Annotated in this window: 48 protein-coding genes, 1 tRNA gene and 6 pseudogenes (1 of these 55 running past the window's edge); 16 read left to right on the top strand and 39 right to left on the bottom strand. The window is 42.3% G+C overall.

All coding sequences use genetic code 11. From position 1 onward, the window contains the following. Positions 1-375 precede the first annotated feature (375 nt). The 18 genes and pseudogenes from rplQ to ACU8V8_RS17880 form a co-directional block, all read right to left on the bottom strand. The gene (rplQ, locus tag ACU8V8_RS17965) at positions 376-777 is read right to left on the bottom strand and encodes a 50S ribosomal protein L17 (protein ID WP_446888400.1); all 402 of its coding nucleotides are present in this window, start codon (positions 775-777) and stop codon (positions 376-378) included. Positions 778-816: 39 nt separating this feature from the next. Then, positions 817-1,803, bottom strand: coding sequence for a DNA-directed RNA polymerase subunit alpha (locus tag ACU8V8_RS17960; protein WP_087532485.1), 987 nt, complete (start codon positions 1,801-1,803; stop codon positions 817-819). A 24-nt stretch (positions 1,804-1,827) separates the two neighbouring features. Continuing rightward, the gene (gene rpsD / locus ACU8V8_RS17955; RefSeq protein ID WP_016710205.1) at positions 1,828-2,448 is read right to left on the bottom strand and encodes a 30S ribosomal protein S4; all 621 of its coding nucleotides are present in this window, start codon (positions 2,446-2,448) and stop codon (positions 1,828-1,830) included. 21 nt (positions 2,449-2,469) lie between these two features. Then, positions 2,470-2,856, bottom strand: a complete 387-nt coding sequence (gene rpsK, locus ACU8V8_RS17950) for a 30S ribosomal protein S11 (RefSeq protein ID WP_002959471.1) — start codon at positions 2,854-2,856, stop codon at positions 2,470-2,472. Between the two features lie 12 nt (positions 2,857-2,868). Then, positions 2,869-3,225, bottom strand: a complete 357-nt coding sequence (rpsM, locus tag ACU8V8_RS17945) for a 30S ribosomal protein S13 (RefSeq protein ID WP_058562133.1) — start codon at positions 3,223-3,225, stop codon at positions 2,869-2,871. Positions 3,226-3,351: 126 nt separating this feature from the next. Further along, positions 3,352-3,465, bottom strand: a complete 114-nt coding sequence (gene rpmJ / locus ACU8V8_RS17940; protein WP_002959476.1) for a 50S ribosomal protein L36 — start codon at positions 3,463-3,465, stop codon at positions 3,352-3,354. 22 nt (positions 3,466-3,487) lie between these two features. Then, positions 3,488-4,816, bottom strand: coding sequence for a preprotein translocase subunit SecY (secY, locus tag ACU8V8_RS17935; RefSeq protein WP_087532487.1), 1,329 nt, complete (start codon positions 4,814-4,816; stop codon positions 3,488-3,490). Between the two features lie 10 nt (positions 4,817-4,826). Beyond that, a complete protein-coding gene (gene rplO, locus ACU8V8_RS17930) occupies positions 4,827-5,261 on the bottom strand; it encodes a 50S ribosomal protein L15 (RefSeq protein WP_016710202.1) in 435 nt (144 codons plus the stop codon). Between the two features lie 5 nt (positions 5,262-5,266). Further along, positions 5,267-5,449: a 50S ribosomal protein L30 gene (gene rpmD / locus ACU8V8_RS17925; RefSeq protein ID WP_004589203.1), complete on the bottom strand. Its 183-nt coding sequence runs from the start codon at positions 5,447-5,449 to the stop codon at positions 5,267-5,269. Positions 5,450-5,452: 3 nt separating this feature from the next. Next, positions 5,453-5,959, bottom strand: coding sequence for a 30S ribosomal protein S5 (rpsE, locus tag ACU8V8_RS17920; protein ID WP_008115387.1), 507 nt, complete (start codon positions 5,957-5,959; stop codon positions 5,453-5,455). 9 nt (positions 5,960-5,968) lie between these two features. Beyond that, positions 5,969-6,310, bottom strand: a pseudogene (gene rplR, locus ACU8V8_RS17915) (50S ribosomal protein L18); the annotation flags it as partial. Between the two features lie 17 nt (positions 6,311-6,327). Further along, a complete protein-coding gene (rplF, locus tag ACU8V8_RS17910; RefSeq protein WP_446888399.1) occupies positions 6,328-6,861 on the bottom strand; it encodes a 50S ribosomal protein L6 in 534 nt (177 codons plus the stop codon). Between the two features lie 13 nt (positions 6,862-6,874). Then, a complete protein-coding gene (rpsH, locus tag ACU8V8_RS17905; RefSeq protein ID WP_087532490.1) occupies positions 6,875-7,267 on the bottom strand; it encodes a 30S ribosomal protein S8 in 393 nt (130 codons plus the stop codon). A 21-nt stretch (positions 7,268-7,288) separates the two neighbouring features. Next, positions 7,289-7,594 carry a 30S ribosomal protein S14 gene (rpsN, locus tag ACU8V8_RS17900; protein WP_016710196.1) on the bottom strand — a complete coding sequence of 102 codons (306 nt, stop codon included), beginning with the start codon at positions 7,592-7,594 and terminating at the stop codon, positions 7,289-7,291. A 10-nt stretch (positions 7,595-7,604) separates the two neighbouring features. After that, positions 7,605-8,144 (bottom strand): 50S ribosomal protein L5, encoded by a 540-nt coding sequence (gene rplE, locus ACU8V8_RS17895; protein WP_036974030.1) that lies wholly within the window; start codon positions 8,142-8,144, stop codon positions 7,605-7,607. A gap of 16 nt (positions 8,145-8,160) precedes the next feature. After that, positions 8,161-8,475: a 50S ribosomal protein L24 gene (rplX, locus tag ACU8V8_RS17890; RefSeq protein WP_087532491.1), complete on the bottom strand. Its 315-nt coding sequence runs from the start codon at positions 8,473-8,475 to the stop codon at positions 8,161-8,163. Between the two features lie 10 nt (positions 8,476-8,485). Next, complete coding sequence (gene rplN / locus ACU8V8_RS17885) at positions 8,486-8,854, bottom strand: 50S ribosomal protein L14 (RefSeq protein ID WP_011329449.1); 369 nt, start codon at positions 8,852-8,854, stop codon at positions 8,486-8,488. Positions 8,855-9,134: 280 nt separating this feature from the next. Beyond that, positions 9,135-11,072 (bottom strand): AsmA family protein, encoded by a 1,938-nt coding sequence (locus ACU8V8_RS17880; protein WP_446888398.1) that lies wholly within the window; start codon positions 11,070-11,072, stop codon positions 9,135-9,137. A gap of 237 nt (positions 11,073-11,309) precedes the next feature. On the opposite strand from ACU8V8_RS17880, the gene ACU8V8_RS17875 reads away from it, so the two are divergent. From ACU8V8_RS17875 to ACU8V8_RS17860, 4 genes are all read left to right on the top strand, one after another. Continuing rightward, complete coding sequence (locus tag ACU8V8_RS17875) at positions 11,310-11,732, top strand: hypothetical protein (protein WP_446888397.1); 423 nt, start codon at positions 11,310-11,312, stop codon at positions 11,730-11,732. A gap of 8 nt (positions 11,733-11,740) precedes the next feature. Next, entirely contained in the window at positions 11,741-11,941 is a 201-nt protein-coding gene (locus tag ACU8V8_RS17870) for a helix-turn-helix transcriptional regulator (RefSeq protein ID WP_446888396.1), read from the top strand. Positions 11,942-12,086: 145 nt separating this feature from the next. Continuing rightward, positions 12,087-13,250, top strand: coding sequence for a hypothetical protein (locus tag ACU8V8_RS17865; protein ID WP_446888395.1), 1,164 nt, complete (start codon positions 12,087-12,089; stop codon positions 13,248-13,250). Between the two features lie 292 nt (positions 13,251-13,542). Further along, positions 13,543-14,220 carry a TorF family putative porin gene (locus tag ACU8V8_RS17860; protein ID WP_446888394.1) on the top strand — a complete coding sequence of 226 codons (678 nt, stop codon included), beginning with the start codon at positions 13,543-13,545 and terminating at the stop codon, positions 14,218-14,220. A 457-nt stretch (positions 14,221-14,677) separates the two neighbouring features. Here the strand turns inward: ACU8V8_RS17860 and tuf are convergent, their stop codons facing one another. The 16 genes and pseudogenes from tuf to deoC all read right to left on the bottom strand — a co-directional run bounded on the left by tuf (position 14,678) and on the right by deoC (position 33,763). After that, positions 14,678-15,862, bottom strand: a complete 1,185-nt coding sequence (gene tuf, locus ACU8V8_RS17855; protein WP_446888279.1) for an elongation factor Tu — start codon at positions 15,860-15,862, stop codon at positions 14,678-14,680. 68 nt (positions 15,863-15,930) lie between these two features. Then, positions 15,931-18,039, bottom strand: a complete 2,109-nt coding sequence (gene fusA, locus ACU8V8_RS17850; RefSeq protein ID WP_099295629.1) for an elongation factor G — start codon at positions 18,037-18,039, stop codon at positions 15,931-15,933. A gap of 27 nt (positions 18,040-18,066) precedes the next feature. Then, positions 18,067-18,537, bottom strand: a complete 471-nt coding sequence (gene rpsG, locus ACU8V8_RS17845) for a 30S ribosomal protein S7 (protein WP_004588211.1) — start codon at positions 18,535-18,537, stop codon at positions 18,067-18,069. 97 nt (positions 18,538-18,634) lie between these two features. Then, positions 18,635-19,009, bottom strand: coding sequence for a 30S ribosomal protein S12 (rpsL, locus tag ACU8V8_RS17840; protein WP_002958885.1), 375 nt, complete (start codon positions 19,007-19,009; stop codon positions 18,635-18,637). Positions 19,010-19,202: 193 nt separating this feature from the next. Beyond that, the gene (gene rpoC, locus ACU8V8_RS17835) at positions 19,203-23,375 is read right to left on the bottom strand and encodes a DNA-directed RNA polymerase subunit beta' (RefSeq protein ID WP_446888393.1); all 4,173 of its coding nucleotides are present in this window, start codon (positions 23,373-23,375) and stop codon (positions 19,203-19,205) included. Between the two features lie 104 nt (positions 23,376-23,479). Beyond that, on the bottom strand, positions 23,480-27,505 hold the full coding sequence (gene rpoB, locus ACU8V8_RS17830; RefSeq protein WP_446888392.1) for a DNA-directed RNA polymerase subunit beta: 4,026 nt from the start codon (positions 27,503-27,505) through the stop codon (positions 23,480-23,482). 270 nt (positions 27,506-27,775) lie between these two features. Continuing rightward, positions 27,776-28,138, bottom strand: a complete 363-nt coding sequence (rplL, locus tag ACU8V8_RS17825; protein WP_087532500.1) for a 50S ribosomal protein L7/L12 — start codon at positions 28,136-28,138, stop codon at positions 27,776-27,778. 77 nt (positions 28,139-28,215) lie between these two features. Then, the gene (gene rplJ / locus ACU8V8_RS17820) at positions 28,216-28,710 is read right to left on the bottom strand and encodes a 50S ribosomal protein L10 (RefSeq protein WP_087532501.1); all 495 of its coding nucleotides are present in this window, start codon (positions 28,708-28,710) and stop codon (positions 28,216-28,218) included. Between the two features lie 319 nt (positions 28,711-29,029). Next, positions 29,030-29,734 carry a 50S ribosomal protein L1 gene (rplA, locus tag ACU8V8_RS17815; RefSeq protein WP_087532502.1) on the bottom strand — a complete coding sequence of 235 codons (705 nt, stop codon included), beginning with the start codon at positions 29,732-29,734 and terminating at the stop codon, positions 29,030-29,032. A gap of 4 nt (positions 29,735-29,738) precedes the next feature. Then, positions 29,739-30,168, bottom strand: a pseudogene (rplK, locus tag ACU8V8_RS17810) (50S ribosomal protein L11). A 216-nt stretch (positions 30,169-30,384) separates the two neighbouring features. Beyond that, entirely contained in the window at positions 30,385-30,942 is a 558-nt protein-coding gene (nusG, locus tag ACU8V8_RS17805) for a transcription termination/antitermination protein NusG (protein WP_087532504.1), read from the bottom strand. Positions 30,943-30,946: 4 nt separating this feature from the next. Next, positions 30,947-31,324, bottom strand: a complete 378-nt coding sequence (secE, locus tag ACU8V8_RS17800; RefSeq protein WP_087532505.1) for a preprotein translocase subunit SecE — start codon at positions 31,322-31,324, stop codon at positions 30,947-30,949. A gap of 131 nt (positions 31,325-31,455) precedes the next feature. Then, positions 31,456-31,532, bottom strand: a tRNA-Trp gene (locus tag ACU8V8_RS17795). A gap of 140 nt (positions 31,533-31,672) precedes the next feature. Next, positions 31,673-32,521: an SPFH domain-containing protein gene (locus tag ACU8V8_RS17790; protein WP_446888391.1), complete on the bottom strand. Its 849-nt coding sequence runs from the start codon at positions 32,519-32,521 to the stop codon at positions 31,673-31,675. Positions 32,522-32,542: 21 nt separating this feature from the next. Continuing rightward, a pseudogene (locus tag ACU8V8_RS17785) lies at positions 32,543-33,042 on the bottom strand (hypothetical protein). Then, positions 33,032-33,763 carry a deoxyribose-phosphate aldolase gene (gene deoC / locus ACU8V8_RS17780; RefSeq protein WP_446888390.1) on the bottom strand — a complete coding sequence of 244 codons (732 nt, stop codon included), beginning with the start codon at positions 33,761-33,763 and terminating at the stop codon, positions 33,032-33,034. The pseudogene ACU8V8_RS17785 and the gene deoC overlap by 11 nt, the downstream one beginning before the upstream one ends. A gap of 279 nt (positions 33,764-34,042) precedes the next feature. Between deoC and cysG the strand changes: the two are divergent. The 7 genes and pseudogenes from cysG to ACU8V8_RS17745 all read left to right on the top strand — a co-directional run bounded on the left by cysG (position 34,043) and on the right by ACU8V8_RS17745 (position 41,961). Then, positions 34,043-35,463, top strand: a pseudogene (cysG, locus tag ACU8V8_RS17775) (siroheme synthase CysG). A 57-nt stretch (positions 35,464-35,520) separates the two neighbouring features. Further along, positions 35,521-36,420 (top strand): sulfate adenylyltransferase subunit CysD, encoded by a 900-nt coding sequence (cysD, locus tag ACU8V8_RS17770; RefSeq protein WP_446888389.1) that lies wholly within the window; start codon positions 35,521-35,523, stop codon positions 36,418-36,420. Continuing rightward, on the top strand, positions 36,420-37,847 hold the full coding sequence (cysN, locus tag ACU8V8_RS17765; RefSeq protein WP_446888388.1) for a sulfate adenylyltransferase subunit CysN: 1,428 nt from the start codon (positions 36,420-36,422) through the stop codon (positions 37,845-37,847). The genes cysD and cysN overlap by 1 nt, the downstream gene beginning before the upstream one ends. Positions 37,848-37,877: 30 nt before the next feature. Continuing rightward, entirely contained in the window at positions 37,878-39,602 is a 1,725-nt protein-coding gene (locus ACU8V8_RS17760) for an SLC13 family permease (protein WP_446888387.1), read from the top strand. 39 nt (positions 39,603-39,641) lie between these two features. Then, complete coding sequence (cysC, locus tag ACU8V8_RS17755; RefSeq protein WP_446888386.1) at positions 39,642-40,241, top strand: adenylyl-sulfate kinase; 600 nt, start codon at positions 39,642-39,644, stop codon at positions 40,239-40,241. Positions 40,242-40,244: 3 nt separating this feature from the next. Next, complete coding sequence (cysQ, locus tag ACU8V8_RS17750; RefSeq protein WP_446888385.1) at positions 40,245-41,015, top strand: 3'(2'),5'-bisphosphate nucleotidase CysQ; 771 nt, start codon at positions 40,245-40,247, stop codon at positions 41,013-41,015. Between the two features lie 751 nt (positions 41,016-41,766). Continuing rightward, positions 41,767-41,961, top strand: coding sequence for a hypothetical protein (locus ACU8V8_RS17745; protein ID WP_446888384.1), 195 nt, complete (start codon positions 41,767-41,769; stop codon positions 41,959-41,961). A gap of 44 nt (positions 41,962-42,005) precedes the next feature. Here the strand turns inward: ACU8V8_RS17745 and ACU8V8_RS17740 are convergent, their stop codons facing one another. Further along, positions 42,006-42,899 (bottom strand): aldo/keto reductase, encoded by an 894-nt coding sequence (locus ACU8V8_RS17740; RefSeq protein ID WP_446888383.1) that lies wholly within the window; start codon positions 42,897-42,899, stop codon positions 42,006-42,008. A gap of 167 nt (positions 42,900-43,066) precedes the next feature. Between ACU8V8_RS17740 and ACU8V8_RS17735 the strand changes: the two genes are divergently transcribed. From ACU8V8_RS17735 to ACU8V8_RS17720, 4 genes are all read left to right on the top strand, one after another. Further along, positions 43,067-43,777 (top strand): YIP1 family protein, encoded by a 711-nt coding sequence (locus tag ACU8V8_RS17735; protein WP_446888382.1) that lies wholly within the window; start codon positions 43,067-43,069, stop codon positions 43,775-43,777. Between the two features lie 61 nt (positions 43,778-43,838). Next, a complete protein-coding gene (locus ACU8V8_RS17730) occupies positions 43,839-44,990 on the top strand; it encodes an efflux RND transporter periplasmic adaptor subunit (RefSeq protein ID WP_446889670.1) in 1,152 nt (383 codons plus the stop codon). 2 nt (positions 44,991-44,992) lie between these two features. Continuing rightward, on the top strand, positions 44,993-45,700 hold the full coding sequence (locus tag ACU8V8_RS17725) for an ABC transporter ATP-binding protein (RefSeq protein WP_446888381.1): 708 nt from the start codon (positions 44,993-44,995) through the stop codon (positions 45,698-45,700). Further along, entirely contained in the window at positions 45,693-46,931 is a 1,239-nt protein-coding gene (locus tag ACU8V8_RS17720; protein ID WP_446888380.1) for an ABC transporter permease, read from the top strand. The genes ACU8V8_RS17725 and ACU8V8_RS17720 overlap by 8 nt, the downstream gene beginning before the upstream one ends. Here the strand turns inward: ACU8V8_RS17720 and ACU8V8_RS17715 are convergent, their stop codons facing one another. After that, the gene (locus tag ACU8V8_RS17715) at positions 46,932-47,261 is read right to left on the bottom strand and encodes a Bor/Iss family lipoprotein (RefSeq protein ID WP_446888379.1); all 330 of its coding nucleotides are present in this window, start codon (positions 47,259-47,261) and stop codon (positions 46,932-46,934) included. Continuing rightward, positions 47,258-47,572: a Bor family protein gene (locus tag ACU8V8_RS17710; RefSeq protein WP_446888378.1), complete on the bottom strand. Its 315-nt coding sequence runs from the start codon at positions 47,570-47,572 to the stop codon at positions 47,258-47,260. Before ACU8V8_RS17710 ends, ACU8V8_RS17715 begins: the two co-directional genes overlap by 4 nt. A 579-nt stretch (positions 47,573-48,151) precedes the next feature. Between ACU8V8_RS17710 and ACU8V8_RS17705 the strand changes: the two are divergent. Continuing rightward, a pseudogene (locus ACU8V8_RS17705) lies at positions 48,152-48,830 on the top strand (nitroreductase family protein). On the opposite strand, the gene ACU8V8_RS17700 reads toward ACU8V8_RS17705, so the two are convergent. Both ACU8V8_RS17700 and ACU8V8_RS17695 read right to left on the bottom strand, forming a co-directional pair. Further along, on the bottom strand, positions 48,823-49,893 hold the full coding sequence (locus ACU8V8_RS17700; RefSeq protein WP_446888377.1) for an efflux RND transporter periplasmic adaptor subunit: 1,071 nt from the start codon (positions 49,891-49,893) through the stop codon (positions 48,823-48,825). The pseudogene ACU8V8_RS17705 and the gene ACU8V8_RS17700 sit on opposite strands and share 8 nt — an antisense overlap. Further along, a pseudogene (locus ACU8V8_RS17695) lies at positions 49,883-52,965 on the bottom strand (efflux RND transporter permease subunit); it runs 206 nt beyond the window's last position. The gene ACU8V8_RS17700 and the pseudogene ACU8V8_RS17695 overlap by 11 nt, the downstream one beginning before the upstream one ends.

Here is a 52,965-nt window from a genome sequence, read left to right as displayed (position 1 = left end):
TCCGAAAACAGATCAACCCTTTTTTGAAGAAAACTCAAAATAAAGTACTGTTAGCTGAGTATTTGAACGAAACGTATGAAAACAGAGCTAATCTAGGGTAATAAAGTCTATTTATAGTGCTTTAAACTAGAAATTTAATTAATAAAGCTTAATACACGATCTTAATTCAGTAAGATCAACACTGGGATCTTATAGATTAAGTAAATGGTAGGTTGTTTTATCGAGGAAGATATTTGCTCAGAAATAGGTTTATCAATAATTATATGCCAAGAAGATACATTAAAGATAAATAGAGAATAGATGAAGTAGATTAGGAATGAAATTATAGGCATTAAAAAGCCGAGCATAAGCTCGGCTTTTTGGTGTCTTTAAGACTTACTCAGCAGACTGCGCGTCTTCTTGAACTTCTTCGGTTGCAGTTGTGCGACCTACTAGTTCAATATAAGCCATTGGTGCATTATCACCAGCACGGAAGCCACACTTAAGAATACGAGTGTAACCACCTGGACGATCCGCATTACGAGGACCGATTTCGCTGAACAATTTACCAACTACTTCATTATCACGCGTGCGAGCAAACGCTAAACGGCGATTTGCTACACTGTCAGTCTTAGCCAGTGTGATTAAAGGTTCAATTACACGGCGTAACTCTTTCGCTTTAGGCAAAGTAGTTTTGATGATTTCGTGTTTCACCAAAGAACCCGCCATATTGCTGAACATCGCTTTGCGATGGCTGCTGTTACGGTTTAATTGACGACCACTCTTACGATGGCGCATGACCCTATCCTTCTAACTAAACTAATATAGTGATTTAGATTATTCAGCTAGGCTTGCAGGCGGCCAATTTTCTAGGCGCATGCCTAGAGAAAGACCACGTGAAGCTAGCACGTCTTTAATTTCAGTTAGAGACTTCTTACCTAAATTAGGCGTTTTAAGAAGCTCCACTTCTGTGCGCTGAACTAAATCACCGATATATTGAATTTGCTCGGCTTTCAAACAGTTTGCAGAACGTACTGTTAGTTCAAGATCATCAACTGGACGAAGTAGAATAGGATCGAATTCAGGCTTCTCTTCTTTCTCTTCTGGTTCAGTTACATCACGTAAATCTACGAATGCATCTAATTGTTCAGCTAAGATAGTAGACGCACGGCGGATCGCTTCTTCAGGATCTAAAGTGCCGTTTGTTTCCATATCAATGATTAACTTGTCTAAGTCTGTACGTTGTTCAACACGTGCTGATTCAACCGAGTACGCAATACGTTCAACTGGGCTAAATGATGCATCAAGCAACAATCGGCCAATTGGACGCTCATCGTCATCAGAGGATAAACGGCTAGACGCCGGCACATAACCACGACCGCGTTCAACACGAATACGCATGCTGATATCGCTGCTATCTGTCGTTAAATGACAAATAACGTGATCTGGGTTAGCAATTGTTACATCGCCATCGTGCTGAATATCTGCCGCAGTCACAGGGCCTACACCAGACTTAGTCAGGGTCAGAAAAACTTCATCTTTACCTTCTAAAGTTACTGCTAGACCTTTAAGATTTAACAGAATTTCAATGATGTCTTCTTGTACGCCTTCTTTCGCGCTGTATTCATGCAATACACCGTCGATTTCAACTTCGGTTACTGCACATCCAGGCATAGACGAAAGAAGTATACGGCGTAAGGCATTTCCCAACGTGTGGCCAAAGCCACGTTCTAATGGTTCTAAAACAACTTTAGAACGTGTTGGGTTGATAGCGTCGATATCGACTAACCTTGGTTTTAGAAATTCTGTAACAGAACCCTGCATTTTATCCTCTCTTAACTCTTAACTTTACTTAGAGTAAAGTTCGACGATTAGTTGTTCATTAATGTCCGCAGACAGGTCTGAACGCTCAGGTAGGCGTTTGAAATTACCTTCCATTTTCTTACCGTCAACTTCAACCCAAGTCGGCTTTTCACGTTGCTCGGCTAGTTCTAGAGCAGCGATGATACGCGCTTGTGTCTTAGACTTTTCACGAATAACTACTACATCTTCTGGAGTAATTACGAATGAAGGAATGTTCACAACACGACCATTAACTAAAACCGCTTTATGGCTTACTAACTGACGTGCTTCTGCACGTGTGCTTGCAAAACCCATGCGGTATACAACATTGTCTAAACGTTGCTCTAAAAGCTGTAACAAGTTTTCACCTGTGTTGCCTTTAAGGCGAGCAGCTTCTTTGTAGTAGTTACGGAATTGCTTTTCTAATACACCGTAGATACGACGTACTTTTTGCTTTTCACGTAATTGTAAACCGTAATCAGATAAGCGACCTTTACGAGCGCCGTGCTGACCAGGTGCAGTCTCAAGTTTACACTTAGAGTCGATAGCTCTTACGCCGCTCTTAAGGAACAGGTCAGTACCTTCACGACGACTCAGCTTGAGCTTAGGGCCCAAATATCTTGCCATGTTATTTCTCCTAACCTATTGTTAAACGCGACGTTTCTTCGGTGGACGACAACCATTATGTGGTATTGGCGTCACGTCAGTGATGTTGGTGATACGGTAACCAGCAGCATTCAAAGCACGTACAGCAGATTCACGACCTGGACCTGGACCTTTGATGAAAACTTCTAGATTTTTTAAACCGTATTCTTGAGCAGCAGTACCTGCACGCTCTGCAGCAACCTGAGCAGCGAATGGTGTAGATTTACGTGAACCACGGAAACCTGAACCACCGGCAGTAGCCCATGATAGTGCATTACCTTGACGGTCGGTAATTGTAACAATAGTGTTGTTGAAAGAAGCATGAACATGAGCCATACCATCAGCAACTTGCTTTTTAACCTTTTTACGACGAATTGGTGTCTTAGCCATAATACTATCCCCTTATCGCTTAATAGGCTTACGAGGACCCTTACGGGTACGCGCGTTAGTCTTGGTTCTTTGACCACGTAGTGGTAAAGAGCGACGGTGACGTAGGCCACGGAAACAACCAAGGTCCATAAGGCGCTTGATATTCAAAGTAACTTCACGACGAAGATCACCTTCTACAGTGTACTTGCCAACTTCTTCACGAAGTACGTCAAGTGTTTCGTCTGAAAGTTCACCGATTTTTGTGGTCTCGGCGATACCAGTCGCTACTAAGATAGCCTTAGAGCGAGTCTTACCTATGCCATAAATAGCTGTTAAACCAATAACTGCATGTTTATGATCAGGGACGTTAATGCCAGCGATACGGGCCACTAACACATCTCCTATATTTGAATTTGGTTATCATCTGTTTGAAGAGCCCGTAAGGATACTCAAACGAAGACCAAATCACAATTGAAAACACAGGCCAAGAGATCTCAGCCTGCACGACTTATTTAATTAGCCTTGCCTTTGCTTATGCTTTGGCTCACTGCAAATTACACGTACAACACCGGCACGTTTAATAACTTTACAGTTACGGCATATTTTCTTAACGGAAGCACGTACTTTCATTGCTCAACTCCGTAAACTGACCTTATCGACCGTAGCCTTTAAGGTTCGCTTTTTTCAGCACAGAATCATATTGATGTGACATCATATGAGTCTGTACTTGTGCCATAAAGTCCATGATCACAACAACGATAATCAAAATTGATGTACCGCCGAAGTAGAATGGCGTTTGCCATGCCATGGTCATGAATTCGGGCACCAGACAGATAAAGGTTATATACAAAGCACCTGCCAATGTCAGGCGTGTCATCACTTTATCAATGTATTTCGATGTCTGCTCACCTGGACGAATACCTGGGATAAATGCGCCAGATTTTTTCAGGTTATCTGCTGTTTCACGCGGGTTAAACACCAACGCTGTATAGAAAAAGCAGAAGAAGATTATAGCCGCAGCTAAAACTAATGCATACAAAGGTTGACCTGGAGTCAACGTTGTAGCAATGGCTTGTAGCACATCAGCGACCGGACCTTCACCCTGGCCGAACCAGCTGGCAATAGTACCAGGGAACAGAATAATACTGCTAGCAAAGATTGGTGGAATAACACCCGCCATGTTAACTTTTAGTGGTAAATGCGTGCTTTGAGCAGCAAATACTTGACGACCTTGCTGACGCTTTGCGTAGTTCACAACGATACGTCGTTGACCACGTTCAAAGAATACAACGAGATAAGTTACAGCGAATACAATTACAGCAACCATCAACAGTACTAGAATATTCAGATCACCTTGGCGCGCCATTTCGGCTGTCGAACCAATAGCAGACGGCAAGTTTGCTACTATACCAACAAATATTAGAACCGAGATACCGTTACCGATACCGCGCTCTGTAATTTGCTCGCCCAACCACATAAGGAACATAGTACCGGTTACTAAACTCACCACAGCGGTGAAATAGAAACCTAAACCTGGGTTAACAACTAACCCGTCCATCATGCCCGGTAAGCTTGTGGCAATACCGATTGATTGGATAGTAGCAAGCAAAAGCGTGCCATAGCGTGTGTACTGGCTAATTTTCTTACGCCCTTGTTCACCTTCTTTCTTAAGCTCTATAAACGGCGGATACATATGCGTTAATAGTTGCGTAATAATCGAAGCTGTAATGTAAGGCATAATACCCAGTGCTAACACTGAAGCTCGCTCAAGTGCACCACCGCTGAACATGTTAAACATTTCAACAATGGTGCCCTTTTGTTGCTCGAAGAAATCGGCAAGTACAGCGGCGTCAATCCCAGGGATCGGCACAAATGAACCTAGACGGTAAATAATGATAGCGCCCAATACGAATAGTAATCGACGTTTCAATTCCGAAAGTCCACCTTGTGCACTTTGCATATCTTGACCTGGTTTAGCCATTAGTACTTCCTTAGTCTTCTACCTTGCCTCCGGCAGCTTCGATAGCCTCGCGAGCACCTTTAGAAGCCTTAAGGCCTTTAACGGTAACTGCGCGTGAAACTTCGCCAGATTTAACAACTTTAACGAACTGAACGTTCTTTTTAACTAGACCAGCTGCTTGTAACGTACCTAGGTCTACCACATCGCCTTCAACTTTAGCGATTTCGTATAGGTTAATTTCTGCAGATACTAAAGATTTGCGAGAAGTGAAACCGAACTTAGGTAGACGACGTTGCATAGGCATTTGACCGCCTTCAAAACCAACGCGTACTTTACCGCCAGAACGTGATTTTTGACCTTTGTGACCACGGCCACCAGTCTTACCAAGACCAGAACCGATACCACGACCAACACGTTTACCAGCAGATTTTGATCCTGCAGCAGGAGAAAGTGTATTCAAATGCATTCGAATTACCCCTCAACCTTAACCATGTATGAAACTCGGTTGATCATACCACGTACACATGCTGTGTCTTCTAACTCAACAGTGTGATTGATACGACGTAAACCAAGACCGCGTAATGTAGCTTTATGCTTCGGTAAACGACCGATAGAGCTCTTTACTTGTGTTACTTTTACAGTTTTATTAGCCATGGTTTACCCCAGAATCTCATCTACTCGAAGACCACGTTTAGCAGCGATCGACTGAGGAGAATTCATATTCTCAAGAGCTGAGATCGTTGCACGTACAACGTTGATCGGGTTAGTAGAACCGTAACATTTAGAAAGTACGTTCTGCACACCAGTCACTTCAAGTACTGCACGCATAGCGCCACCTGCAATGATACCAGTACCTTCAGATGCTGGTTTCATGAACACTTGTGAGCCAGCATGACGCCCTTTAACAGGGTGCTGTAATGTGTTGCCATTTAGGTCTACGTTGATCATGTTACGACGTGCTTTTTCCATTGCTTTTTGAATAGCAGCTGGAACTTCACGTGCTTTACCATAACCGAAACCTACTTTACCTGCGCCGTCACCAACTACTGTTAGTGCAGTGAAGCTAAAGATACGACCACCTTTAACTACTTTAGACACACGGTTTACCGCGATTAGCTTTTCAGCTAAATCAGGCTGTTGTTGCTTTGCTTCTACGTTAGCCATTGTCTACTCCTAGAATTGCAAACCGGCTTCACGCGCAGCATCTGCTAGCGCCTTCACACGGCCGTGATATTTAAAGCCACTGCGATCAAAAGCAATCTTTTCGATGCCTTTGTCAGCCGCACGTTCTGCAACAAATTTACCAACTGCTTGTGCAGCTGCAATGTTGCCTGTGCCTTTAACTGTTTCGCTAATAGCTTTCTCAACAGTAGAAGCAGCAGCCAGTACACTACCCTCAGCATTAACTACTTGAGCGTAAATGTGACGTGGCGTGCGGTGGATAACAAGACGCGTTGTGCCTTGTTCAATATAATTTCTACGAGTGCGTTTAGCACGACGTAGACGAGCTGTTTTTTATCCATCGTCTTACCTTACTTCTTCTTAGCCTCTTTACGGCGTACATTCTCATCTGCGTAACGAACACCTTTACCTTTATAAGGCTCTGGTTTACGGTATGCACGAATGTTAGCAGCTGTTTGACCAACTAACTGCTTGTCTACGCCCTTAACTAGAACTTCTGTTTGGCTTGGAGTTTCAATCGTAATTCCTTCAGGAACTGCGAAATTAACTGGGTGCGAGAAACCAAGAGTTAAATCTAATGTTTTACCCTTAGCTGCAGCACGATAACCAACGCCTACTAACTGAAGTTTCTTCTCGTAACCTGTATGCGTACCAACAACCATGTTGTTGATAAGAGCGCGAGCAGTACCTGCTTGTGCCCATGCATTGGCTACGCCTTCACGAGGTAAAGTTGTAATAACGTTGTCGTTAACTTGTACTTCAACAGCGTTGTTGATAGTACGTGTTAATTCACCGTTTTTGCCTTTAACTGTGATTTCCTGGCCTTTTAATGTAACTTCTACACCGGCAGGAACGTTTATTGGTGCCTTTGCTATGCGAGACATAGTTCCCCTCCGATTAAGCTACAAAACCAATGATTTCACCACCAACACCAGCACTACGTGCGGCGCGGTCTGTCATTAGGCCTTTAGAAGTTGATACGATAGCGATACCTAGACCACCCATTACCTTCGGTAATTCGTCACGTCTCTTATAGATACGTAGACCAGGGCGGCTAACACGCTGGATGTTTTCAATAACAGCTTTGCCTTCGAAGTATTTCAACTCGATAGAAAGCTCAGGTTTAACATCGCCGTTTACTGCGAAATCAGTGATGTAACCTTCGTCTTTTAATACTTTAGCTACCGCTACTTTCAGCTTTGAAGTTGGCATCGTTACAGATACTTTCTTCGCTGATTGACCGTTACGGATACGTGTGAACAAATCCGCGATAGGATCTTGCAAGCTCATAGTCTTACTCCCGTGATTCTATTACCAGCTAGCCTTTTTAAGGCCAGGAATTTCACCGCGCATAGCTGCTTCGCGAACTTTAATACGGCTCATGCCGAATTTGCGAAGGTAACCATGTGGGCGGCCCGTAATGTTACAACGATTACGTTGACGTGCAGGGCTAGAATCACGTGGTAAAGCTTGTAGCTTAAGTACCGCGTCCCAACGATCATCGTCAGATGTTTTCACATCGCTGATGATAGCTTTTAGTGCTGCGCGCTTTTCAGCGTACTGAGCAACTAATTTTGTGCGCTTTGCTTCGCGCGCTTTCATAGAATTCTTTGCCATAACCCTACCCTTATTTCTTGAATGGGAAGTTAAACGCTTCTAACAACGCACGGCCTTCCTCATCTGTTTTCGCAGATGTAGTGATTGTGATATCCATACCGCGTACACGGTCTACTTTATCATAATCAATTTCTGGGAAGATGATTTGTTCACGTACGCCCATGCTGTAGTTACCACGTCCATCGAAAGACTTAGCACTTACACCACGGAAGTCACGGATACGTGGGATAGCGATTGAAACCAAACGCTCAAAAAAGTCCCACATACGCTCGCCGCGTAAGGTTACTTTACAGCCAATTGGGTAGCCTTCACGCACTTTAAAGCCAGCAACAGATTTGCGTGCTTTAGTGATTAAAGGTTTCTGACCAGAGATAGCTTCTAGATCCGCAACAGCGTTATCTAAAATTTTCTTGTCAGCTAGGGCTTCGCCCACGCCCATATTTAATGTGATCTTTTCGATCTGAGGGACTTGCATGACAGAGCTGAAACCAAACTTCTCTTGAAGTTCAGCAACTACTTTGTCTTTATATACTTCATGCAGTTTCGCCATCATTCTACTCCAACTATTAGATAGTTTTACCAGTAGATTTAAAGATACGTAATTTCTTACCATCTTCAATCTTGAAACCTACACGATCTGCTTTACTCGTTTCCGAGTTGAAGATCGCAACGTTTGATACGTCGATAGACGCTTCTTTTTCAACAATGCCGCCAGCTTGGTTCAATTGTGGAACCGGCTTTTGGTGTTTCTTGATTAAGTTTATGCCTTCGACAAATACTCGACCAGACTCGGTAACAACTGAAAGCACTTTGCCGCGCTTACCTTTGTCTTTACCTGCTAGAACGATTACTTCGTCATCACGACGGATTTTTGCTGCCATGATTGACTCCTTACAGTACTTCTGGGGCTAGTGAAACGATTTTCATGAACTTGTCATTACGAAGCTCACGAGTCACAGGGCCGAAAATACGTGTACCAATTGGCTGCAAGTTATCATTTAAGATAACAGCCGCATTGCTGTCGAAACGGATCAAAGAACCGTCAGGACGACGAACGCCTTTCTTAGTACGCACAACTACCGCGTTTTTAACATCACCTTTCTTCACTTTACCGCGAGGAATCGCTTCTTTTACAGAAACTTTAATGATGTCACCAATCGCTGCATAACGACGGTGCGAACCGCCTAAGACTTTAATACACTGCACTTTGCGAGCGCCGCTGTTATCAGCAACTTCCAGCTGAGTTTGCATTTGGATCATGTTAATGACCTCCGGTGTAGTTATTACAACTTGCCTTAAATCGTTTAAAATCAAGACATTTAGATTAAATACCCACAAAAAAACAACTAAGTTGTCTCTTAAGGGCGGGCAATTGTATCAGCATTGAGGGGGTAGTGGTAGGTTATTTTTTAATTAATTTATAATTCTAGTGCTCGTTAATTTAACGCTAGATAATAATTTGCTGTTTAACAGCTGCTTATAAATCAATCAGAGCATAATTATACCCTGATTGATTTTTATTCGACTTATTATTGCTGTATTAACCAAACAAGCCTTTTAATTTATCTTTAATTTTATCTTTTGCTTTTTCTTTCACTTCGTCTTCAGCTGCTTTACTCACATCTAGACTGATACCAACATCATGAAAAGGGCCTTCGATTCTAATAGGGATTTTAAAACCAGTACTATCATCTGTTGTGCCTTGCCCTTCAAGTGAATCTACAATCCCTGTCACTAACCGATAATTAACAGTGGTCATTGGTAAATCAACATCACCTTCACCACTAATTCTAATTAATGGGCTTAACATAGATAAGTCCGTGTTTTTACCAATCCCGTTACTAAAATTAAAGCTACCTGTTAAGGCTGAGAAATCTGTTTGCTCAGAATTATCAAAACCAGTATCAAGTCCTTCAGATACTGCTCCAATATTTCCTTTTATCAACTCTTTACCTTTACGAACCATCTCAGCAATGTTTGCACCTTTGACCGCGCCATCTGCAAATTCAAACGCTAGCTTTCCTTGTAATGCACTGATGAAGCTTTTTTGGCTATCGCCACTTGTGGTTAAATCCCAATTTAGTGATCCCTTCCCCATTAACTTATCAAAGCCTGCTACATCGGTTAGCAGAGGTTGCGCATCGATTGCATCTAAAGCAAAGTTGGTGGCGATTTTATAAGGGGTTTGTTGTGCATTTATCGTCACCTTACCTTTACCATTACCTTCATAAGCAGCAAATTTATCAAGAGTTAGATTCGCTACTGCATTTTTAAGATTGACTGTAAATTGGTTTGCACCGAGCTTGATCTCATTTGCTTTTAAACCGCTCGAGCGAATAACAATATTTGCATCAAGGGCATTTAAGCCGCTTAAATCCATTTTTGTGTCATCCCAGACAATTGGTTGTGCTGGGTCATCACTTTTAGGTTTAGGTGTATCTGCTTGCGCTACCGCTTCTGGTAAGTAAGGATTTAGATCAAGCATACCTAAATCGATATCTGCATTAACAGTTAAACGCTGACCTAGATTGATATTACTACTACCTTTGATTTGTAATGCATCAAGTGTAGCTAGCAACTCAGTTAATGTGAACTTTTCACCCTGCAAGCGCATTTTACCTTTCACATTAAAAGCATTGAACGCATTCTCTTTTGCATTTAGTTCTATGCCTTGCCAGTTCGCAATATTTTTAACTGAATCGCCACTAAGTGATAGTTGACCTTGAATATCTTGACCTTGTTTAGCAATCGAACCTTTAAAGTCGACATCTACCAGACGCGACGATAAAGCCTTTGTCACATTAAAGGTATTACCTTCTATTGCTTTAGCTGGTGTATCTACTTTTACATCAAGCTCAAAACGCTCTTGCATATATGTAATAGCACCTTTTATTTCAAGCTCCTTGCGTAATGAAGGTAATAAGATTGCTAGATCAAGATCGCTTATCTGTTGCTGGGCACCCGTTTTACCATCTAAGTACGTGAAGGACCCACCATAAATAGCCACTTCACCTAGCTCTATATCAAAACTATCAGGTAGTTTTACAGCCTCACTATTTTGAGGTGAAGCTTCAGGCTGCTTTGCTACGGCATCAAAAAGCTGCCAGTTTGCTTTACCGCTTTTATCTGTCTCTAACAGAATATTTGGTTCATTAATGACGAACTTTTCAAGTTTAAATTCACCACCAAATAATGAAAACCATGGAATATGAATTGCTAACTGTTGCATGCTAGCCATATCAGGACGTGAACCTGTTTGCATATTCGCAAAATGTACATCATTAAGCTCAAGCTTTAATGAAGGAAACACTGAGAGTGACTTATCACCCTGAATAGTTAAACTCCGCCCAGTTGTTTGCTCAACTTGTTCTGATACTTTATTAAAGATTGCATCGGTAGGGATTAAAAACGGCGCGGCAACGATTAAAGCAACAAGCAGTAACAGTATAACACCAATAACTTTAAATAAGGTTTTCATGATGGTCCTTTCAAATGTGCAAATAATACTCTTATCATAGCGGGAGTTAGCATTAAAATCATTGCTATAGCTATAAAAAAGCCATTTCCTCGCAGTTACACCTGCAATATAAATTCACCCTGAAACATTTTGATACCTTTAGGTTACAAAAAACAATTGACCCGCTGATACCCTTAGGTTACATTGATACCTGTAGGTTACAAAGACACAAATTAAAACTTTCACAGGATGGATATTATGAAACAACAAGATATTAAAACCGAAGAACAATTTATGAGTCAGAATATATGGCTTAGTATAAGCACAAGCATGGTTTTGTTACTTCTCAGTGTTTACTCACTAATAAAGCAAGATAACGAAGGGTTATTAATTGTTGGAATGGTTTTTTTTTATGGAGTTATAGTGGTTATTTACCTCATTAAAGGGGGCTTCCCGTTAAAAATGTATTTTCAATACGCTTATAAAGATGAGTACCTAAATACTATCGATACTAGTGCATATAAACATTCAATTTTTGCACTTGTTTTTTGCCTTCTTGGCATTTTTCATAAAGGCGATGCAATAGCTAGTGAGGTTTCGCATGCAACTATGGCAGTATTCTACATAGGGATCATGCTTTTGGGATATGGCGCTTCATTGCTTTGGCAGAGCCGTGATTAGGAGTTAATGTGCACAACCATATAGCTGAATTTCGCAAAGCTGCAGGACTGTCGCAACAAGAACTCGCTGATGCGATTAGTGTGTCTCGTAAAACCATTAGCACAATCGAAACATCACGCTTTACGCCGTCAGTGATCATTGCATTGAAGATAGCGCAGCACTTTAACACCTCGGTTGAGCGGCTATTTTCACTTGATGAAACTGACTAAATAAAATGATGTAATCTCGATACTTTCACCGTTATCTTGATTGCATCCCCAGCATACTTCGGTATGATGCACGGCCCTGTCGCTTTTAGCTAATTTGCGCTAAAATAGACAACTGAAAAAGTATCTAAGCGGAGTATCCTCAGGCATGAAAAAATTGCTAATTTCACCTTCAAAAATGGCGTTAGGCGAACAAGAAAGTCAAATTTATCAAAATATTTTAAAACAGGCTTCTGAAATCAGTCTAAACCTGATGGCGGTTAAAATAGAAAATCACCCTGAAGACTTTTTAGGTTGGTGCTACGAATTACTTAGCGCTAGTAAAGATCGTATCAACTACGATTTACTCGAAGCGAATCAATTACCCATTTTAAAAAAACTACATGATCAATTAATAACCGCAATTAGCTTTTTACAATTGAAAACATTACGTGTTGCCCCATGGCCTGTTGTTAGTATGTTTGTAGAGCAGCATAAGGAACTTATCGCTTTAGACGAACAGTTGCGATTAACAAATTATATTGCAAGCCTACGCGAGCAACCGTTAAAAGAAATGATTCCAGAGGATTTACTCACCTTTTGCGGTAAACACTCCGCAGCATTAGATCCAAGCACTTATAACTTTGATGTTGAGTGGTTCTCATCAACTAAAAGCGCGAAAGGCTTTCATCAGATGATGGCTGATTTACCTGGGCTATTTGATGACGCACTGGTAAATATACCGCTTGAAGGCGAAGTTAGTGAAGCTAACTATCAACAATTTGTTATTGGATATTTACTTGCATTTAATGGCAGTGATGAAAAACCAACATTAGCCCCCGCTACTCGCCTATTAGCTATGCGACGCCCTGATATTTTCACGCCAATTAATAATACCCGACTAGATGCGCTTTGCTCAGCACTTGGTATTACAAAGCTGAATAACCGTGACTTTGAACGCTATTGGCAAGATATAGTCCAAACTATACATGCTATGTCATGGTTTAAGATGGCTACGGGCAGCAATGAGCTAGAACAACAGCTTGTATCTATTAAAGCTTTACTGCCTTGCTTATTTTATTATGCAGATAAATCTACAGCTGATAGTTCAAATTACATTAAGCTACTAAATAAACCTAAACGCAGCGCTTCCACTTCGACTAAAGCAGTACGCCGTGGTAAAGAGTCTGCTGAGATTTTAGTTGACCGAGCGCTTTCTAGCGATGAAATACCTGAGCATATTCGAGCCAAGCGAGACTCTATCATCAGCGAAGTGCAAAAAGGTCGTGGCGTTAATGAAACTATTAGCCTTATGCGCACTATATTCGGCTAAAGTATCAAGTAATTAACGAATGTAGGGCTGCATGATCCTTGTGCAGCCTTCTATATTTACGCACTATTAAAGTGCACATTATTAATCCAAATAGTTTCACGCCTCCCCTATTGATAAACTTATCTATCTGTTTTTTAGAAATAAATGCATAAATATTAAATATTAAATTTAACTTGGCATAAGCAGTGCAATTACTTTTGTTAGACAACAATAAATGGGCATCACAATCTCAGAGACTGCAATCTCATTAATAATTGTGAACCAAAATCAACATAACAACAGGATACGAAACATGCTAAATCTAAAAAAATCAGTTGCATTAAGTGCACTTGTATTAATGGGCCTTACATCTACTGCCGCACTTGCTGAAGTAACAGCTAATGCAGCTGCGACATCAAATTACTTATGGCGTGGACAAGAACAAACCGGTGGTGATGCAGCTGTGTCTGGTGGCATCGATTACGCAAGCGAGTCAGGCTTCTATGCTGGTACTTGGGCTTCAAATGCATCATGGGCTGATGAAATGACCTATGAGCTTGATTTATACGCAGGTTTTGGCGGTGATATAAATGAAAATATGAGCTACGATGTAGGTTTCATTTATTACGCCTACCCTGATGCTGCATCTAGTGCTGATGCCGACTTTTCTGAAATTTACGGTAGCATCAGCATGGGTGGCTTCAGTTTTGGTGCTTCTGTATTGGCAAGCTCAGCTGCGAGCGGTGATGGTACAGACTTTGGTGACTCTTTATACCTAACAGCAGACTATGGCTTTGCAGTTGGTAGTAACGGCACTGAAATGGCGTTACACCTAGGTCATTATTCTGGTGATTTTATTGGTGACGATGACATTATTGATTATGGTATTTCAATCTCTAAAGATGGTTTCACTTTTGGCCTTTCAGATACAGATATGGATGATAGTGATATCAAAGCTTACGTCGCTTACGCGGTAGACTTTAGCTTATAAAAAGAATGTGTTACTTGCTGCAACACTAAGGGCCTCATGGCCCTTTTCTTGTTTTCGGATTTCGTTCAACTCAACCCAAGCTACGACGTTTAAACTCACACCGAGCAGCTTGCCAACTTTACTCTTGCAAACTCACTAACTTTTCTACAGGCATTAAAACCGACCACCGAAATGAGTTTGCTCTAACTGGATATCCAATTCTCGGGTTTCGTCAAACTCAACCCAAGCTACGGCGTTTAAACTCACACCGAACAGCTCGCCAACTTTACTCTCGCAAACTCGCTAACTACATACCCAATTCTCGGGTTTCGTAAAACTCAACCCAAGCTACGGCGTTTGAATTCACACCGAGCAACTCGCAAACTTTACTCTCGTAAACTCGCTAACTTTCTACTGGCATTAAAAAACCCGAGACTAAGCTCGGGTTTTTTAATGCTTAATGCATTACAACTGTTGATTACTCAACGATAGTTGCTACAACACCAGCACCTACAGTACGGCCACCTTCACGGATAGCGAAACGAAGACCTTCATCCATCGCGATTGGCGCGATTAGAGTCACAGTCATCTTAACGTTATCACCAGGCATTACCATTTCTACGCCATCTGGTAACTGTACGTCACCTGTTACGTCAGTTGTACGGAAGTAGAACTGTGGACGGTAACCTTTGAAGAATGGAGTATGACGACCACCTTCATCTTTCGAAAGTACATATACTTCTGAAGTGAAAGTAGTGTGTGGCTTGATTGAACCAGGCTTAGCTAGTACTTGACCACGTTCAACGTCTTCACGCTTAGTACCACGTAGAAGTGCACCAATGTTCTCACCTGCACGACCTTCGTCAAGAAGCTTACGGAACATCTCAACACCAGTACAAGTAGACTTAGTAGTCTCTTTGATACCAACGATTTCAACTTCGTCATTCACGTTGATGATACCAGCTTCAACACGACCAGTTACAACTGTACCACGGCCTTGGATTGAGAAAACGTCTTCGATAGGCATGATGAATGGCTTATCGATGTCACGCTCTGGCTCTGGGATGTAAGAATCTAGTGCTTCTGCAAGCTCAACGATCTTGTCTTCCCACTCTTTCTCACCTTCAAGTGCTTTAAGAGCTGAACCTTGAATTAGTGGTAAGTCATCACCTGGGAAGTCATATTCAGAAAGAAGTTCACGAACTTCCATTTCTACTAGCTCAAGTAACTCTTCGTCATCAACCATGTCACATTTGTTCATGAATACGATGATGTAAGGAACGCCAACCTGACGAGAAAGTAGGATGTGCTCACGAGTTTGTGGCATAGGGCCGTCAGTTGCAGCAACAACTAGGATAGCGCCGTCCATTTGAGCAGCACCAGTGATCATGTTTTTAACATAATCGGCGTGTCCAGGACAGTCTACGTGTGCGTAGTGACGAGTAGGCGTATCGTACTCAACGTGTGAAGTTGAGATTGTGATACCACGCTCGCGCTCTTCTGGAGCGTTATCGATTGATGCGAAGTCTTTAGCTACACCACCGTATACTTTTGCAAGTACGTTAGTGATTGCTGCAGTTAGGGTAGTTTTACCGTGGTCAACGTGGCCGATTGTACCAACGTTTACATGCGGTTTTACGCGTTCAAACTTTTCTTTTGCCATCTTAAAAAATTCCTATAAAGAAATTAAAGGTTAAGCTCGTTATTGAGCCAAACCAAGCTAAAAATTACTTAAGTGCGAGCTGCAATTATTTTATCTGCAACATTTTTTGCGGCTTCAGCGTACTTCAAAAACTCCATAGAGTATGAGGCACGGCCTTGTGTTGCAGATCGCAGATCAGTTGCATAACCAAACATTTCAGAGAGCGGTACTAAAGCGTTAACTTGTTTAAGTCCACCTAGCGCTTCTTCCATGCCTTCGATCATGCCGCGACGACGGTTTAAGTCGCCAACTACATCACCCATGTTTGCTTCAGGAGTGAGTACTTCAACCTTCATCATTGGCTCTAAGAGTACAGGGTTTGCATCAAGTGCGCCCTGCTTCATTGCCAAAGAACCTGCTATTTTAAATGCCATTTCATTCGAATCAACATCATGGAATGAACCATCATATAAAGTCGCTTTCACGCCAAGTAATGGGTAGCCTGCCAGCACACCTTGAGCCATTTGCTCTTGGATGCCTTTATCTACCGCAGGGATGTATTCTTTAGGAACTGAGCCACCTACGGTTTCGTTAACGAACTCGTAAATTGGGGCTTCATCATCCGAAATATCCATCGGTTCAAGTTTAAGCCAGACGTGACCATATTGACCACGACCACCTGATTGACGCACGAACTTTCCTTCTACCTTAACGGTATCACGAATAGCTTCACGGTAAGAAACCTGCGGCTTACCAACGTTACATTCAACACTGAATTCACGTTTCATACGGTCGACAATGATATCGAGGTGAAGTTCACCCATACCAGAAATTATAGTCTGGCCTGACTCATCATCAGTTTGTACGCGGAAAGATGGATCTTCAGCCGCTAGTTTACCTAGTGCGATAGCCATCTTGTCCTGGTCAGCGATTGTGCGAGGCTCAACCGCAACAGAGATTACTGGTTCTGGGAATTCCATACGCTCAAGCGTAATTTTAGAATTCGGATCACACAGTGTTTCACCTGTTGTTACGTCTTTAAGACCAATAGCCGCCGCGATATCGCCTGCGTGGACTTCTTTGATCTCTTCACGTGAGTTTGAATGCATCTGAACGATACGACCAAGGCGCTCACGCTTACTTTTTACTGGGTTGTAAACCGCATCACCCTGTTTAACAGTACCAGAGTAAACACGGAAAAAGGTTAAAGTACCAACGAACGGGTCTGTTGCAATCTTAAAAGCAAGTGCAGCAAACGGTGCGTTGTCATCAGCTGGACGTTCTTCCTCAGTACCATCTTCAAGAATACCTTGAATTTGTTTCACTTGTGTTGGTGCAGGCATATATTCAATAACGCCATCAAGCACAGCTTGAACGCCTTTATTTTTAAATGCACTACCACAAGTCATTGGGACGATTTCGTTCGCTAATGTACGCTGACGCAAAGCTGCTTTAATTTCAGCTTCGCTCAGGTCTTCACCTTCCAAATATTTATCCATTAGTTCTTCAGAGGCTTCAGCAGCACTTTCAACTAAGTGAGAGTGCCATTCTTCAGCGAGCTCTTGAAGTTCTGCCGGAATTGCCTCATAAGAGAAAGTCATGCCCTGGTCTTCAGAATTCCAGTTTATTACTTTCATTTTTATAAGGTCAATTACACCTTTAAAGTCGTCTTCAGCGCCAACAGGCAACTGAATTGGAACAGGCGTTGCTCCAAGACGAGATTTCACCTGGCTAACAACCGTTAAGAAGTCAGCGCCCGTGCGATCCATTTTATTTACGAAGATCATTCTCGGAACTTCGTATTTGTTCGCTTGACGCCAAACTGTCTCAGTTTGCGGCTGTACACCTGATGAAGCACAAAGAACAACTACCGCACCATCAAGTACACGTAAAGAACGTTCTACTTCGATAGTGAAATCTACGTGTCCTGGAGTATCAATGATATTGATACGATGGTCGTCAAATTGCGCGTCCATCCCTTTCCAGAAACACGTTGTTGCAGCAGAAGTGATTGTGATACCACGCTCTTGTTCCTGCTCCATCCAATCCATAGTTGCGGCGCCATCATGTACTTCACCGATCTTATGAGAAAGACCCGTGTAGAACAGAACACGTTCTGTTGTGGTGGTTTTGCCTGCATCTACGTGAGCAACAATACCGATATTACGATAGCGCTCAAGTGGAGTTGTACGTGCCATATGATCCTCTTAAAGGTTAAGGGCAGATTACCAACGGTAATGAGCGAATGCTTTATTCGCTTCAGCCATACGGTGAACGTCTTCACGTTTCTTAACCGCAGTGCCTTTGTTGTCAGCAGCGTCAACGATTTCTTGAGCTAAACGTAAGCCCATAGATTTTTCGCCACGCTTACGTGCAGCGTCTACTAACCAACGCATACCTAATGCGTTGCGACGTACTGGACGTACTTCAACTGGTACTTGATAAGTTGAACCACCAACACGGCGAGATTTAACCTCTACCTGTGGACGGATGTTATCAAGTGCAGACTCAAAGATTTCAAGGTGCGATTTGCCTGATTTCTCAGCAGCCACATCTAGCGCACCGTAAACGATTTTTTCAGCAGTAGATTTCTTGCCGTCTAACATTACGATGTTAACGAATTTTGCAAGAAGTTCCGATCCGAACTTAGGATCTGGAAGAATTTTACGTTGACCTATTACGCGTCTTCTAGGCATTTTGTATCTCCGGTTTATTCAGGTTTGCTCTTTCGAGACAATAACCCAAAACAATAATTAATAATATTTAGTGCTTGGCCTTACTAACGGAATACAATTAGCCCTTAGGGCGTTTTGCACCGTATTTAGAACGAGCTTGACGACGGTCGCTTACGCCTGCACAGTCAAGTGCACCACGTACAGTGTGGAAACGCACACCTGGTAAATCTTTAACACGACCACCACGGATTAGGATTACACTGTGCTCTTGAAGGTTATGACCTTCACCACCGATGTATGATGTTACTTCGAAACCGTTAGTTAAACGTACACGAGCTACTTTACGTAACGCCGAGTTTGGTTTCTTAGGTGTAGTTGTATATACGCGAGTACATACACCACGCTTTTGCGGACACGCTTTAAGCGCAGCTGAGTTACTTTTAGTAACCTTGCTACGACGTGGCTTACGCACTAGCTGGTTAATAGTTGCCATTTAAATAGCTCCTGAAATTAAAATTACTACTGAAAAAAATAAAAAAATCCGCCCTTTTTACAAGCTCGTTACAAACGCGCAGGTAAATGGGTGGCGGAATTTTAATGAGCAAAGATTAACCTGTCAACATAAACCGTTAGCAAGGCAGTAGATATCTGCCTTGCTAAAATCTAATCTATTGATTAGATTAAGTTTATTGATTTCCAGATAAATCAGCGTTTAAAGCATCTGTTAGTGCTTGAGTCGCCTCTTCTGCACTTACTGTTTGCTCTTCAACAACTAAACTTTGCTTACGACGTGCCATACGATCTTGATGATACGCAAAACCGGTACCGGCTGGGATCAAACGACCCACAATTACGTTTTCTTTAAGACCGCGAAGTTCATCGCTCTTACCATTTACAGCGGCTTCTGTTAGGACACGAGTTGTCTCCTGGAACGAGGCTGCCGAGATGAAAGATTCTGTGGCTAGTGATGCTTTAGTGATACCCATTAATTGGATTTCATACTTAGCAGGTAACTTGCCTTGAGCTTCTAAGTCGCGGTTTGCGATATTAACGCGTGCCACTTCAATTTGCTCACCGGCTAAGAATTCACTATGGCCGCCGTCAAGGATGGTACATTTACGGATCATCTGACGGATAATTGTTTCAATGTGTTTGTCATTGATCTTAACGCCTTGCAAACGGTAAACCTCTTGCACTTCGTTAACGATGTAGTTAGCAACATGAGTTACACCACGTAGGCGTAAGATGTCATGTGGTGATTCAGGACCATCGGCGATAACTTCACCTTTAGACACTTGCTCACCTTCAAACACGTTAAGTTGACGCCACTTAGGAATCATTTCTTCGTAATGATCGCCTTCAGGTGGAGTAATAACTAAACGCTTCTTACCTTTAGTCTCTTTACCGAAGCTAATAGTACCTGTGATCTCAGCTAAGATAGCTGGCTCTTTAGGTTTACGCGCTTCAAATAAGTCGGCTACGCGTGGTAGACCACCCGTGATATCACGAGTTTTCGAACCTTCTTGCGGGATACGTGCTAACACGTCACCAGGGTTTGCAGTCGCACCATCTGTTACTTCAATCGTAGTGAATGAAGGAAGACGTGTTTCTTGCAAGCCGCGCTCTTCACTTTCGATGATAAGCTTAGGCTCTTTCGCATTCGCTTTAGCAAGATCTTTAACAACAATACGAGTTAAACCGGTTAATTCATCAGTTTGTGTCTCTGTATTCGAGTCATCGATATCGCTGAACGATACTTTTGATTTATGCTCAAGAACGATTGGGTGACTATGCGGGTCCCAAGTAGCAACAATGTCGTTACCTTGAACTTCAGCATTATCTTGAACTGTTAATACCGCACCGTAAGGTACTTTATAACGCTCTTTCTCACGACCATAGCTATCGATGATAGTGATCTCAGTAGAACGTGAGGTAATAACAATCTTACCGTCTGTATTTAATACATATTTAGCGTTGTGCAGTTTTAATGTACCGTTAGTTTTAACTTGTACATTATTTTCAGCAGACGCTCTTGATGCCGCACCACCGATGTGGAATGTACGCATCGTAAGCTGTGTACCCGGCTCACCGATTGATTGTGCCGCGATAACACCAACTGATTCACCCGCGTTGATGATATGACCACGTGCTAGGTCACGACCATAACACTTAGCACATACACCAAAGTCGTTATCACAGGTGATAACTGAGCGTACACGAACTTCATCCACTGAGTGCTCTTCAAGAAGGTCACACAGTTTTTCATCAAGCATGATATTACGTTCAACAAGTACTGTATTAGTACCTGGAATAACGATATCTTCAGCAACAACACGACCAAGAACACGTTCGCGAAGTGCTTCTACAACATCACCACCTTCAATTAGTGGTTTCATTGTTAAGCCATCTTCTGTGCCACAATCGTCTTCGTTGATTACCAAATCTTGTGCAACGTCTACTAGACGACGCGTTAGGTAACCCGAGTTCGCTGTTTTAAGTGCTGTATCGGCAAGACCTTTACGCGCACCGTGCGTTGAGATGAAGTACTGAAGTACGTTTAGACCTTCACGGAAGTTAGCCGTGATTGGCGTCTCGATGATTGAACCATCTGGACGTGCCATTAGACCACGCATACCTGCTAGCTGACGGATCTGAGCGGCACTACCACGAGCACCTGAGTCGGCCATCATAAACACTGAGTTAAATGACGGTTGCTCTTCTTCTTCACCTTTCGCATTGATAACCGTGTCTTTTGACAAGTTGGCCATCATTTCACGTGATAAGTTTTCATTTACACGTGACCAGATATCGATAACTTTATTGTACTTTTCACCAGCCGTTACAAGACCAGATTGGAATTGTTGGTTGATTTCAGTTACTTCAGCTTCTGCTGCTTCAATGATTGATGCTTTAACTGGTGGGATAACTAAGTCATCGATACCAATTGAAACACCTGATTTCATTGCGTAGTGGAAACCGGTGTACATAACTTGGTCAGCAAACACAACTGTGTCTTTTAGACCTAGACGACGGTAACACTCGTTTAATAAGCTAGAAATCTGCTTTTTACCTAATGCTTGGTTGATTGACTCAAACGGCATGCCTTTAGGTAAAATTAGAGACAGAATTGCACGACCAACAGTGGTATCGATGATAGTGATAGTATCTTCTACTACACCATTTTCGTTCTTCACTGATTGGCTAATACGAACTTTTACGCGAGCGTGAAGTTCAGCATTGCCACTACGGTATGCTTTTTCTGCTTCTTTTGGATCTTTAAATACAGTACCTTCGCCTTTCGCATTAATGCGATCACGAGTCATATAATAAAGACCCAATACAACGTCCTGTGAAGGAACGATGATTGGCTCACCATTAGCAGGCGATAAGATGTTGTTAGTCGACATCATTAACGCACGTGCTTCTAGCTGTGCTTCAATCGTTAACGGTACGTGTACCGCCATTTGGTCACCATCGAAGTCGGCGTTGTAAGCCGCACATACTAATGGGTGTAAATGGATTGCTTTACCTTCGATAAGCACAGGTTCAAACGCTTGGATACCCAAACGGTGAAGTGTTGGTGCACGGTTAAGTAATACTGGATGTTCACGAATTACTTCGTCTAATACATCCCATACTTCCGGAACTTCACGCTCTACCATTTTCTTAGCAGCTTTGATTGTCGTAGCCATGCCGCGACGCTCTAATTTGCCATAGATAAATGGTTTGAATAGCTCAAGTGCCATCTTCTTAGGAAGACCACATTGGTGAAGCTTAAGTGTAGGCCCAACCGTGATTACAGAACGGCCTGAATAATCTACACGCTTACCAAGTAAGTTCTGACGGAAACGACCTTGCTTACCCTTGATCATATCAGCAAGAGATTTAAGCGGACGCTTGTTAGAACCTGTAATTGCACGACCACGACGACCGTTATCAAGTAGCGCATCTACCGCTTCTTGTAACATACGTTTTTCGTTGCGTACGATAATGTCTGGTGCTGCTAAATCTAGTAGACGCTTAAGACGGTTATTACGGTTAATAACACGACGGTAAAGGTCGTTTAGATCTGAAGTCGCAAAACGACCACCGTCTAGTGGTACTAATGGACGTAGATCAGGTGGCAATACTGGAAGTACTGTCATGATCATCCACTCAGGGTTATTACCTGATTGGTGGAACGATTCCATTAATTTAAGACGTTTAGTGATCTTCTTACGCTTAGTTTCAGAGTTAATTGTTGGTAACTCTTCACGCATCTCAGCAATTAGTTGGCCAAGATCGAGTTCACGAAGCAAGTCTAATACTGCTTCAGCACCCATCTTCGCTTCAAATTCATCACCGTGCTCTTCAAGTGCATCTAGGTATTCTTCTTCACCTAATAGTTGACCACGCTCAAGCGTTGTCATACCCGGTTCAGTTACTACGAATGATTCGAAGTAAAGAACACGTTCGATATCACGAAGCGTCATATCAAGCATTAAGCCGATACGTGACGGTAATGATTTTAAGAACCAAATATGCGCAACTGGGCTTGCCAAGTCGATGTGACCCATTCTGTCACGACGCACTTTAGTCAGTGTTACTTCAACGCCACACTTTTCACAGATCACACCACGGTGTTTAAGGCGTTTATATTTACCACATAAACACTCATAATCTTTCACTGGACCGAAAATACGGGCACAGAATAAGCCATCGCGCTCAGGCTTGAAAGTACGGTAGTTAATAGTCTCAGGTTTCTTTACTTCACCGTATGACCATGAACGAACCATGTCTGGTGAAGCAAGACCAATGCGAATTGCATCGAATTCTTCGGTCTTATTTTGTTGCTTCAGAAACTTAAGTAAGTCTTTCACCTTAGCTCTCCTGTCGGAGTTAATCTTGAGGGCGGATAATCTCGCCCCTACATTCTATTCGGCCGTAACAGGTGCTGTAGTTCTAACTACAGCACCTAATTGGCTTAATTTTCTTCCAACTCGATGTTGATACCCAGTGAGCGGATTTCTTTCAACAATACGTTGAACGATTCTGGCATACCTGGTTCCATTTTATGGTTACCATCAACGATGTTTTTATACATCTTAGTACGACCGTTCACGTCATCCGATTTCACTGTTAGCATTTCTTGTAGAGTGTAAGCAGCACCGTATGCTTCAAGTGCCCATACTTCCATCTCACCGAAACGCTGGCCACCGAACTGTGCTTTACCACCCAGCGGCTGCTGAGTAACAAGGCTATAAGAACCAGTTGAACGTGCATGCATCTTGTCATCAACTAAGTGATTTAGTTTCAGCATGTACATGTAACCTACTGTTACTTGACGTTCAAACTGATCACCAGTACGGCCATCATAAAGTGTAACCTGACCACTTCTTGGGTAGCCACCTAACTCAAGCATGTCTTTGATTTCGTCTTCTTTCGCGCCATCAAATGCAGGAGTAGCGATTGGTAAACCACCTTTTAAGTTTTCAGCTAAGCGACGAACTTCATCATCAGAGAAGCTAGCAATGTCTACTTTTTGACGGCAATCACCGATCTCGTAGGCTTGCTTGATGAATTCACGTAGCTCATGAAGCTCACGTTGTTCTTTCATCATTTCTTCTAGACGCTCACCGATACCACGTGCAGCTAGACCCATATGTGTTTCAAGGATCTGACCGATGTTCATACGTGATGGTACACCTAGTGGATTTAGTACGATATCTACCGTACGACCTTTGTCATCGTATGGCATATCTTCTACTGGTACGATAGTCGAGATAACACCTTTGTTACCGTGACGACCCGCCATCTTATCACCCGGTTGGATACGACGTTTAACAGCTAGGTATACTTTAACAATCTTAAGTACGCCTGGTGCTAAGTCATCACCTTGAGTGATCTTACGACGTTTGTTTTCAAACTTCTTATCGTATTCAGCTTTAAGCTCATCGTACTGTGCAGCTAGTTGTTCAAGTTCAGCTTGCTTATCTTCTTCAGCAAGGCTTTGAGTTAGTAGCTTCTCAGCATTAAGTGTCGCTAATTGTTCTTCGTTTTGACCAGCAGCTACAAGTAACTTGCGAGCACGGTCTAACACGCCTGCTTCAAGAATACGGAATTCTTCATTAAAGTCTTTTTTCGCATCACGAAGTTGCATTTCTTCAACTTCTAGCGCGCGCTTGTCTTTTTCAACACCATCACGGGTGAAAACTTGCACGTCGATTACAGTACCAGTTACAGAATTTGGTACACGTAATGAGCTGTCTTTAACGTCAGACGCTTTTTCACCGAAGATCGCACGTAGTAGCTTCTCTTCTGGTGTTAATTGCGTTTCGCCTTTCGGAGTCACTTTACCTACTAGGATATCGCCGCCTTTAACTTCAGCACCGATATAAACAACACCTGATTCATCAAGTTTGCCTAGTGCAGATTCGCCTACATTAGGGATATCTGCTGTGATCTCTTCAGGACCTAACTTAGTATCACGGGCAATACACTGTAGTTCTTGAATGTGGATAGTCGTTAGACGATCTTCTTCAACTACGCGCTCTGATAGTAGGATTGAATCCTCGAAGTTATAACCGTTCCATGGCATGAATGCCACGCGAAGGTTTTGACCAAGGGCTAAGTCACCTAAGTCAGTCGAAGGACCATCTGCTAACACATCGCCACGAGTAACCGGTTCGCCAACCATACAAGTTGGTTTTTGGTTAATACATGTATTTTGGTTAGAACGGGTGTATTTAGTTAAGTTGTAGATGTCGATACCCGCTTCACCAGGGATGCGTTCTTCTTCATGTACATTAACAACGATGCGACTTGCGTCAGCATACATTACTTCACCACCACGTTTTGCAACAATCGTTACACCAGAATCTTTCGCTAGTGTTAACTCAATACCTGTACCTACTAACGGCTTATCCGCTTTCAATGTTGGTACTGCTTGACGTTGCATGTTTGAACCCATCAATGCACGGTTAGCATCATCGTGTTCTAGGAACGGGATAAGTGCTGCCGCTACAGAGATCACCTGTTGTGGTGATACATCCATATATTGCTGGTCCATGCGACCCATAAAGGTTGATTCACCTTTGTGTCGACATGGGATTAATTCATCAACAAACTCATTGGTTTCAGTTAAGTTTGAGTTCGCCTGCGCGATAACAAACTGACCTTCTTCAATGGCTGATAAGTAATCAACTTCATCAGTTACAACACCGTCTACCACTTTGCGGTAAGGTGTTTCTAAGAAACCATAGTCATTTGTACGTGCATACGTAGACAATGAGTTAATTAGACCGATGTTTGGACCCTCAGGAGTCTCGATTGGACATACGCGACCATAGTGAGTTACGTGAACGTCACGTACTTCGAAGCCAGCGCGTTCACGCGTTAGACCGCCCGGACCTAATGCAGAAATACGACGCTTATGCGTTACTTCTGATAGCGGGTTATTTTGGTCCATAAACTGTGATAACTGAGATGAACCAAAGAACTCTTTAACCGCTGCCGAAATAGGCTTAGCATTAATTAGATCTTGTGGCATTACCGCATCAAGGTCACCTAAGCTTAAACGCTCACGTACAGCACGTTCTACACGTACTAAACCTACACGGAATTGGTTCTCAGCCATTTCGCCAACACTACGGATACGACGGTTGCCTAAGTGGTCAATATCATCAACATCGCCTTGACCGTTACGAATAGCAATTAATACCTTCATAACAGACACGATGTCTTCTTTGCTTAATGTGCCAGGGCCTGTGTCAGTGTCATAACCAACACGGCTATTGAACTTCATACGACCTACAGTAGATAAGTCATAGCGTTCTTCTGAGAAGAATAAGTTCTCAAATAAGGCTTCAGCCGCGTCTTTCGTCGGTGGCTCGCCTGGGCGCATCATGCGATAAATTTCTACAAGTGCTTCTAAACGGTTAGTGCTTGAATCGATACGTAAGGTATCTGAAATGTATGCACCACTGTCAACTTCGTTGATATATAAAGTATCAATCTTAGTGTGACCTGCTTTAACAAGCTCAGCCATTACTTCAAGTGTTAGTTCGTCATTAGCAGTTGCGATAATCTCACCCGTTGACTCGTCAACGTAGTTCTTCGCAATAACACGGCCAATGATGTACTCATGTGGTACTTCTAACTGAGTAATGCCTTTTTTCTCAATGCTCTTGATATGACGCGCAGTAATACGACGGCCACTTTCAACCAGCACATCACCGTCTTCACCTTTAATATCAAAGGCAGCGGTTTCACCACGTAAACGTGAAGGCACAAGTTCCATAAGAACTTTACCGTCAGTTACTTCAAACGCAGTGGTGTCGAAGAACATCTCAAGGATTTCTTCAGTCGTGTACTCAAGTGCACGCAACATGATAGACGCCGGTAATTTACGACGACGGTCAATACGTACATATAAGTTATCTTTTGCATCAAACTCAAAGTCTAACCACGAACCACGGTAAGGAATTACACGTGCGTTATATAGTACTTTACCCGATGAGTGAGTTTTACCGCGGTCGTTATCAAAGAATACACCAGGGCTACGGTGTAGCTGAGAAACGATAACACGCTCTGTACCATTGATTACAAAGGTACCGGTATCGGTCATGAGCGGAATTTCGCCCATGTAAACTTCTTGCTCTTTAATGTCTTTAACTGTGCCTGGAGCTTCTTTGTCCATTACTACAAGACGCAGTTTCACGCGAAGTGGAGCAGAATAAGTCACACCGCGAATTTGACATTCTTTTACATCGAAAACTGGCTCACCAATACGATAACTTACGTATTGAAGCTCAGAATTTCCCGAGTAGCTTTTGATTGGAAACACAGATTGGAAGGCTGCTTCCAAACCATGATCGCCATCAGCGTCCGGGACTAAGAATTTTTTAAACGATTCTAACTGCGTCGACAGTAAGAAAGGTATATCCAATACTTGTGGACGTTTACCAAAATCCTTACGGATACGTTTCTTTTCAGAATAAGAGTAAGCCATGGGGTTCCTCAGCTTGCTGATCTTTGACCCGACCTGTTCTTGTAAGAACAGACTTAACTGGCATCTATGCCAAGATGTACAACATTTAATTGTTGTTCCGATAAACTCCCACTTTAACACTAGCAAACTATAAAGCGTTGAAAGTAAAGAGAAAATCAGATTTTATTTGCGCTATAAAGAATAGTCGCTATATAGCGCAAAAAGGCCGGTGATTAAATAATCACCAGCCCTTGCCTGATTTCTCAGACAGCGAACCTAGCAAAAGCTAGATTACTTAACCTCAACTTCAGCACCAGCTTCAGAAAGATCTTTAGCAAGAGCTTCAGCTTCTTCTTTAGAGATACCTTCTTTAACTGGAGTTGGAGCAGCTTCAACAAGAGCTTTCGCTTCTTTAAGGCCTAGGCCAGTTGCGCCACGTACAGCTTTGATTGCCGCAACCTTGTTAGCGCCAGCGCCAGTAAGGATTACGTCAAATTCAGTTTTCTCTTCAGCAGCTTCAGCAGCAGGACCTGCTACCATAGCAGCTGCAGCAGTTACGCCGAATTTTTCTTCCATTGCTTCAACAAGAGCAACAACGTCCATTACTGACATTTCAGCAATTGCGTCAAGGATTTGGTCTTTAGTTACAGACATTACAAATTTCCTAATAATTAACGGACTCAAAGGTCCAAAAAAATTTTACACCGAAAGAGAGTTTAAACAGCTTAAAATTAAGCAGCTTGCTCTTCTTTCTGTACGCGTACTGCTTCAATTGTTTTACACAATTTGCCAGCAGACGCTTCTTTCATAGCGCTCATTAAGCGTGCAACAGCTTCGTCGTATGTAGGTAGAGTTGCAAGCATAGCTGCATCTACTACATTACCTTCAAAAGCGGCCGTTTTAATTTCGAATTTCTCATTCTTTTTCGCGAAATCTGAGAAGATACGCGCAGCAGCACCTGGGTGCTCTGATGAGAAAGCGATTAAGCTTGGACCAACTAATGAATCGTTAAGGCACTCAAAATCTGTTCCTTCGATAGCGCGTTTTGCTAGAGTGTTACGGACAACTTTCATCCAAACACCGTTCTCACGAGCTTCTTTACGAAGGGCAGTAATTGCGCCAACTGTTACACCACGAGAATCTGCGATTACTGCAGATAGAGCACCAGTGGCTGCTTCGTTGACTTCAGCAACAATTGCTTTTTTGCCTTGAAGATTTAAAGCCATGGGTGTTACTCCTGGTTTAATGGGTTACCGTTATCGGCTTCCCTGTTTTACTCTTCCCCATCACATGTGATGGAGATGCTTTTTACGGCGAGAGCCAGAAGATTAGGAAAAATCTATCTGGGGATTCACACCGTCTACGTAGGTAAAATTAAGGCCTAAACCACCTACGGTCTTGGACGGAAGCCCAATTTATCGCTTTACCCGAAGGCGCACCGAAATTATGGACTTCAACCCGAATTCTTTACTTTGCTGAGTAATTAAATTATTCAACAAAATGGCGCAAAATTATAGTACAAATTTCACGCCATGTAAACACCTATTAAGCTACAGTTGTGCTTAAAGTGCCTTGGTCTACAGAAACACCTGCGCCCATTGTTGTAGAGATAGTTACTTTCTTCACGTAAGTACCTTTAGCTTGAGAAGGTTTAGCCTTCTTAAGCGCAACAATAAGAGATTCAAGGTTTTCTTGAAGTTGCTCAGCTGTGAAATCAACCTTACCAATAGTAGTGTGGATGATACCATTTTTGTCATTGCGGTAACGCACTTGACCAGCTTTAGCATTTTTAACTGCTTCTGCAACGTTAGGTGTTACAGTACCAGTTTTAGGGTTTGGCATTAGACCACGTGGGCCTAAGATTTGACCTAGTTGACCAACAACACGCATAGCGTCTGGTGATGCAACAACAACGTCAAAGTTCATCTCGCCTTTCTTAACTAGATCAGCAAGATCTTCCATACCTACAAGCTCAGCACCGGCTTCTTTCGCAGCTTCTGCGTTAGCGCCTTGTGTGAATACTGCAACGCGAACGTCACGGCCAGTACCGTTAGGTAGTACAGTTGCACCACGAACGTTTTGGTCAGATTTACGAGCATCGATACCAAGGTTAACGGCAACGTCAACACTTTCTACGAATTTAGCTGTCGCTAACTCTTTTAAAAGAGCAACTGCTTCGTTAATTTCGTAATCTTTAGTTACTTCCACTTTCTCGCGGATAGTACGCATACGTTTAGTTAATTTAGCCATTATCTTAGTCCTCTACGTTCAAGCCCATCGCACGCGCAGAACCTGCGATAGTGCGAACCGCAGCGTCTAAATCAGCCGCTGTAAGATCAGGTCGTTTAGTCTCAACGATTTCTTCAAGTTGAGCACGAGTAACCGAGCCTACTTTTTTCAGTGTTAGGACGGCCTGAGCCTGATTTGATGCCTGCAGCTTTCTTAAGTAAGTAAGCAGCCGGTGGCGTTTTCATGTCGAACGTAAATGAACGGTCGCCGTAAACAGAGATCACTACAGGAACTGGAGCGCCTTTTTCGATAGATTCTGTACGTGCGTTGAACGCTTTACAGAATTCCATAATGTTTACACCGTGTTGACCTAGTGCTGGACCTACTGGAGGACTAGGGTTAGCCATACCAGCAGCAACTTGTAGCTTGATTAGAGCTTCAACTTTCTTAGCCATTATAAATACCTCATTAGGTGGGTCTTAGCCTTGTGCGCGCGAGGACGCGTACTCTAGCGGCTTCCCAGTTTAAAAATTGGTTTCGTACTTTTTGTAATCAATTCAAGAAACTCTATCCCTGAATACAAAAAGGCCGCTGATTATAAGTTAATCAGCGGCCTTTTTCAAGTCCTATGCAAAGTAATAAATCACTTCGCATAAACTATCTAATTTTTATTACTTATCTTGCTCAACTTGACCAAATTCAAGGTCAACTGGCGTAGAACGACCAAAGATAAGTACTGATACTTTTACGCGACTCTTTTCGTAGTCAACGGCTTCAACCACACCGCTAAAGTCAGCGAATGGGCCATCAACAACGCGAACAACTTCACCTGGTTCAAATAATGTAGCAGGTTTAGGTGCTTCAGCGTTTTCTTGTAAGCGGTTAAGAATACGGTCAGCTTCTTTCGAGCTGATTGGCGCTGGACGGTCAGATGTACCACCGATAAAGCCCATTACACGTGCAGTGCTATTCACTAAGTGCCAGCTTGCATCGTTCATATCCATTTGTACTAGTACATAACCTGGGAAGAATTTACGCTCAGATTTACGCTTTTGACCAGCGCGCATCTCAACAACTTCCTCTGTTGGTACTAATATTTCACCAAAACTGTCTTCTAAACCTTCAATCTTGATATGCTCAAGAAGGGTTTGTGCAACACGCTTCTCATAACCTGAGAAAGCCTGTACTACGTACCAACGTAGTTTCTTTTCGTTGTTCTCATCCGACATGGGATCAGATCTCCAATCCAGTTAAAAAGCCTACTGCGCGGAATAAAATGCCATCTAATCCCCAAAGGATAAGTGCCATAATCACAGTTGCTACCATTACAATAAATGTCGTATGGGTAGTTTCTTGGCGCGTTGGCCACACTACTTTACGTACTTCAATACGCGCTTCTTTTGCAAAAGCAAGGAAGGTACGTCCTTTTTCTGTTACTGCAGCAATACCTAAACCGGCTGCAACCGCAATAACAACACCAATAGCACGTAATAACACAGACTGGTCTGCATACATATAATTACCAACTACTGCGCCTGCAAGTAGCGCAATTGCTACAAGCCACTTTACTGCATCCATCCCACTTGATGGCGTTTCTACATTCGTGCTCATAATATTATTACCTTAACTACAGACACAACAACCCTACACTACGGCAGGGTTAATCCATTAAAATCTAAACTTAAAAACAGACTTATTTAAACCGATTTTTAACCTAAGACTTTACCCACTCACAAGAAAATTGGCAGGGGCGGAGAGATTCGAACTCCCAACCGTCGGTTTTGGAGACCGCTGTTCTACCAATTGGAACTACGCCCCTGCAAAGTGGATGCCTATTATACTTACGCAATTCATTAACACAAGAGTAAAAGATACCCATATTATAAAATCTTAGCGGTTAATTTACCGCTAAGTTAATAAATATACCCAAACTACCTCTTGAGGTGGTTTAGGTATAACTTATTTAGCCCCTTTCACTAGTGGTACACCATTGTTGCCAACAGGAATATACACTGTGGTGTGATTTGGTGACTCAGCCATTTTCATTTGTGCATTAATCGCTTCATGCTGTAAATAATTAGGTGTTAGCGTGGCATTAATTATCTTTTGTGCCTGAGCGATACCTTTGGCTTCTTCCACTCTGATCTCTGCATCCTTACGAGCAATTTCTTTTTGCGTTTCTTTTTCTGATAACAACTGCTGTGCGGCGAGTTTCTTCTCTACTGCATTGGCAACTATCGCCGGGTAATTTATGTTACCGACAACGACGTTTGCTAAATTAAATGGCGTCGCAGATAGATATTTTTGTAGCCTGACAGTCACTTCCAACGCTATTTTTTCACGATTGGTTTTAAGTTCTCCACTATCATATTTTTGCACGATATCGCGAACATAGGTTCTAAAGGTTTCTCTTACAAACCGTTGATACCAATTTTCACCACCAAACTGCTCAATTACGGTTTTAACCGAACCCGTCTCAATCGAAATCACAGCATGAAAATCAAACCGAATATTTAAATCATCGTTAGCCAGTATTTGAAATGTTTCAGTATACGTATTTGGTCGCATATCTATATTTATGACTTCATTACGTAACAATGACATTCCAAAATTAGCAGGGCCAACCATAGAGCCTTGATAACCCCCTTCTCCGAATACTCTTGGCTTTTCGTACACATAACCCTCTTGACCTGCGGGCGTGCTTGGGTTGGTACACGCTGTTAAGCCACCTAAAACCGCGCCGGCAAGTATTACGCCTTTGATTAAGTTATTAACGACTACTTGCGTCCCTGACTTTCTCATTTTCATTTTTCTCTTATTGTTTACTTATTATGCCAAACGTAATAATTCACCTTTATAAAAATCACATAAGAGCCAAATTTGCTCAAACGGATGATTAGTAGGTATTACGATATTATCAAGCTGAGCTTCAAAATCAGCTTTAGACCATAATGGGCTTGCATTTCGAATCAATAGCCAAGCCCGTTTTGAGTTGTAATTTTTAGTCGCTTTTTGTTGTAGCAAACGTTGTAAGGCGGTACATAATTTAGAGTCGTTTGGGTCTTGAGCCAGCTGTGCGATTGCACGCTGCATAGAAATCGATAGTGGTCGCCCAAGTATAGCCATCGCCTCAATTTCACTGGCATACAAGTGCGCAATTTCAATATCTAATTTAGCCTCACCTTGATAACAACTAATATCAGGCTTGCTTGGTGAGTTATGCCAAATGTTTCGCATTTTAGTGCCGTATTTTTTTCGTAGCACTGCAAAAATAATTTAGCTGCGCCATGCTCAAGCGCTATTTTTTCACGCTCGCTATCACGCTTCATTTAATATCGCATAAACGTTACTTAACAAACTAGAAGCACCAAACCTAAATGTCAGTGGGCTTAAGTAGTCTTGTCCCATAATATCTGTAGCGAGTGCCAAATATTCATCGGCCTGAGCGACTGTTTTAACACCGCCGGCAGCCTTAAAACCAACTAACTTTCCAGAGCCTTTAATAGCATTCAGCATTATCTTAGTCGCTTGCAAAGTAGCATTTACGGCTACTTTACCTGTACTTGTTTTTACAAAGTCAGCGCCGCCATCAATAGCAATTTGGGTCGCTTGAGTAATTAGCTCTGGTGTTTTTAGTTCTCCGGATTCGATAATTACTTTTAATTTCACATGCTCTGGGCAACACTCTTTACTGGCTTTAACATATTTCAAGGCTAACTCATGCTCGCCAGCCATAAATGCTTGATAAGGTAAAACCAAATCAATTTCATCAGCTCCACGCTCTATCGCGATAAGTGTTTCATTAATTACATCATTAAGCGGATTATTCCCAGTTGGAAAGTTGGTCACCGTTGCCACTTTAACGTGATTTAACTCTCTTTCACCGAGAAATACTTTGGCGTCATCGACAAACTCACTATACACACAAATAGCAGCTGGTATGCCCAACTTGGGCTCAATACTTTCAACCAGCGTTTTTATACTCGCAGTGGTATCGTCATCATTTAAACTTGTTAAATCCATTAATTGCACAGCTAATAGTGTTGTCATAAATTTATCCTGATAGCGGTAGTACTGACTATACTACCAAATTTCCATAATCTCGCTATAGCTCATAACCAAACACTATAAGTACTCAGCTCACATCCATATCACTTGTAACTCGGCGCAATCCCCTGTTAACTAAGCCTTAGGCCAAATTAACATACCGCATATAACTTTTAGTTATATAAACTGGGTTTTAATTATTTTTTACTTCGCATAGAGCGCTATATTCTGCCTTTCTGAAAAGCATTTATGCTACGACTGTTGTTAAGGGGTGTTACTACAATGCAATATTTACCTATCTTTACCAAGTTAGACAATAAACCTGTGTTGGTTGTTGGCGGTGGAGATGTGGCACTTAGAAAGTGCCGTGCATTTTTAAAAGCCCGCGCAGCGGTTACTCTAGTGGCCCCTGAGTTTTGTGATGAGCTCATTGAGCTTGCAAACAATAATGAAGTAACACTGGTTGAAGCCTATTTTAACGAGCAGCACCTTGAGGGCATGATGCTGGTTATTGCAGCCACAGATCTTGAAGACGTGAACGCCCAAGTATTTGAACTTGCCAACGCCCGCAATATTTTTGTTAACGTAGTTGATGACCAGCCTAAATGCAGCTTTATCTTTCCGTCAATTGTTGACCGCGACCCAATCACTATTGCGATTTCAAGTGCCGGAACAGCCCCCGTATTAGCACGTCGTTTACGCGAAAAGCTTGAAACACTTATCCCACAACATATCGGCCCACTTGCGACTCTAGTAGGTAGTTTTCGCGATAAAGTAAAACAACGCTTTAAACACTTTGCCGATCGCCGTCAGTTTTGGGAAACCGTATTTGACTCATCAGTGGTAAGTAAAGTACAAACGGGTGACACAGATGCAGCAACCGCGCAGCTTGAACAGCTACTTGATGCCAAGCCAGAGCCAGAAGGCGAAGTATATGTCATTGGTGCAGGCCCTGGCGATCCTGAGTTATTAACCTTAAAAGCACTGCAATTAATGCAACAAGCCGATGTAGTAGTTTATGACTACTTAGTCTCTGATGAAATTATGGACCTAGTCCGTCGTGATGCCGATTTGGTATGTGTAGGCAAGCGCCTAGGCGATCACAGTGTTGCTCAAGAAGATACCAATCAGATGCTGGTCGACTTTGCCAAACAAGGTAAAAAAGTGTGCCGCATTAAAGGTGGCGACCCATTTATTTATGGCCGTGGTGGTGAAGAAGTACAAGTACTAGCTGCGAATGACGTAAGTTACCAGATAGTTCCCGGCATTACCGCTGCCGCAGGTTGTAGTGCCTACGCAGGCATTCCACTGACTCACCGTGATCATGCACAAGCTATTCAATTTGTTACCGGTCACTGTAAAAAAGACGGTCAAGAATTAGATTGGCAATCACTGGCTAAAGCAAACCAAACGTTAGCTATTTATATGGGGGTGATCAAATCACCGCATATTCAAGCGCAGTTATTAAAACATGGCCGAGGCGCAGATACACCGGTGGCCATTATTGAAAACGGTACTCGCAAAAATCAACGCGTAGTAACCGGTAAACTAGGTGAACTGGCCGACTTAATTGAACGTCACAGCATTATTTCACCGGCATTATTAATTATTGGTGAAGTTGCTTCATTACATGAAGAGCTTCATTGGTTTGGCGCAAAGCCCAAACCAGCAGCTTTGCACAGCCACTAACTGGCGTAGCATAAGCATTAAACTATTTATTTAGATTTTAACTTTTAATCATTTTAGTAGGACGACTAACAATGGCTTTAACTCACCTTCAGCAATTAGAAGCTGAAAGTATCAAAATCATGCGCGAAGTCGCCGCTGAGTTTGAAAACCCAGTTATGCTTTACTCTATTGGTAAAGATTCATCGGTGCTTTTACATTTAGCGCGTAAAGCGTTTTACCCTGGCAAAATTCCATTTCCACTACTTCATGTTGATACTAACTGGAAGTTTAAAGAAATGATTGAATTTCGTGACCGCCTTGCGAAAGAGTATGGTTTTGACTTACTCGTCCATAAAAACCCTGAAGGTTTGGCCATTGATATCAGCCCATTCACCCATGGCTCTGGTAAGCATACCGATATAATGAAAACTCAAGGCTTAAAGCAGGCGCTTGATAAGTATGGTTTTGATGCCGCATTTGGTGGCGCGCGCCGCGATGAAGAAAAATCTCGTGCAAAAGAACGTGTTTACTCGTTCCGTGATAAACATCATCGTTGGGATCCAAAAAATCAACGTCCTGAGCTTTGGAATACCTATAACAGCCAAGTGAACCCAGGTGAGAGTATTCGTGTATTCCCACTATCTAACTGGACAGAGCTTGATATTTGGCAATACATTTATCAAGAAAACATCGATATGGTTCCACTTTATTTAGCAAAAGAACGCCCAGTTGTAGAGCGTGATGGCACCTTGATCATGGTTGATGATGAGCGTATGCCGCTTAATGAAGGCGAAGTACCACAAATGAAGTCAGTACGTTTTCGTACTCTTGGCTGTTACCCACTTACCGGTGCGGTAGAGTCAACAGCAAGCACATTAACTGAAATTATCGAAGAAATGCTGTTATCGACTTCATCAGAGCGTGAAGGACGAGTCATTGACCATGATTCAGCAGGTTCAATGGAGAAGAAAAAACGTGAGGGCTATTTCTAATGTCTACTAATACTAACGACACCATTAACGAAGTAAGAGAAATTGGCATCGACGCCTACCTTGCTCGCCAACAAGATAAAAGCCTATTACGTATGTTGACCTGTGGCAGCGTGGATGATGGTAAATCAACTCTGATTGGCCGCCTATTACATGACAGTCACCAAATTTATGAAGATCAGCTTGCTGCACTGCATAAAGATAACGAAAAAGTCGGTAACGCCGGCGAAGAGCTTGATTTAGCACTATTGGTTGATGGCCTACAAGCCGAGCGTGAGCAAGGTATTACCATTGACGTAGCGTATCGTTACTTCTCAACCGCTAAACGTAAGTTTATTATTGCTGACACCCCAGGGCATGAGCAATATACCCGCAACATGGTAACCGGTGCATCAACCAGTGATGTCGCCATTATTCTTGTTGATGCCCGTTACGGTGTACAAGTACAAACTAAGCGTCATAGCTTTATTTGTGACTCACTGGGCATTAAACAGTTTGTTGTGGCAATTAACAAAATGGATATCGTTGATTTTGACGAAACCGTTTATGAGCGCATTAAAGCTGATTACCTAAAATTTGCTGAGCAACTGAATGTATCTAACATCAAGTTTGTACCTATGTCAGCGCTTAAAGGCGATAACGTGGTTACTCGCTCTGAGCACACACCGTATTACACAGACAAACCACTACTTGAGTTACTAGAAGACTCGCCAGCGGCCGAAACCGACACCGGCTTTGAAGCGCGTTTCCCAGTGCAATATGTAGTGCGCCCTAACTTAAACTTCCGAGGTTTTCAAGGTACATTAACCTCTGGCAAGTTAAGCGTTGGCGATGCAATAAAAGTATTACCATCGGGTAAGACATCAAGCATCAAAGAGCTGGTAACGTTTGACGGTAACTTAGATACCGCACAAGCGGGCCAAGCCATTACCATCACGCTAAATACTGAAATAGATATTAGCCGTGGCGATGTGATTGTTCCAGCTGATTCTACAATTGCTGTTACTAACCAAGTACAAGCAAAGCTAGTATGGATGCATGAAGCACCGTTGGTACTAGGTAAAAGCTATAACTTTAAGTTAGGCAGTAAAAATACATCTGCTATCGTTAAGAAGATTGACCACACCATTGACGTGAACACGCTTGAGCATGGCAGCGCAGACAGCCTACAACTTAATGAAATTGCCATTGTAACGCTTGAGCTGACAGAAACGATTTTAGCTGATGAATATCATAACAATCACGAAACCGGCTCGTTTATTTTAATCGACCGTTTGTCTAATTTAACCGTTGCAGCAGGCATGGTAGAACAAGCACTTGCCAGCCAAGAACAAAGCGGTGACTTTAGTGATTTTGAAGTTGAATTTAACGCTTTAGTACGCAAGCACTTCCCACATTGGCAAGCGCTTGATATCTCAAAGCTTAAATAATCAACACTGCCTGTTAAGGACGCATAAAGCATGTATCAACAGCTAGTATTAACAGGCATTATGCTAACTTTAGTCGGCTGCCTCTTTGGCACCCGACTAAAGCCGGCATGGCTTTTTGTCGGTGCCATTGGCACCGCCTATTTAGCTGGCCTGATTGAGCTTGAAGATATGCTGATTAACTACGCCAATCCATCACTGATCACCCTAGTGTTATTGGTGTTGGTTTCTATCGCGGTTGAAAAAACCACGCTAGTACAAAAGTTAGCCCAGTCATTGTCTAAAGGTAGCTTAACCAGCTCAGTGACAAAGCTTGGCCTATCGACCGCTTTTTTATCATCATTTACTAATAACACAGCCGTGGTTGCGTCATTAATTACCTCAATTAAAGACAACCCAACCCATTCACCTTCAAAGCTGTTATTACCTTTATCGTACACCGCTATTTTAGGTGGCACAATTACCTTAATTGGTACTTCAACAAATTTAATCGTCAATGGTTTTGCCGTTGATGCTGGTATGGCACCACTGGGTTTTTTCGACTTTACCTTAGTCGGCTTAGGCGCATTAAGTGTTGGCCTAATTACTATTTTAGTCATGCTTAAATATTTACCCGACAACGGTAAAAACGACCAAGAAGTTGTGCCCTTTTACCTCGAAGGTAAAGTAGAGCCAGGCTCAAAACTGATTGGTAAAAGCGTAGAAGAAAATGGCCTACGCGACCTTAAAGACTTATTCCTCGCAGAGATATTACGAGGCGACAGACGCATATGCGCGGTCACTCCGCAGCAAATTATTAAATCTGGCGATGTATTACTGTTTGTTGGCGATATTAAATCAGTACCACTACTCACACGTTTTGATGGCTTAAAAGTGGTGCATGACAAACACGAAAAAGACGTAGAACACCTTGTTGAAGTGGTGGTGAGTCAGTCATCTAAATTTATTGGTAAAACGGTTAAAGAGATTCGCTTTCGAGAGCAGTTTCATGCCGCAGTAATCGCAATTCGCCGTGGTCACGACCGCCTGCAAGGTGGCCTTGGAAAAGTGCAGTTACAAGCTGGCGACTCACTGATTCTTGCTCCCGGTAAAGACTTTTATACCCTACCTAATTTAAAGCGCGAGTTTGTTTATATCTCAGGGCTTGATTTACAAACCCATTTAGCGCCAAAGCAATCTAATTTAGTGCTTGCCAGCTTTGCAGCCGTGTTAGGCTTAAGCATTTTTGGTATCGTGCCACTTGTTAAAGGCTTACTGGTATTGCTCATCGGTTTAATGCTTAGCGGTACAATTAAATTAAACGAAGTGAAACGCCGATTCCCGATTGAACTACTCGCAGTAGTTGGCAGTGCCATTGGCCTTGCCAAACTCATGATAGGCACAGGCCTAGCTGGGCAGATATCTGATGCAATGTTTTATGTGCTCGGTGACTTTGGCCCATATGGTGCGTTTATCGCCATATTTATTATGACTGTTTTATTCACTGAGCTTATTACAAACAATGCAGCAGCGGCATTATCGTTTCCGGTTGCATACGCACTGGCGGTTGGCTTTAATGTTGACCCGCTGCCCTTTATTATGGCGGTGGCATTTGGTGCCTCGGCCAGTTTTATATCGCCGTTTGGTTATCAAACTAACTTAATGGTTTACAGCGCGGGCAATTACCGGCTAAAAGATTACGTATTAATGGGTTTACCGCTTTCTATTATTTATTCAATAACGGTATTAACCCTTATTCCGCTGGTATTCCCGTTTTAAGCCAACGCATTAGCACATAAAGAGTAAGAGAGTATTACAATGGATGAGAACATTGTTTGGCATAACTATGCCATTACTAAAGCGCAACGTAGTGAACATAAGAGCCATAAACCCGCTATTTTGTGGTTTACTGGTTTTTCTGGCTCAGGTAAAAGCACCGTTGCTAATGCACTTGAAAGCGCACTTAATCAGCAAGGTATTCATACCTACTTGCTCGATGGCGACAACGTACGCCATGGCTTATGTAAAGACCTAGGCTTTAGTGATGAAGATCGCATCGAGAATATTCGCCGCGTAGGCGAAACAGCCAAACTTATGGTTGATGCCGGACTTTTGGTACTCACCGCATTTATTTCACCGTTTCGCGCCGAGCGCGATATGGTTAGAGACTTAGTCGATGACGGTGAGTTCATTGAAGTGTTTATAGATACACCGCTGGATGTATGTGAAAGCCGCGACCCTAAAGGCCTTTATAAAAAAGCCCGCGCGGGCGAAATTAAACACTTCACAGGGGTAGATTCTGATTATCAAATTCCCAACTCACCAGAAATAATCTTAGATACCAGTAAAAATAGCCTAGACCAATCGGTGCAAGAGCTGATAGCGTATCTAAAACAACAGCAAATTATTAAAGGTTAAGTCATGAACCAAACGGAACTGCTAGAAGAAGTATTAATCCTCGCTCGCCAAGCTGGTAGCGCTATTATGGGGATTTACGAAAAAGATTTTAACGTTGAATACAAAGCCGACGAAAGCCCAGTAACCGACGCTGATCTAGCAGCTCACAAAGTCATCGCTAATGGTTTAAAGCACTTAACCCCTGACATTCCAATTCTTAGTGAAGAAAGCGCCGATATCAGCTGGGATGTGCGTCAAACATGGGAGCGTTATTGGCTGGTTGACCCAATTGATGGCACTAAAGAATTTATTAAAAAGAACGGCGAATTTACTGTTAACATCGCTCTAATCGAAAATGGCAAACCCACGTTAGCCGTGGTTGATGCCCCTGCACTTGGGGTTTCTTACCTAGCTGCTGAAGCTATTGGTGCATTTAAAGATAAAGGCGATGAACGCATTGAGCTTAAAGTAACGACTAAAGCAAATAAAGGCTTAATTCGCGTAGTCGGCAGCCGTTCGCATCCTTCTCCTGATTTAGCTGAATTTGTAAAACGCTTTGATGACGTTGAAATGGTCTCAAAAGGCAGTTCATTAAAGCTGTGCTTAGTCGCCGAAGGCAGCGCTGATATATACCCACGCCTCGGCCCAACCTGCGAATGGGACACAGGCGCAGGCCATGCTATTGCCGAAATAGCTGGTGCAAAAGTCACTAAACTCGACGGCAGCCCGCTGCTATACAACAGCAAAGACGAATATTTGAATCCGTATTTTGTGGTGAGTGTGATAGAAGGATAAGCTAGCAAGAGTAAAGTTAGCGAGTTAGCTAGCTGAAGTAGCTCCGCGTTAAATTTATCATCGTTGGCTGGGTAAAGTGCAGTGACGTAGGCTGGGTAGAGCGAGGCGAAACCCAGCATGTTTAAGCCCGACTCTTCACTCGAAGGAGATGCCTTCAGCCACGAAAAACCTCGCTCAGTGTTTAAAGACAATTTCACCACCGAGAACACCGAGGCGCTGCGCGCTACACAGAGAATTTTAGCCATAAGCGGTAGAGTTTTAAGCGCTAAGTTGTAAGCCAGCACTTCGCTTGTAGGAGTTGGCTTCAGCCACGAAAAACCCTACTTGATGTTTAATTTAAAGACAATTTCACCACAGAGCTCACCGAGGCGCTGCCCGCTGCACAGAGAGTTTTAGCCATAAGCTGTAGAGTTTTAAGCACTAAGTTGTAAGCCTAGCACCCGCTCGTAAGAGATGGCTTCAGCCACGAAAAACCTCACTCGGAGTTTAATATAAAGACAATTTCACCACAGAGCTCACCGAGGCGCTTCGCGCTGCACAGAGGTTTAATATTTTGTATTCTTTTGTAGGTCGGGATTTATCCCGTCACATTTCTCAGACTAAAGCCTGACCTACAAGATATAGAGCCGCAAGCCCAAATCCCCGCAGGAAATGGCCTCAACAACGAAAAGCTTTCTGCGTTAAAATTTTTTCGTGCATGATTTATTGCTGTACCTTAAAATGAAATCACAACTAATTATAAGGAACAATAATGACGACTGTTGAAAAAGCGATTGAATCGGCATACCAAACACAAGTTACTAATTTATATAACGCCCTGAGTCAGGCAATTTTAGGGGCTAATGGTGATGTTGAGGATATTGCTGTTGCTGAGGCAAGCTTTAAAAAAGGCTTGGCCTTTGCTGCCGATATTAAAGCTCGCGCGCTTAACGCAGCTGCGCAATAACTGTTTATTAGAGTGAGCACACAACTGTGCTCACTCACTATATTCTACGGCACACTGTGCCCTGTAGAGCCCTGCCAAATACGGTACCACTGCTCGCGGTTTAGTTTTAACTGCTTGGCGGCGACAGCTGATTCAACACGTTTGATATTGCCCGTACCAAGTACTACAGATGGCGCACTTGGGTGCATTAACAACCATGCATATACCACTTGGTCAATTGAACTTGCGCCAATTTCGCTAGCAACTTGTTCAAGCACAAGGCGTAGACGAATGGCTTTTTCATCGTTTTCTGCGAACAAGCGCCCACCGGCAAGCGGTGACCAACACATAGGTTTAATATCGAGCAACTGACATTGATCCAACGTGCCATCATCAAGGGCTTTCATTTCATAAGGTGAAAACTCAACTTGGTTTGTCACTAATTCAAAATCCAGACGTGACTGTAATAAACTTAGCTGTGATGGTGTAAAGTTCGATACACCAAACTCTAACACATCACCGTTTTGCTTTAAGGTATTAAAAGCTTGTGCCATTTCATCGGCATGCATTAAATAATCAGGGCGGTGAATCAACAGCACATCTAACCGGTCAGTATTAAAGTGCTTGAGTGACTGTTGAGCTGAAGTAATAATATGTTGCGCACTCGAATCATAGTGGCTGGCCTGCCCTGCCAACCCTAGACTTGGAAACGCAGGCTTAATTCCGCATTTAGTGATTATTTTAATTTCATCACGAATGCTTGGCTTAAGCGCCAAAGCCTTACCAAACTCAGCCTCACAACCATATTCACCGTAAATATCGGCGTGATCTGTATCTGTTACACCTGCTTCAATAGCCTGCTCAAGAAAGTTTAAACATTGCTGCGGGGTGATTTGCCAATCTAATAAGCGCCAAAATCCAAGGACTAACTCATTTATTTTTCGTTCTGTATTACTCATATTGTTACCTGCACTAACCTTTATAATTAACGAGTTAAGCGTGCGTTAATATACCGTTACACTTTAATCGTTCATTCAAATGATTTATGCTTTATTCTACCTACTTATTAAGGTATTAATAGCAATAAAGGTTTGTACCTATAAAACAAAATAAAGGAATAATAACAATGAAATCAGCAAATGCTATATCTGCTTGTATTGATATTTTTATCAGCCCGAGTAAGGCTTTTAATGGCCTTAAAGAAGCAAAGGGTTGGTCTTGGCTTGCCTTCGCACTTATTGCAACAATGTTACTAGCAAGCACCTATGTATTTTACACTAATACTGATCCTCAATTTATATTAGAAGAGCAAGTTGCAGCAGCAAGTGTTGATGCCACTATTGGTGAACAAAAAATGATTCGCCAAAGTATGGAACAAGGCATAGACAACCAAATATGGTTTGCTATGGGTGGTGGTATATTCGGTATTATCTTAATAAACGCATTAGTTGCTGGGTACTATTTACTTGTCTCAAAACAAGACCCAGATGCTAATTACAGCTACGGTGCATGGTATGGTTTTGGCTTTTGGGCCATGATGCCCATGATTATTTCTAGCTTAGGTGTAATCGCTTTAGTATTAACAGCAAGTACTAACGAACTTTCCATGAGCTTATTTAATTACGCCTCTATCAATCAATTAGTATTAGGCCTAAAGCTTGGTCACCCGTTTTATACCATGATGGAAAGTTTAAATGTGTTCAATATTTGGGGTATTGCTTTAGCTGCTATTGGCCTTAAATGTTGGACTAACTTTAGCTTAAATAAAGCAATTCTTTTTGCTGCCCTACCAAGCATTATAATTTATGGAATTTGGACAGTGATTGCTGTTATTTAAAAGTGATTGGGTAAGTACGCTTACCCACTTACACATACGGAAATAAAAATGAAAAAAAGCTATAATCGTCACTCTCGCCATTGCCGCATTTATTGGTTTAATTGTATCAAAGCAAATTACAGGTAACAAAGAAGCGCCAGAAGTAAATATAGCGCAGGTTGAGCAAGGCAGTATTGCTGACTCTATTCTGGCATCGGGTAATTTAGTATTTAATACACAAGTGCAACTTCGCTCAGAGGTAACCGGCCGAGTAGACAAGGTATTTGTAGAAGAAGGTCAAAGTGTGAAGCAAGGCGATATTTTAATGCGCCTTGATACTACGGCGTTTGAGTCAGAAGTAAATCGTAATAAGGCTGCGCTCCGTGCTAGCGAAATCGAAATTAAACACAGTAAAACACGCTTAATTAATATTGAACGCCAATTAAAGCGACAAAAAGAATTGTATGATGTTGGCCTTGCAGGACAAGAGGTTTACGAAAACCTACAAAATGCGCGTGATCTGGCAAAAATAGATATTGAAGCTCGTCGAGAGGCCTATAACCAAGCCAAAGCTTCGCTCTCTATTGCAGAGGATAGGCTCAGTAAGAGTGTATTTCGCGCCCCTATGAGCGGATTGTTAGCGTCTGTAAATATTAAAGAAGGTGAAACTGTTATAGCCGGTACCACCAATATCATTGGCTCAGATTTAATGCTGGTTGCAGATCCGAGCGCGATTTTAGCTGAGTTAAGAGTGGATGAAACTGATATCGCGGGGATTAAGCTTGATCAACACGCTGACATTTATGCCGCCGCTTACCCAAATCAACCTTTCACTGGTAAAGTCATCAATATTGGCACATCCGCTAAAAATCAAGCGGGCTCTCAGGGGCTATCGTTTCGAGTGAAAGTACTGCTTGATAACACTGATAGACAACTTTATGCCGGCATGAGTTGTCGTGCTGAAATTGCCACCAGTATTGCTGTAGATGGCTTAAAGCTGCCTATAGAAGCTGTACAAAAAGAAGAAGATAAACATTTTGTTTGGCGCTTAAACGATGACAACACAGTCACTAAAACCTATGTCGAAGTGGGTATTTCATCAGATATAGAACAAGCCATTACCAAAGGCTTAACCAAAGGTGAGCGCATTGTAATTGGCCCTGCTCGCCCCGTTAGCAAATTAAAAGAAAATGATACCGTAAAAGTAAAACAGCCTATTGCTGAGGATGCGTAAAAATGTCGGCGGTTATTAGGCTTGAACATATCAACAAACAATACAAAATGGGTGAGCAAATATTTAAAGCACTCGATGATGTAAACGTTGTTATTGATGAAAATGAATATGTGGCGATCATTGGTCCGTCCGGCTCAGGTAAATCTACTTTAATGAATTTACTCGGCTGTTTAGACACCCCGACCAGTGGCGATTACTTTTTAAAAGATAAACTTGTAAAAAGCATGACTGAGACGGAGCTTGCTCATCAGCGTAATGAAAGTGTTGGCTTTATTTTCCAGAGTTTTAATTTATTGCCACGTGCCTCAGCTCTTGAAAATGTAATGCAACCCTTAGTATATCGCTTTATTCCTGCTAAGCAGCGTAAACAGCATGCGCTTGAAGCACTAAAGCGGGTAGGCCTTGGCGATAAGGTAGATCATTTATCAAGCCAGTTATCAGGGGGTCAGCGTCAACGAGTCGCGATTGCTCGCGCACTGGTGACTAAGCCACATATTTTATTAGGTGATGAACCAACAGGTAACCTCGATAGTAAAACCACCACCGAGATCATGGCGTTATTTGATGAGCTGCATAACGAAGGCCACACCATTATATTGGTGACTCATGAGCAAGACATTGCTGATCACTGCCAGCGTGTTATTCGTTTGGTTGATGGCAAAGTCGTCAGCGATGTGCGTAAAGGTGAAGGAGATAAACAACATGTTTAAATCTGCCATTGCGATAATGGAAGGCACAAAAGCAGCGTTAATGGCAATTAAAGCTAACGCAATGCGAAGTGCACTTACCTGCTTAGGTATTATTATTGGGGTAGCTGCGGTAATAACTGTGGTTGCGGTAATGCAGGGCTTTACCAAACAAATTAATGATCAGCTTGCTGATATGGCACCTGATGTTACCTCTATCAAACCCTTTACTAGTATTGAAAAAGAAATGGTCGGTAAAAATGCCAAACTTACCTATACCGACTTTTTAACCCTAAAAGCACGAGTAAAAGAAGCCGAAACCTTCACTGCACTTATGTTTACATGGCGCTTTTCAGGCGGTGCTGAGTACGGCAATAAAAGCCACTCATCCCGCGTTATGGGCACAGAGCAAGACTACCAAAAAGCCTATCGCACCTTCCCAGAGCTTGGACGCTTTATTCGCGCAGAAGATGATGAAAAACGCCGTCGAGTTGCTTTTATAGGCCCGTCCATCATTGAGAAACTTAACCTGCCAGACAACCCCGTTGGTGAGTACATTAAACTCGGTGGCGAATGGTTTAGAATTATTGGCGTGGCTGAAAAGCAAGGCAGCTTGCTGGGCTTTGATCAAGACGATTATATTAATATTCCCATTAGTACTATGAGTGCGCTTGAAGGGGCAAGCAGCACTAGCAACGTGCAAATTATGTTTAGATTAAAAGAAAGCAGCGACGAAGAGTTAGTACTTGCCAAGATCACCCGTATTTTGCGTCAGTTGCATAAACTAAAAGACGGTGAAGAAAACGATTTTGAATTCGAAACTGCTGAAAAAGCCCGTGCTAACGTAGATAAATTTACCGGCAGTGCTACTGCGATTACAGCTGGTATAGTCGGTATTAGTTTAGTCGTAGGTGGTATTGGTGTAATGAATATCATGCTGGTATCGGTTACCGAACGTACCCGTGTTATTGGCACATTAAAAGCACTTGGCGCAACGCCTGGGTTTATTATGTTGCAGTTTTTGGTAGAAGCTGTGGTGTTATCATTATTTGGCGGTTTAATTGGCCTGGCGATTGGCTATGGCGCAGCTGCACTTATTTCGCTCTCGGTACCGAGTATGCCTGATGCCTATATACCCGGCTGGGCAATTATGTTGTCGTTTGGGTTTACTTCTCTAATCGGCATAGTATTTGGTTTAGCCCCCGCGATAAAAGCCGCGAGGCTAAACCCTATTGATGCACTTCGTTACGAGTAATTATTGTACTTTATAAGGTACCTTAGCACAGCTTACTTCCACTGTTTTAGGGTACCAGATAGGGCCAACATCATTGACAACCAGCTCGGCCAAGCCATTGGTAAATGATTTATAAGTGTGCACACTTTGCCATTGCGAGTCAGGACAGATGTCAGATAAATCTACCGCGTTAGAACCTTCATATAATGCTGCTGCAAAATTGTGATGCCATTGTTCACTTTTGTGGTTTTTCGCCAAGTCATCATACTCACCATTATCAAAATGAATATTAGTACAACCAGTTACAACCATTAGCAGCAAACAAAGAGTCAAAAGTGTTAGATTTTTCATATTCCAGCTCCTGCAACCTGCTGTTCATTGCACCAGACTCTAATAGTGTGCGGTGCATATATTCCTAGGGTTACCAAACCTAACGCGCCATCGGTAAATGTTTGTTGTGACTGCATCTGTACAACGGTTTGATCGCCACATACCTTTTTTACATCTACTCGTTGCTCACCTACTAGCCCCCACATAAAAAATGGGCGGCTATCTTGATAGCTAGGTTTAGAACTAAGCTTAGCAACTTGCTGCGGTTGAATAGTCACCGAAGAACAAGCACCGAGCATGAGTAACGCTGAGCAAGTAATTAACGCTCTCATTGTTATATCCTTTTTATGTATTTGGTTAAGAGCTGTAATTGTACATATAACAAATACAATAAAAGGTAAGAAACTGTAGTGAATATGTTGCCAAAACCAATAACCAGATAGACACTTTTTTACAATGTAAACTTTAATCTGATGAAAACAGAAAAGCCGCAGTAAATGCGGCTTGGTTTCACTCTTTAGGAGAGGTGACTTAAATTCTGAATACTAATATTGCAATGACTTATCTTGGTCTTGCTGATCATTTTGATTAATTGAATCGAGCATAATATCGCCAATTTCATTCGTTTTTCTATCTTATCTTTTTCTAAATAGGCGTTAACGGGTTGCTGCTACCATTTAAAGTAGTGTTTAACTGGTACTGATTAACCTAATTAGTTGCTTGAATGTTCATGATCTCTCTATCTAGATCGTTACTATAAGCAAATATAGCTGAACATTTTGTGAACGCAACGTTCAATAAACAAGCAAGTGAGTGTAAAAAAGAAAAGCAGTAAGGTAGATATTACTTGCACCTAATCTTGCGTCTAGGTATAAAAATAATTAACTACTTTGAATAAGAAGCGAAAAGCCATGCAACAACATGATAACCAACCACTCACCGACTTTACCGAATATCCTCATGATCAAATGCTAGAGCGTGCCCAAGAGTTTTTAACTACATGCCAACGTCGCCATAGTATTCGTAGTTTTAGTGATCGTCCAGTGCCAAAAGAAATTATTGAAACTTGTATTAAAGCCGCTGGAACAGCACCAAGTGGTGCAAATCACCAACCATGGCATTTTGTAGCGATCAACTCTAGTGACGTAAAAAAACAAATTCGTGAGGCAGCTGAAAAGCTAGAAACGTTCATTTTATGAGGGCCGTGCTGGCGAAGAATGGCTTGATGCGTTAAAACCCCTTGGCACAGATGCCAGTAAACCTTATTTAGAACACGCACCTTGGTTAATCGCCGTGTTTAGTCAAAAGAAAGGCGGGTTAACGACTGATGATAAAAACACTAACTATTACGTGCATGAGTCAGTAGGACTGGCAACAGGTTTTTTAATACAGGCACTGCATAGAGCGGGGTTAGCAACACTCACCCACACACCTAAACCAATGAGCTTTTTAACTGATATCTGCGGCCGTGATAAAGATAATGAACGCCCTTATATGCTACTCATTGCCGGTTACCCCAGTGATGATGCCACTGTGCCAAACCATGCCCTTGTGAAAAAGTCACTGGATGAAATAGCGACCTTTATTTAATGTTTTCAGGTTTATAATCAACAGCGAGCTTGTCGCCAGGGTTAAGCCCTGCGACAACATGTTGCTTAGTATTAAGTACTTCCCCTAAACGAATAAAGCGCCGTTCAATCAAGTCATTATTAATAACATACACCATGTTTAACTGACCAAATTGATACACCCAATCTGGTGAAATTAAAACTCCAGCTTCTGCTTTTAATGGTAACTGTAGTTGTGCATACAACCCTGGCGTTAAACCTGTTTGAGACGTAAGCTCTAAACGAATAAGCATACTACGGGCTGCACTGTCAGCAACAGGCACTATCTCTGTAACGGTCGCATTTGCTGTTAGGTTTAACGAAGGCAATTTAACTTCGAGTGCATCCCCCAACTTTAATTTGATCGCTTGGCGCTCTCGCACGTTAAACTCAAGTTGCAATTGCTGAGGATTATATAAAGCCAGTAAAGGAGCGCCCGGTGAAGCTATATCGCCCGGTTCAACCAGCCTTTCAACCACAACACCTGAGATTGGCGCTTTGATCTGGGTATAATTCAATGCAACTTGTGCTTGAGTTTGCTGCTGCTGGGCTACGGCTAAATTGGCGGTTGAGTTATCAAACTTAGCTTTAGCATCATCATAGTCACTAACTGATACCAAGCCTTGTGAATATAGATCCTTTACTCGTTTAAGTTGTTTTTCAGCTTGAGTTAGAGAGGCTTGTATTGCTTTAATTTGTGCATCACTTTGTGCCAGTTGCGCTTTAAAATCATCTTGTTGAAGCGTGATAAGTACATCACCTTTTGCCACCTTATCACCTGCGCGTACGTTGAAGCGTTCAACTTGCGCCATAACCCGCGATGATATTTGTGTATTTTGCTTTGCAATCACAGTGCCCGGCACTAACTCATTGCGCTTTATAGTCGTTAATTCAACTGCGACGATCTTACCCTTGTATGTAGAAACTGACACAGGCTTATTACCCGGCGCTTGCTTATCGGAAAAGCTACCTGCCATAAACAGCACTGCTAAAATAATCACTAACAACGCAATGATTGAACCAAATAGTTTTGATTTACCTTGCATGAACTTCGTCCTCGGTTGTTTGAGTGTTTGCAAACACTAAATAGTAAACTAACGGAACCACAAATAATGAAAACAATGTGGAGGCAACAATACCAAAAATGATGGCAATAGCGAGACCGCTAAACACAGGATCTAAAGTAATCACCAAATTACCTAATAGAGTAGTCCCAGCGGTTAATAATACAGGACGCATACGGGTGGTTCCTGCGGCAATTAACGCATCTTTAATTGCCATACCTTGCCCACGCGCTTGATTTATAAACTCAACTAAAATTAACGAGTTGCGCACCACAATTCCCGCTAATGCAATCATGCCGATCATCGCCGTAGCTGTGAATAATACAGGCTCTGGCACGCCTGCAATAGTACGCTCACCAAACTGATTCAGCAGCCAAAAGCCAGGCATAATACCAATAACTGTAAGTGGGATGGCTGACATAATAATCAGTGATAAACTAGCCGATTGAGTTTGGATACGTAAAATAATAAAAATAGCACTGAGCGCAAACGCAAATGCAATGCCCATATCTCTAAACACATCAATAGTAATTCGCCACTCCCCTTCGCCGCTAAAGGTCACGTGAGTGCCTTGTGGTAGATGCCACGCAGCCGTGCCACCATTATTGAAGAAGTGTCGATTAAGCCAATTGGTTTGCGTAAACTCATCACTTTTGACATTTAAATCAGCATTCACGTCAGCAATAATTTCGGCAGGTGTACGACCATTTAATTCAGCCATAACGTAAACCACATCGCGCTGATCTTTACGCATAATCGGTTTGGCTACTTCTAAGTGTTTAAATTCACCTAATTCAGACAAAGCGACAAGCGGCCTTGGAGCACTGGATAAGCCAAAGTCATCTGTCGTTTTTGTAAGTTCTCGATCGCCGCGCACTTGAATTGCCAGTAATTGGGCAAGCTGGTTACGTTGCTGATATGGTAGCTGCAGCTTGATATCAACGGGCTTAGTTTCGCCGCTTACATACATCACACCCACATTTTTGCCTGCTGAAGCAATAGCTAATGAGCTTGCAATATCCTCTGTTGAGACCGCCGACAGTGCCGCTTTATTTTTGTCTGTAATAAAACGCTGTAATGGCGCTGCTACCGCGATACTGGTATCAACTTCAACGACATGAGGTTCTTGCTTTAATCGTTTGGCAACATTGTATGCCGCTTGATGAAAAGTCTCGGTATCAACAAATGCATCACGATAAACTTCTGCAACGAGTGTGCTAAACACTGGCGGCCCAGGGGGAACCTCAACCACCTTTATGATAATGCCGTTATCTGCTATCGACTCTAGCTGTTTACGTAATCGCATAACCACTGCGTGTGATTGATGATCTCGCTCGGTTTTATCTAATAAAAGCACTCTGAGCTCGGCTAAATTCGGCGCTTCGCGGCGATAATACCCGCGTACCATGCCATTAAAGTCCATGCTAGAGGGTTGACCTATATAAGCGGCGATTTCACTGACTTCGCTAAGCTGCCATGTAATTGTTTGCACTTTACGAGCAATGAGTGCTGTTTGCTCTAAGTTAGTGCCTTCTGGCATATCTATTAATATTTGTAGCTCATTTTTATTATCAAAAGGCAATAACTTCAAAGGCACAAGGCGCATCACAGGTAGCATTGCGCTAATAATAAATAGGCCAAGTGTTATCCATAAAATTAATTTAGCCCTGCCTTTTGAGGCCAAAAGAGGAGTAAGTAATCGCGCATAAACACCCGCTTTGTTATCCGCTAAAGTTGAACTCTCAACTACCGGCTCTTTTAGTAATTTCATAGCAAGCCAAGGAGTAACAAAAAATGCGACTATGGTTGAAACCATAACACTAACAGGCACATTAAATGCCATTGGTGCCATGTATGGGCCCATCATGCCTGTAATATAAGCCAGAGGAATAAAAGCCACCATAATGGTTAATGTAGACATTAAAAGTGCGCCACGTATCTCACTCATCGCCGCGACTATTTGTTGCTTTTTATTGCCTTTTTTTTGTAAGAAGCGGCTAATGTTATCAATGCCCGTAATTGGGTCATCCACCAGCAACCCTAAAGATAAAATAAGCGCAAAAAGCGTGACACGATTAATAGTGTAACCAAAGGCAAAATCAAGACTTAAAGTAATGCCGTAACAAATAGGTACTGCAAGGCCTACAACTATGGCTGGTCGCCAACCTAAAAAACACACCAACAAATATAACCACAGTAAACACCGCAAATACGAGGCTGGATGTTAAGTTATTTACTTTTTCGTTAGCGGTTTGGCCGTAATCTCTCAGTATGGTGTAGTCTATTTGCGAGGGTAAAAAGCTTGCTTTTAACTCACCCATCATGGCGTGAACATCATTAGCAACCGCAACTGCGTTGGTGCCCGCTTTTTTAGCTACGCTCAATGTCACGAGTGGCTGTTCTTGTGCTGTATTTGACTGCGCTAACCATTGATAATTTTGTGGCTCACTCGGCCCATCAATTACGTTAGCAACATCTTTTAAATAGATACTTTTACCATTAATTACATTAACAACAAGCTGTTGTATATCTGTTTTAGCTCGTAATACATCACCAGCTTGCAGCGTTATTTGTTGCTCTTCATTGACTATGCTGCCCACTTGCGATAGTTGATTGGAAACACTTAAAGCATAATATACATCGCTAAGTGTGGTTTGATGGGCTGCTAACGCACTGGCATCTAAATTAACTGTTAGCATTCTCTCACGCCCTGCAATCACTTTCACTTCACTGGTATTTTCTATGCGCTGTAAGCTATTGGCAATTTCATTAGCAAATCGTGTTAGTTCAAAATCGCTATATAACTTAGGATCTTTACTGAATAAACCTAACATCACTATGGGTACGTCATTAACTTCGACAGGACGAACTTGCCACGAGCTAATAACCGATGCCATCGCATGCTGATAACTATAAAGCTTGGCGTATGTATCGAGGATGGCTTGCTCTCGATCATGACCAACTTCAAAACGTAGTGTCACGACAGAGAGATTGGATTGGGTAGTTGAATAAATATGCTCAACACCGCGTAATTGCGCTAACAGTTTCTCAAGT

It is taken from the genome of Pseudoalteromonas sp. SaAl2, assembly GCF_052947895.1.
This window is presented reverse-complemented; position numbering and strand designations above follow the sequence as displayed.

Excerpts from the sequence above, each read along its gene's own strand:
- ACU8V8_RS17725 (WP_446888381.1), top strand. The coding sequence starts at position 44,993 with ATGTCGGCGGTTATTAGGCTTGAACATATCAACAAACAATACAAAATG.
- cysC (WP_446888386.1), top strand. The coding sequence starts at position 39,642 with ATGGATGAGAACATTGTTTGGCATAACTATGCCATTACTAAAGCGCAA.
- cysQ (WP_446888385.1), top strand. The coding sequence starts at position 40,245 with ATGAACCAAACGGAACTGCTAGAAGAAGTATTAATCCTCGCTCGCCAA.
- rpsH (WP_087532490.1), bottom strand. The coding sequence starts at position 7,267 with ATGAGCTTGCAAGATCCTATCGCGGATTTGTTCACACGTATCCGTAAC.
- ACU8V8_RS17960 (WP_087532485.1), bottom strand. The coding sequence starts at position 1,803 with ATGCAGGGTTCTGTTACAGAATTTCTAAAACCAAGGTTAGTCGATATC.
- rpoB (WP_446888392.1), bottom strand. The coding sequence starts at position 27,505 with ATGGCTTACTCTTATTCTGAAAAGAAACGTATCCGTAAGGATTTTGGT.
- rplQ (WP_446888400.1), bottom strand. The coding sequence starts at position 777 with ATGCGCCATCGTAAGAGTGGTCGTCAATTAAACCGTAACAGCAGCCAT.
- tuf (WP_446888279.1), bottom strand. The coding sequence starts at position 15,862 with ATGGCAAAAGAAAAGTTTGAACGCGTAAAACCGCATGTAAACGTTGGT.
- secE (WP_087532505.1), bottom strand. The coding sequence starts at position 31,324 with ATGAGCACGAATGTAGAAACGCCATCAAGTGGGATGGATGCAGTAAAG.
- ACU8V8_RS17860 (WP_446888394.1), top strand. The coding sequence starts at position 13,543 with ATGCTAAATCTAAAAAAATCAGTTGCATTAAGTGCACTTGTATTAATG.
- rpsD (WP_016710205.1), bottom strand. The coding sequence starts at position 2,448 with ATGGCAAGATATTTGGGCCCTAAGCTCAAGCTGAGTCGTCGTGAAGGT.
- rplN (WP_011329449.1), bottom strand. The coding sequence starts at position 8,854 with ATGATCCAAATGCAAACTCAGCTGGAAGTTGCTGATAACAGCGGCGCT.
- rplF (WP_446888399.1), bottom strand. The coding sequence starts at position 6,861 with ATGTCTCGCATAGCAAAGGCACCAATAAACGTTCCTGCCGGTGTAGAA.
- ACU8V8_RS17745 (WP_446888384.1), top strand. The coding sequence starts at position 41,767 with ATGACGACTGTTGAAAAAGCGATTGAATCGGCATACCAAACACAAGTT.
- deoC (WP_446888390.1), bottom strand. The coding sequence starts at position 33,763 with ATGACAACACTATTAGCTGTGCAATTAATGGATTTAACAAGTTTAAAT.
- ACU8V8_RS17700 (WP_446888377.1), bottom strand. The coding sequence starts at position 49,893 with ATGCAAGGTAAATCAAAACTATTTGGTTCAATCATTGCGTTGTTAGTG.
- ACU8V8_RS17735 (WP_446888382.1), top strand. The coding sequence starts at position 43,067 with ATGAAATCAGCAAATGCTATATCTGCTTGTATTGATATTTTTATCAGC.
- rplL (WP_087532500.1), bottom strand. The coding sequence starts at position 28,138 with ATGTCTGTAACTAAAGACCAAATCCTTGACGCAATTGCTGAAATGTCA.
- secY (WP_087532487.1), bottom strand. The coding sequence starts at position 4,816 with ATGGCTAAACCAGGTCAAGATATGCAAAGTGCACAAGGTGGACTTTCG.
- ACU8V8_RS17865 (WP_446888395.1), top strand. The coding sequence starts at position 12,087 with ATGAAAAAATTGCTAATTTCACCTTCAAAAATGGCGTTAGGCGAACAA.
- ACU8V8_RS17760 (WP_446888387.1), top strand. The coding sequence starts at position 37,878 with ATGTATCAACAGCTAGTATTAACAGGCATTATGCTAACTTTAGTCGGC.
- rplA (WP_087532502.1), bottom strand. The coding sequence starts at position 29,734 with ATGGCTAAATTAACTAAACGTATGCGTACTATCCGCGAGAAAGTGGAA.
- ACU8V8_RS17875 (WP_446888397.1), top strand. The coding sequence starts at position 11,310 with ATGAAACAACAAGATATTAAAACCGAAGAACAATTTATGAGTCAGAAT.
- rplE (WP_036974030.1), bottom strand. The coding sequence starts at position 8,144 with ATGGCGAAACTGCATGAAGTATATAAAGACAAAGTAGTTGCTGAACTT.
- rpmJ (WP_002959476.1), bottom strand. The coding sequence starts at position 3,465 with ATGAAAGTACGTGCTTCCGTTAAGAAAATATGCCGTAACTGTAAAGTT.
- rpsG (WP_004588211.1), bottom strand. The coding sequence starts at position 18,537 with ATGCCTAGAAGACGCGTAATAGGTCAACGTAAAATTCTTCCAGATCCT.
- ACU8V8_RS17790 (WP_446888391.1), bottom strand. The coding sequence starts at position 32,521 with ATGAAAATGAGAAAGTCAGGGACGCAAGTAGTCGTTAATAACTTAATC.
- rplJ (WP_087532501.1), bottom strand. The coding sequence starts at position 28,710 with ATGGCTTTAAATCTTCAAGGCAAAAAAGCAATTGTTGCTGAAGTCAAC.
- rpsN (WP_016710196.1), bottom strand. The coding sequence starts at position 7,594 with ATGGCAAAGAATTCTATGAAAGCGCGCGAAGCAAAGCGCACAAAATTA.
- rplX (WP_087532491.1), bottom strand. The coding sequence starts at position 8,475 with ATGGCAGCAAAAATCCGTCGTGATGACGAAGTAATCGTTCTAGCAGGT.
- nusG (WP_087532504.1), bottom strand. The coding sequence starts at position 30,942 with ATGTCGGATGAGAACAACGAAAAGAAACTACGTTGGTACGTAGTACAG.
- fusA (WP_099295629.1), bottom strand. The coding sequence starts at position 18,039 with ATGGCACGTACAACTCCACTTGAGCGCTATCGTAATATCGGTATTGTT.
- cysN (WP_446888388.1), top strand. The coding sequence starts at position 36,420 with ATGTCTACTAATACTAACGACACCATTAACGAAGTAAGAGAAATTGGC.
- rpmD (WP_004589203.1), bottom strand. The coding sequence starts at position 5,449 with ATGGCTAATAAAACTGTAAAAGTAACACAAGTAAAGAGCTCTATCGGT.
- ACU8V8_RS17710 (WP_446888378.1), bottom strand. The coding sequence starts at position 47,572 with ATGAGAGCGTTAATTACTTGCTCAGCGTTACTCATGCTCGGTGCTTGT.
- rpsK (WP_002959471.1), bottom strand. The coding sequence starts at position 2,856 with ATGGCTAAGACACCAATTCGTCGTAAAAAGGTTAAAAAGCAAGTTGCT.
- ACU8V8_RS17880 (WP_446888398.1), bottom strand. The coding sequence starts at position 11,072 with ATGAAAACCTTATTTAAAGTTATTGGTGTTATACTGTTACTGCTTGTT.
- ACU8V8_RS17740 (WP_446888383.1), bottom strand. The coding sequence starts at position 42,899 with ATGAGTAATACAGAACGAAAAATAAATGAGTTAGTCCTTGGATTTTGG.
- rpsE (WP_008115387.1), bottom strand. The coding sequence starts at position 5,959 with ATGGCTAACGTAGAAGCAAAGCAACAACAGCCTGATTTAGCTGAAAAG.
- rplO (WP_016710202.1), bottom strand. The coding sequence starts at position 5,261 with ATGCATTTGAATACACTTTCTCCTGCTGCAGGATCAAAATCTGCTGGT.
- rpsL (WP_002958885.1), bottom strand. The coding sequence starts at position 19,009 with ATGGCAACTATTAACCAGCTAGTGCGTAAGCCACGTCGTAGCAAGGTT.
- ACU8V8_RS17715 (WP_446888379.1), bottom strand. The coding sequence starts at position 47,261 with ATGAAAAATCTAACACTTTTGACTCTTTGTTTGCTGCTAATGGTTGTA.
- cysD (WP_446888389.1), top strand. The coding sequence starts at position 35,521 with ATGGCTTTAACTCACCTTCAGCAATTAGAAGCTGAAAGTATCAAAATC.
- ACU8V8_RS17720 (WP_446888380.1), top strand. The coding sequence starts at position 45,693 with ATGTTTAAATCTGCCATTGCGATAATGGAAGGCACAAAAGCAGCGTTA.